Source organism: Nonomuraea sp. NPDC051941 (assembly GCF_044593615.1).
Genome location: NZ_JBIUCF010000013.1, coordinates 224,744 through 268,836 on the forward strand (window position 1 = coordinate 224,744; position 44,093 = coordinate 268,836).

Annotated in this window: 43 protein-coding genes (1 of these 43 cut by a window edge); 20 read left to right on the forward strand and 23 right to left on the reverse strand. The window is 70.7% G+C overall.

Going from position 1 to position 44,093, the window contains the following annotated elements; genetic code table 11:
- Together ACIHFD_RS23310 and ACIHFD_RS23315 are read left to right on the forward strand one after the other, a co-directional pair.
- A protein-coding gene (locus tag ACIHFD_RS23310) for a hypothetical protein (protein ID WP_397368677.1) crosses the window boundary here: on the forward strand, positions 1 to 1,592 show its 3' portion. 259 nt of this gene lie to the left of the window's left edge; 1,592 of the gene's 1,851 nt are visible here — the last part of the coding sequence; its start codon lies off the left edge, out of view; its stop codon occupies positions 1,590 to 1,592.
- Positions 1,593 to 1,667: 75 nt separating this feature from the next.
- Complete coding sequence (locus ACIHFD_RS23315) at positions 1,668 to 2,807, forward strand: alpha/beta hydrolase family protein (RefSeq protein ID WP_397368678.1); 1,140 nt, start codon at positions 1,668 to 1,670, stop codon at positions 2,805 to 2,807.
- 57 nt (positions 2,808 to 2,864) lie between these two features.
- Here ACIHFD_RS23315 and ACIHFD_RS23320 read toward each other — a convergent pair whose 3' ends face one another.
- Positions 2,865 to 3,071 carry a cold-shock protein gene (locus ACIHFD_RS23320; RefSeq protein WP_192788611.1) on the reverse strand — a complete coding sequence of 69 codons (207 nt, stop codon included), beginning with the start codon at positions 3,069 to 3,071 and terminating at the stop codon, positions 2,865 to 2,867.
- Between the two features lie 170 nt (positions 3,072 to 3,241).
- Positions 3,242 to 3,859 (reverse strand): TetR/AcrR family transcriptional regulator, encoded by a 618-nt coding sequence (locus ACIHFD_RS23325; protein ID WP_397368679.1) that lies wholly within the window; start codon positions 3,857 to 3,859, stop codon positions 3,242 to 3,244.
- Positions 3,860 to 3,918: 59 nt separating this feature from the next.
- Between ACIHFD_RS23325 and ACIHFD_RS23330 the strand changes: the two genes are divergently transcribed.
- The 7 genes from ACIHFD_RS23330 (at position 3,919) to ACIHFD_RS23360 (ending at position 12,531) form a co-directional block, all read left to right on the forward strand.
- A complete protein-coding gene (locus ACIHFD_RS23330) occupies positions 3,919 to 5,064 on the forward strand; it encodes an FAD-dependent monooxygenase (RefSeq protein ID WP_397368680.1) in 1,146 nt (381 codons plus the stop codon).
- 228 nt (positions 5,065 to 5,292) lie between these two features.
- Positions 5,293 to 6,528, forward strand: coding sequence for an extracellular solute-binding protein (locus ACIHFD_RS23335; protein ID WP_363978338.1), 1,236 nt, complete (start codon positions 5,293 to 5,295; stop codon positions 6,526 to 6,528).
- 1 nt (position 6,529) lies between these two features.
- Positions 6,530 to 7,462: a sugar ABC transporter permease gene (locus ACIHFD_RS23340; protein ID WP_355193977.1), complete on the forward strand. Its 933-nt coding sequence runs from the start codon at positions 6,530 to 6,532 to the stop codon at positions 7,460 to 7,462.
- Complete coding sequence (locus ACIHFD_RS23345; RefSeq protein ID WP_350723315.1) at positions 7,459 to 8,268, forward strand: carbohydrate ABC transporter permease; 810 nt, start codon at positions 7,459 to 7,461, stop codon at positions 8,266 to 8,268. The genes ACIHFD_RS23340 and ACIHFD_RS23345 overlap by 4 nt, the downstream gene beginning before the upstream one ends.
- Before the next feature lie 37 nt (positions 8,269 to 8,305).
- On the forward strand, positions 8,306 to 9,322 hold the full coding sequence (locus tag ACIHFD_RS23350; RefSeq protein WP_397368681.1) for a LacI family DNA-binding transcriptional regulator: 1,017 nt from the start codon (positions 8,306 to 8,308) through the stop codon (positions 9,320 to 9,322).
- A 104-nt stretch (positions 9,323 to 9,426) separates the two neighbouring features.
- Positions 9,427 to 11,004: a nucleoside hydrolase-like domain-containing protein gene (locus ACIHFD_RS23355; RefSeq protein ID WP_397368682.1), complete on the forward strand. Its 1,578-nt coding sequence runs from the start codon at positions 9,427 to 9,429 to the stop codon at positions 11,002 to 11,004.
- Between the two features lie 138 nt (positions 11,005 to 11,142).
- Positions 11,143 to 12,531, forward strand: a complete 1,389-nt coding sequence (locus tag ACIHFD_RS23360; protein WP_397368683.1) for a serine hydrolase domain-containing protein — start codon at positions 11,143 to 11,145, stop codon at positions 12,529 to 12,531.
- 90 nt (positions 12,532 to 12,621) lie between these two features.
- Here the strand turns inward: ACIHFD_RS23360 and ACIHFD_RS23365 are convergent, their stop codons facing one another.
- From ACIHFD_RS23365 to ACIHFD_RS23405, 9 genes are all read right to left on the reverse strand, one after another.
- Complete coding sequence (locus tag ACIHFD_RS23365; RefSeq protein ID WP_397368684.1) at positions 12,622 to 13,878, reverse strand: RNA polymerase sigma factor; 1,257 nt, start codon at positions 13,876 to 13,878, stop codon at positions 12,622 to 12,624.
- 57 nt (positions 13,879 to 13,935) lie between these two features.
- Positions 13,936 to 14,310 (reverse strand): YciI family protein, encoded by a 375-nt coding sequence (locus ACIHFD_RS23370; protein WP_350723308.1) that lies wholly within the window; start codon positions 14,308 to 14,310, stop codon positions 13,936 to 13,938.
- 37 nt (positions 14,311 to 14,347) lie between these two features.
- Entirely contained in the window at positions 14,348 to 15,007 is a 660-nt protein-coding gene (locus tag ACIHFD_RS23375) for a DUF998 domain-containing protein (RefSeq protein WP_397368685.1), read from the reverse strand.
- 103 nt (positions 15,008 to 15,110) lie between these two features.
- The gene (locus ACIHFD_RS23380; RefSeq protein WP_397368686.1) at positions 15,111 to 16,448 is read right to left on the reverse strand and encodes an FAD-binding protein; all 1,338 of its coding nucleotides are present in this window, start codon (positions 16,446 to 16,448) and stop codon (positions 15,111 to 15,113) included.
- Between the two features lie 22 nt (positions 16,449 to 16,470).
- Positions 16,471 to 17,139 carry a nucleoside/nucleotide kinase family protein gene (locus tag ACIHFD_RS23385; RefSeq protein ID WP_397368687.1) on the reverse strand — a complete coding sequence of 223 codons (669 nt, stop codon included), beginning with the start codon at positions 17,137 to 17,139 and terminating at the stop codon, positions 16,471 to 16,473.
- A complete protein-coding gene (locus ACIHFD_RS23390) occupies positions 17,136 to 18,005 on the reverse strand; it encodes a sugar phosphate isomerase/epimerase family protein (RefSeq protein WP_397368688.1) in 870 nt (289 codons plus the stop codon). Before ACIHFD_RS23390 ends, ACIHFD_RS23385 begins: the two co-directional genes overlap by 4 nt.
- A gap of 25 nt (positions 18,006 to 18,030) precedes the next feature.
- A complete protein-coding gene (locus ACIHFD_RS23395) occupies positions 18,031 to 18,786 on the reverse strand; it encodes an ATP-binding cassette domain-containing protein (RefSeq protein WP_350723294.1) in 756 nt (251 codons plus the stop codon).
- Positions 18,783 to 19,757 (reverse strand): ABC transporter permease, encoded by a 975-nt coding sequence (locus ACIHFD_RS23400; protein WP_350723292.1) that lies wholly within the window; start codon positions 19,755 to 19,757, stop codon positions 18,783 to 18,785. Before ACIHFD_RS23400 ends, ACIHFD_RS23395 begins: the two co-directional genes overlap by 4 nt.
- Positions 19,758 to 19,811: 54 nt before the next feature.
- Positions 19,812 to 20,864, reverse strand: a complete 1,053-nt coding sequence (locus ACIHFD_RS23405; protein ID WP_397368689.1) for a substrate-binding domain-containing protein — start codon at positions 20,862 to 20,864, stop codon at positions 19,812 to 19,814.
- Positions 20,865 to 20,996: 132 nt separating this feature from the next.
- Between ACIHFD_RS23405 and ACIHFD_RS23410 the strand changes: the two genes are divergently transcribed.
- Entirely contained in the window at positions 20,997 to 22,205 is a 1,209-nt protein-coding gene (locus ACIHFD_RS23410) for an ROK family protein (RefSeq protein ID WP_397368690.1), read from the forward strand.
- Positions 22,206 to 22,323: 118 nt separating this feature from the next.
- A complete protein-coding gene (locus tag ACIHFD_RS23415; RefSeq protein ID WP_397368691.1) occupies positions 22,324 to 23,646 on the forward strand; it encodes a cellulose binding domain-containing protein in 1,323 nt (440 codons plus the stop codon).
- On the opposite strand, the gene ACIHFD_RS23420 is transcribed toward ACIHFD_RS23415, so the two are convergent.
- The gene (locus tag ACIHFD_RS23420; protein ID WP_397368692.1) at positions 23,641 to 24,630 is read right to left on the reverse strand and encodes a LacI family DNA-binding transcriptional regulator; all 990 of its coding nucleotides are present in this window, start codon (positions 24,628 to 24,630) and stop codon (positions 23,641 to 23,643) included. The two genes, ACIHFD_RS23415 and ACIHFD_RS23420, sit on opposite strands and share 6 nt — an antisense overlap.
- Positions 24,631 to 24,871: 241 nt before the next feature.
- On the opposite strand from ACIHFD_RS23420, the gene ACIHFD_RS23425 reads away from it, so the two are divergent.
- The 4 genes from ACIHFD_RS23425 to ACIHFD_RS23440 are packed head-to-tail and all read left to right on the forward strand — an operon-like array spanning position 24,872 to position 30,498.
- The gene (locus tag ACIHFD_RS23425) at positions 24,872 to 26,173 is read left to right on the forward strand and encodes an ABC transporter substrate-binding protein (RefSeq protein ID WP_397368693.1); all 1,302 of its coding nucleotides are present in this window, start codon (positions 24,872 to 24,874) and stop codon (positions 26,171 to 26,173) included.
- Complete coding sequence (locus ACIHFD_RS23430; protein WP_397368694.1) at positions 26,167 to 27,081, forward strand: carbohydrate ABC transporter permease; 915 nt, start codon at positions 26,167 to 26,169, stop codon at positions 27,079 to 27,081. The genes ACIHFD_RS23425 and ACIHFD_RS23430 overlap by 7 nt, the downstream gene beginning before the upstream one ends.
- Positions 27,078 to 27,905, forward strand: coding sequence for a carbohydrate ABC transporter permease (locus ACIHFD_RS23435; RefSeq protein WP_363978396.1), 828 nt, complete (start codon positions 27,078 to 27,080; stop codon positions 27,903 to 27,905). Before ACIHFD_RS23430 ends, ACIHFD_RS23435 begins: the two co-directional genes overlap by 4 nt.
- 1 nt (position 27,906) lies before the next feature.
- Positions 27,907 to 30,498 carry a family 78 glycoside hydrolase catalytic domain gene (locus tag ACIHFD_RS23440; RefSeq protein WP_397368695.1) on the forward strand — a complete coding sequence of 864 codons (2,592 nt, stop codon included), beginning with the start codon at positions 27,907 to 27,909 and terminating at the stop codon, positions 30,496 to 30,498.
- On the opposite strand, the gene ACIHFD_RS23445 is transcribed toward ACIHFD_RS23440, so the two are convergent.
- On the reverse strand, positions 30,455 to 30,793 hold the full coding sequence (locus tag ACIHFD_RS23445) for a DUF6223 family protein (protein WP_397368696.1): 339 nt from the start codon (positions 30,791 to 30,793) through the stop codon (positions 30,455 to 30,457). The genes ACIHFD_RS23440 and ACIHFD_RS23445 overlap by 44 nt on opposite strands.
- A 211-nt stretch (positions 30,794 to 31,004) precedes the next feature.
- On the opposite strand from ACIHFD_RS23445, the gene ACIHFD_RS23450 reads away from it, so the two are divergent.
- Both ACIHFD_RS23450 and ACIHFD_RS23455 read left to right on the forward strand, forming a co-directional pair.
- Positions 31,005 to 32,132 carry a sensor histidine kinase gene (locus ACIHFD_RS23450; protein ID WP_397368697.1) on the forward strand — a complete coding sequence of 376 codons (1,128 nt, stop codon included), beginning with the start codon at positions 31,005 to 31,007 and terminating at the stop codon, positions 32,130 to 32,132.
- Positions 32,129 to 32,791, forward strand: a complete 663-nt coding sequence (locus tag ACIHFD_RS23455) for a response regulator (protein ID WP_397368698.1) — start codon at positions 32,129 to 32,131, stop codon at positions 32,789 to 32,791. Before ACIHFD_RS23450 ends, ACIHFD_RS23455 begins: the two co-directional genes overlap by 4 nt.
- Here the strand turns inward: ACIHFD_RS23455 and ACIHFD_RS23460 are convergent.
- The 7 genes from ACIHFD_RS23460 to rplK all read right to left on the reverse strand — a co-directional run bounded on the left by ACIHFD_RS23460 (position 32,755) and on the right by rplK (position 37,322).
- The gene (locus ACIHFD_RS23460; protein WP_397368699.1) at positions 32,755 to 33,210 is read right to left on the reverse strand and encodes a lasso peptide biosynthesis B2 protein; all 456 of its coding nucleotides are present in this window, start codon (positions 33,208 to 33,210) and stop codon (positions 32,755 to 32,757) included. The two genes, ACIHFD_RS23455 and ACIHFD_RS23460, sit on opposite strands and share 37 nt — an antisense overlap.
- Entirely contained in the window at positions 33,207 to 33,464 is a 258-nt protein-coding gene (locus ACIHFD_RS23465; protein WP_350723274.1) for a lasso peptide biosynthesis PqqD family chaperone, read from the reverse strand. The genes ACIHFD_RS23460 and ACIHFD_RS23465 overlap by 4 nt, the downstream gene beginning before the upstream one ends.
- Entirely contained in the window at positions 33,461 to 35,311 is a 1,851-nt protein-coding gene (locus ACIHFD_RS23470) for a lasso peptide isopeptide bond-forming cyclase (RefSeq protein WP_397368700.1), read from the reverse strand. The genes ACIHFD_RS23465 and ACIHFD_RS23470 overlap by 4 nt, the downstream gene beginning before the upstream one ends.
- Before the next feature lie 13 nt (positions 35,312 to 35,324).
- Positions 35,325 to 35,432, reverse strand: a complete 108-nt coding sequence (locus tag ACIHFD_RS23475) for a keywimysin-related RiPP (protein ID WP_350723271.1) — start codon at positions 35,430 to 35,432, stop codon at positions 35,325 to 35,327.
- A gap of 254 nt (positions 35,433 to 35,686) precedes the next feature.
- Positions 35,687 to 36,223: a hypothetical protein gene (locus ACIHFD_RS23480; RefSeq protein ID WP_397368701.1), complete on the reverse strand. Its 537-nt coding sequence runs from the start codon at positions 36,221 to 36,223 to the stop codon at positions 35,687 to 35,689.
- Between the two features lie 222 nt (positions 36,224 to 36,445).
- Positions 36,446 to 36,862 carry an HIT family protein gene (locus ACIHFD_RS23485; protein ID WP_397368702.1) on the reverse strand — a complete coding sequence of 139 codons (417 nt, stop codon included), beginning with the start codon at positions 36,860 to 36,862 and terminating at the stop codon, positions 36,446 to 36,448.
- Between the two features lie 34 nt (positions 36,863 to 36,896).
- On the reverse strand, positions 36,897 to 37,322 hold the full coding sequence (gene rplK / locus ACIHFD_RS23490) for a 50S ribosomal protein L11 (protein WP_355194027.1): 426 nt from the start codon (positions 37,320 to 37,322) through the stop codon (positions 36,897 to 36,899).
- A gap of 45 nt (positions 37,323 to 37,367) precedes the next feature.
- On the opposite strand from rplK, the gene ACIHFD_RS23495 reads away from it, so the two are divergent.
- From ACIHFD_RS23495 to ACIHFD_RS23505, 3 genes are all read left to right on the forward strand, one after another.
- Positions 37,368 to 38,261 carry a MerR family transcriptional regulator gene (locus tag ACIHFD_RS23495; protein WP_397368703.1) on the forward strand — a complete coding sequence of 298 codons (894 nt, stop codon included), beginning with the start codon at positions 37,368 to 37,370 and terminating at the stop codon, positions 38,259 to 38,261.
- A 241-nt stretch (positions 38,262 to 38,502) separates the two neighbouring features.
- Positions 38,503 to 38,997, forward strand: a complete 495-nt coding sequence (locus tag ACIHFD_RS23500; protein WP_350723261.1) for a hypothetical protein — start codon at positions 38,503 to 38,505, stop codon at positions 38,995 to 38,997.
- A 137-nt stretch (positions 38,998 to 39,134) separates the two neighbouring features.
- Positions 39,135 to 39,815 (forward strand): hypothetical protein, encoded by a 681-nt coding sequence (locus ACIHFD_RS23505; protein ID WP_397368704.1) that lies wholly within the window; start codon positions 39,135 to 39,137, stop codon positions 39,813 to 39,815.
- On the opposite strand, the gene ACIHFD_RS23510 is transcribed toward ACIHFD_RS23505, so the two are convergent.
- From ACIHFD_RS23510 to ACIHFD_RS23520, 3 genes are all read right to left on the reverse strand, one after another.
- On the reverse strand, positions 39,727 to 41,679 hold the full coding sequence (locus ACIHFD_RS23510; protein WP_397368705.1) for an NACHT domain-containing protein: 1,953 nt from the start codon (positions 41,677 to 41,679) through the stop codon (positions 39,727 to 39,729). The genes ACIHFD_RS23505 and ACIHFD_RS23510 overlap by 89 nt on opposite strands.
- Positions 41,680 to 42,624 (reverse strand): class 1 isoprenoid biosynthesis enzyme, encoded by a 945-nt coding sequence (locus ACIHFD_RS23515; RefSeq protein ID WP_397368706.1) that lies wholly within the window; start codon positions 42,622 to 42,624, stop codon positions 41,680 to 41,682. It abuts the gene before it with no gap.
- 206 nt (positions 42,625 to 42,830) lie between these two features.
- A partial coding sequence (locus ACIHFD_RS23520; RefSeq protein WP_397368707.1) for an N-acetylmuramoyl-L-alanine amidase occupies positions 42,831 to 44,093 on the reverse strand: 1,263 nt, incomplete at its 5' end.

Here is a 44,093-nt window from a genome sequence, read left to right on the forward strand (position 1 = left end):
GCGTGTCGGTCACGTTCGTCCTCGACGCCCCGCTGAACGGGTTGCCCACCCGGACCGAGGTGGTCGTCCCCGTCGAGCACAAGGACGACGCGCTGCGCGAGCTGGGCCTGGAGATCGAGCTGGAGCAGAACGTCCCGGCGCCGAGCCCGGTGATCTTCGAGGGCGTGGAGCGCACGATCAACGGCTGCCTGCGGGGCGCCGGGTTCGCGGTCAAGGACGTCGGGCGGCAGAGCGCCATCCCCGCCGGGATCGCCGGAGCCTGGGACGACTCGCTGCTCTACACCATGCTGAGCGATCTCATGCTCATCACGGGCGACGCGTCGCTGCGCGCCAGGGCGTGGGAGCTGCATCTGCTCCTGCTGTCCCGGGCGGCCATCCCCGGGCTGGCCGGCGTGATGTTCGACGCCGAAGGGCTGCTCCAGCGGCAGGGCGCGGCGGTCTTCACCGCCGGCTTCCAGGGGGCGACCAGGGATCAGAAGATCATCAGGACCATCGTGCACGAGCTCGGGCACGCGCTCAACCTCGCGCACCGCTTCGAGCGCGTGGTCGGCCGGGCCGACTCGACCTCCTTCATGAACTACGACTGGCGATACCTGGGCGGCGGCCACGAGCAGGACTACTGGCGGGAGTTCGCGTTCACCTTCGACGCCGACGAGCTGACATTTCTTCGGCACGGGCCGTTGACGGCGCTGATCCCCGGGGGTGAGCCCTTCCACTCCGTTCGCTACTGGGCCGACGGGGCCGGCGGGCACTCGCCGTACGCGCCCGAGATCCCGTTCGACGGCTACCGGCTGACGCTCGCCGCGCCCGAGTCCGGGCCGGTCTTCGCCTTCGGCCAGCCGGTGTTCCTCAAGGTCACCCTGGAGAACCGCACGGCGGCGGACCTGGAGGTGGAGCGCTGGGTGCTCGACCCGAAGGCCGGGCCGCTGGAGATCCTGGTACGCCGCCGCAGCGATCCGCCGGCGGACGTGACCGCGTTCACCCCGATCGCCCAGCGGTGCATGGCCGCCATGGACTCCACCGCCAAGCTCACCATCCCGCCCAGCGGGGCGATCAGCAACAACGTCAACCTCACCTTCGGCTCGTCCGGATTCACCTTCGCCGAACCCGGCGAATACGACATCACGCCGGTCCTCGGCATCCCCGCCCGCGACCCGGCGGGGGAGCCCGTGCAGTGGGTGGTCACCGGCGAGCCGCTGCGCGTCCGCATCACACCCCCGCAGGGCGTGGCGGAGGAGCGCGACGCCGAGGTGCTGCACGCGGCGGAGACGGGCGCGTGGTTCGCCCTCGGCGGCAGCGACGCCCTCGCCTCGGCGGGCGAGGCGCTGGCCGGGGTACGCGAGCGCCGCCAGGCCGAGACAGGGAGCCATGACCCGGTCGTGGCGGCGATCGTCCGGACCGCCGCGCTCGACGCCGCCCGGCCGTCGATCCGGTTCCAGGACAACGAGTACGTCCGCCGCGACGGCGACCCCGAGCAGGCCGCCCAGCTGCTGGCCGGCCTGGACGCCCGGGCGCTGCGCACCTTCGACCCGTACACCGCGCAGCAGACCGTCGCCCTCGCCGCCCAGTACCGGAGCTCCGCCGGCGACTAGGTTGACGAAAGTAAGGGAGCGAACGGGCCTTTCGGGAGTGTCGGCGGCAGAGGCGTCATTTTTACGCTCCTGCCCATGATGAGATCCCGTCTTGCGCTCGCACTCGTCGCCCTGCTGGGCGCCGTGTTTCCGGCTTCCGCGGCCGCCGCCTCCGCGGAAGCCCTCTCCATTCCCCGCCCGACCGGGCAGTACGCGGTCGGTCGCGACACCCTGCACCTCGTCGACAGGAAGCGTCCCGACCCGTGGGTGCCCACCGAGGACGGGCGGGAGCTGATGGTGTCGATGTACTACCCCGCCTCCACCGGCGGCGGCCCCGCCCCGTACATGACCGTCGACGAGGCCCGGCTCCTGCTCAAGGGGCTGAAGCTCGATACCAGGTTCAAGGCTGAGCAGCTCGCCGGCGTGCGCGTGAACGCCCGCGCCGGCGCCCGCCCGATCGGCGGCAGGCACCCCTTGGTGCTGCTCTCGCCGGGCTTCACGCTCAACCGCGCCACCCTGACGACGCTCGCCGAGGAGCTGGCGTCCAAGGGGTACGTCGTCGCACTCGTGGACCACGCCTACGAGTCGTACGGGACCGCCTTCCCCGGCGGCCGTACCCTGACCTGCGTCGCCTGCCAGGCGATCGAGCGGGCCCCCTCCGACGAGGCGGAGAAGAAGCTGATGGCCAAGGCCGCCGAGGGCCGAGGCGCCGACCTCTCCTTCGTGGTCGGCGAGCTGACGCACTGGAAGCGCTGGAAGATGATCGACCCGGGGCGGATCGGCGCCGCCGGGCACTCCCTGGGCGGCAACGCCGCCGCTGCCGCCATGGCCGCCGACCGCCGCATCCGCGCGGGGGTGGACATGGACGGCTCGTTCTTCGCGCCGGTCCCGCAGTCCGGCCTCGGTAAGCGGCCCTTCCTCATGCTCGGCACCAAGGCCCAGCACTCGCCCGACAGCGTCGACACGAGCTGGCCGCTGGCCTGGCAGCGGCTGGACGGCTGGAAGCGCTGGCTGACGGTCGCCGACTCCGGGCACTTCACCTTCATCGACCTGCCGATCATCGGCGGGCAGGCGGGAGTGGTCGACCCCTCCGCCCCGCTCTCGGGCGAACGATCGGGCGAGATCACCACGGCCTATGTGGGTGCCTTCTTCGACCAGCACCTACGCGGCAGGCACCAGCCGCTGCTGGACGGCCCGTCCGCGGCCGATCCCGAGGTGGCCTTCCAGAATCCCTGACGAAAACGGGCCCGCACCCATGAGGGTGCGGGCCCGTTCTCGACGTGCGCTGTTGCGTCAGGCCGAGACGATGTTCTCCGCCTGCGGGCCCTTCTGGCCCTGGACGATGTCGAAGGACACCTTCTGGCCCTCGGTCAGCTCGCGGTAGCCGCCGTTGGACACGATGTTCGAGTAGTGCGCGAAGACGTCGGCGCCGCCGCCGTCCTGCGCGATGAAGCCGAAGCCCTTTTCAGAGTTGAACCACTTCACGGTTCCGGTAGCCATGTAGATCTCCTTTAGATAAGTGCAGAAAACATGAGCCCATCCGGAATTGCCCGGCAAACAAAACGCGCCCGAAGGTTGTATTCCGTCGGGCGCGCACTAAGTCGATGGGTACCGCAACTGCAACTCCCCCACCCTATCACACGCTTCCGGTGCAGCTGGATGGGACTTTCCTATTCACCGTCGCGTCCGAAAAGTTTTGCCATGGATTGACCTTTTCCTACCTGGACGTCCTCGATGCAGCCGTACACCATGACCTGCACCACATTCTGGACGACGTCCCGGCTGACGCTCCCCGGCGGCGCGCTGACCAGCGTGAACAGCGTACCGCCATAGAGCGCGATCAGGGCCGGGATCTTCTCGCGCGGGATGGTGAGGCCGAGCTGGTCGTGGTGTCCGGCGGTGACCAGCACCGCCGTGTCCTGCAGGCTCGCGAGCGCCGAGGCGAGCGCCGGCCGGCGCGCGGCCTCCAGCTGCAGCTCGAAGATCGCCAGATAGCGGTCGCGCAGCGTGGTCGCCGCTGTGAGCAGCGATTCCGTCAGCAGGTCGACCAGAGTTGCCGGTTGCTCGACGGCCCGGTCGGTGTCGGCGTGGTGCAGCTCGACGATGCGCTCCGCGGCGGCCACCAGCAGGGCTTCGCGGCTGCGGAAGTAGTTGGAGGCCGTCCCCGGCGGGAGGCCTGCCGCCTTCTCCACCGCGCGGTGGGTCAGCCCGTGCGCGCCCGACGACGCCAGCAGCTCGATGGCCGCATCGGTCAGGGCTTGGCGACGGGCTGGATTCGTGGGCGGCATGCGGCCATGATACCAATGCCCGTACTAGTACGATCGTAGTGAATGGACGAGGAGGCCTCATGAGGGTCGTGGTGGTCGGCGCCGGGCTCGGAGGAGTGGCGGCCGCGGTGGGGCTGCACCGCCTGGGTCATGAGGTGACCCTCTTCGAACGGGGCGCCGAGCTCCGGGAGGCCGGCACCGGGATCGTGGTCATGCCCAACGGGCTTCGCGCGCTGGACGCGGTGGGGCTGGCCGACGACGTTCGCGGGCACGTCATGCACGCGACCCTCGGAGGATTGCGGGACTGGCGCGGACGGCCGCTGCTGATCACCGACCTGGCCCGGGCGCAGCAGGAGGTCGGGACGGCCGCCATCATCGACCGGGCGGAACTGCATCGGGCGCTGCGCGCCCCGCTGCCTCCCGGCCTGGTGCGCACCGCGACCCCCGTCGAGCGCCTGGAGCCCGATCCCGCCGGGGTGAGCGTGATGAGCGACGGGAACCCCGTCGCGAGAGCGGACGCCGTGATCGCGGCCGACGGCATCGGCAGCAAGCTGCGCGCACAACTCTTCCCCGGTCACCCCGGGTTGCGGCGCACCGGCCGGATCGACCTGCGCGGCATGCTGCCCCGCCCTGCCGGCCTGACCACGGACCTGCTCGCCAGCCAGCTGGTCGACCGCCGCAGCGGGGCGATGTTCGGCCTGTTCCCCGTCGGCGAGGACCGCCTCTACTGGTTCACCGACTCCGTCCTGCACGGCACGCCGCCGGACGCGTACGAGGCACGCCGGCAGATGCTCTCCCTCATGGCCGACTGGCACCCCCTCGTCACCGCGCTGATCGAGGCCACCCCGCCCGACGACATCTACGTCGACCCGATCGCCCGCCTGGCCGAACCCCTGCCCTCGTACGCGGCCGGCCGGATCGCCTTCCTCGGCGACGCCGCGCACGCCATGCCACCGGACCTCGGCCAGGGCGCCAGCCAGGCCTTCGAGGACGCGGCCGCGCTGACCCGCCACCTGACCGGCGCCGAGCCGGCCGACGTCGCCGAGCGGCTCCTGCGCTACGACGCCGAGCGCAGGCCCAGCGCCAACCGCATCATGCGGGCGGCGTCCCGGCAGTCGCGGCTGACCTCCCAGACCGGTCTCGCCGCGTGGCTGCGCGACACGCTGCTCCGGGCCGTCCCGTCCCGCCTGGCCACCCGGCAGCTCGCCGCGCTCTGGCACGCCTAGAAGGCTTGCGGGTCGTAACGTTACATGTCCGCATCGAGCCTGGCCAGACCCTCACTTGGACGGGCCTGGCCTGTTGCGCGATCGGTAACCCACTCTTGACAGGCTGCGATTTGTGTCGATACATGTTTTATCGATACAACCCCTCGGCGGGCGCAGCTGTCCAGGCGCCCGCCGACGACGATCCGACGTGCCCGACCCCCCACGGTATGAGTGCCAAAGAGGTGCGCGATGTCCCTGCTCAGAAGCTCAACTGCGATCCTGGCGGCTGCCGTTCTGGCCCTGACCGGATGCGGCTCGGGAGGAGGAGGCGGAGGCGGCGGGAAGACCAAGCTGACGTTCTTCTCCTGGGACAACGAGCAGTCGATGAAACCGATCATCGAGGCCTTCGAGAAGCAGAATCCCACCATCGACGTCGAGTTCTCCACGGCCCCGCCGGTGGCCGAGTACATCTCCACGCTGCAGACCCGGCTCGTCTCGGGCACCGGCGCCGACGTGTTCGCGATCGCGGCCGAGAACAAGACCAACCTCATCCAGGGCGGCTTCGTCAAAGACCTGACCGGCAAGCCGTACATGGCGAACATGTCCAAGTTCAACACCGCCACCTACTCCCGGGACGGCAAGGCGTACGGCATGTCGATCTCGTCCTGGTCCGCCGGCATCCTCTACAACAAGGACCTCCTCGCCAAGGCGGGCGTCACCGAGTTCCCGACCAAGTGGGCCGACTTCGTCGCGCTGTGCCAGAAGCTCAAGGCGGCGGGCACGACGCCGTACTACGACTCGGTGACGGGCATGCCGCTCACCCTCGCGGCCCTGGTCGGCCATGAGAACGCGCGCCAGGGCGGCGACGTGGACGCGCAGATCTTCGCGGGCCAGAAGAAGTTCGGGGACCTGTGGCTCGGGCCGCTGACGAACTTCAACCAGCTGTTCACCAGCGGGGTCATGAGCAAGGACGTCGTGGGCCTGAGCGGCGAGCAGATCGTGGACGAGTTCGCCAACGGCCGCGTCGCGATGATCTCCGCGGGCCCGTGGAACGTGTCCACGCTGCGGGAGAAGGCGCCGAAGATGAACATGGCCTTCGTCGGCGTGCCGACGCCCGACGGCAAGCCGTTCTGGTCCGGCGCGGCCTCGCCCGGTTACGCCATCAACGCCAAGACCGAGCACGAGAAGGAGGCCGAGGCGTTCCTGACGTACCTCGGCAGCAAGGAAGGCGTGACGCTGTTCAACAAGCAGACGGCGGCCATGACGACCACGTCGGACGTCACGCCCGAGATCGACAAGGTGCTGGAGCCCAACCTCCAGGCGCTCAAGGACGGCACCTTCTACCTGCCGCAGATCGCCTGGCCACGGGCGCAGGACGCGCTCAACACCGAGGCGGTCGCGCAGCTCCAGCTGATGGTGCAGGGCCAGGAGCAGCCGGCCGACGTGGCCGCCGCGCTCGACAACCGGCTCAAGGGCCAGAGCTGACATGACGGCGTTCGGCACGAGGGCGCCCGCCGCGACGGGCGCCCTGTCCTGGCTGGTCTCGCCGAAACGGCTGGAGGGGCTGCGGCTGCAGGCGTTCCTGGTGCCGATCGGGATCGTGTTCGCGGTGCTGTTCGCGATCCCGCTGGCGCAGTCGCTCTACTTCAGCGTGACCGACTTCAACGGCTACTCGACGGAGGTCAACTTCGTCGGGCTGGAGAACTACCGGAAGATCTTCGCCGACCCGGCCATGCTGGCCGGGCTGGGGTTCACGCTGCTGTACGCGATCGGCACCACGCTGATCATCACCCTGCTGGCGATCCCGCTGGCCGTGCTGCTCAACCGGCGCTTCTTCGGCCGGAGCGTGGTGCGGGCCGTCTTCTTCTTCCCCGCCATCCCCAGCATCGCGATCCTCGGCCTGGTGTGGGGGTTCATCCTGTCGCCGCTCGGGTCGGGCGCCATCAACAGCCTGCTCGGAGAGCTGGGCCCGGTGCCCTGGCTGTCCGACAGCACGCTCGCCCAGCTGTCGGTCATCATGGTCGCCGTCTGGTCGTCCACCGGCTGGCACGCCATCCTCTACCTGGCATACCTGCAGTCGATCCCCGACGACTACTACGAGGCCGCGCGGGTGGACGGCGCCTCGCCGCGCCAGTCGTTCCTGTCCATCACGCTGCCGCTGCTCGCCCCGGCCGTCACCATCAGCTCGCTGCTGCTGATGACCGGCGGCCTGAAGGTCTACGACCTGCCCTACACCCTCACCAAGGGCGGCCCCGGGTACGCCACCTTCACCATCACCCAGTCGATCATCCAGAGCGGCATCGCGCAGGCCAAGTTCGGCCAGGCATCGGCGCTGGCGGTGGTCTTCATGCTGGTCGTCGGCGCGATCGTGGCCGTCCAGCTGGTCCTGTCGAGCCGGCTCGAAGGGCGCCTGTCATGAGAAGGCCGCTGCTCAGCTTCGCGATGATCCTGGCCGCCGCCGTGGTCGGCGTGCCGTTCTACTACATCGTCGTCAACACCTTCAAGACACAGGCGGAGACGTCGGCCTCACCACTGGGCCTGCCGTCGGGCCTGTACCTCGACAACTACGCGCGGGTCTTCGAGAGCACGCCGATCCTGCAGTCCTTCCTCAACACGCTGTACGTCACCGCCGTCTCCATCGTGATCATGCTGATCATCGGGTCGATGGCGGCGTACGCGATGCTGCTGCGCAAGACGCTGCTCAACCGGGTGGCCGGCGCGCTGCTCGTGATCGCGTTCCTGGTGCCGGGGCAGGCCACGCTGATCCCGGTCTACCGGATCCTCGTGCAGCTGCGGCTGGTCGACAGCCTCGAAGGGCTCATCTTCCTGTACGCCGCCGGCTCGGTCTTCTGCTACTTCCTCATCCAGGGCTACCTGCGGTCGCTGCCGATCTCGATCTTCGAGGCGGCGCGCATCGACGGCGCGGGGCCGTGGCAGATCTACTGGCGGATCGTGTTGCCGCTCATCCGGCCCATCCTCATCACGGTCGGCGTGTTCCAGACCATGTGGATCTGGAACGACTTCATCACGCCGAACGTGTTCATCAGCTCGCCCGACAAGCAGACCCTGGTGCTGCAGGTCTACAAGGCGGTCGGGCAGTACTCGGTGGACTGGCCGGCGTTCATGACGCTCAGCGTGATCGTGCTGACCCCCGTCGTGATCTTCTTCATCGCGATGCAGCGGCACATCGTCAACGGGCTGCTGCGGGGGAGCGTCAAGGGTTGACGCGTGAGAGGATGCGGGCCGTGCGGGTGATCCAGAAATGGTGACGATCCAGGACGTGGCCAGGGCCGCGGGGGTGTCCGCCATGACGGTGTCCCACGTGCTCAACGACCACCCCCATGTCAAGGCCGAGACGCGCGAGCGCGTGCTGCAGGCCATCAACCAGCTCGACTACCGGGTCAACGTGGCGGCGCGCAACCTTCGTACCGGGCGGACCGGCACGATCGGGCTCGCCGTACCCGAGGTGGACCGGCCGTACTTCGGGCAGCTCGCGGCCGAGATCATCACGGCGGCGGCCCGGCACAACCTCAAGGTGGCCATCGAGCAGACCGGCGCCTCGCGCGAGGGCGAGCTGGACGCGCTCGCCCTGTCCCGCAACCGCCTCTACGACGGGCTCATCCTCAGCACCGTCGGGCTCGGGCCGACCGACACCGACCTGCTCAAGGTCGACTATCCCATCGTCATCCTGGGGGAGCGCATCTTCGACGGGCCCGTGGACCACGTCGCCATGCCCAACGTCGAAGGCGCCCGCGCCGCCACCGCCCACCTGATCGAGCGGGGCTGCCGCCGCATCGCGCTCGTCGACGGCGGCGCCCAGGGGGAGGAGATCAACGTCTCCAGCCTGCGCTTCACCGGCTACCGCGAGGCGCTCGACGAGGCCGGCGTCGCCTTCGACGCGCGGCTCGTGGCCCCGACCTCGCGGTTCACGATGGAGGGCGGGGCCGCCGCGGCCCGGCGCCTGGTGGACGACGGGGTGGAGTTCGACGGCGTGTTCTGCGTGACCGACACGGTGGCGATCGGCGTGCTGCGCGGGCTGGCCGACCGGGGCGTACGCGTGCCCGACGAGGTGAAGGTCATCGGCTTCGACAACATCGCCGAAGGCGGCTACACCGTGCCCTCCCTGTCGTCGATCGACCCCGATCACTCGCTGATGGCCGGCACGGCCGTCCGGTTCCTCGCCAAGCGGATCACGGAGAAGGGCAAGAAGCGGGAGGTCGCGCGCGAGTTCGTCAGCCGCTTCACGGTCGTGGCCCGCGAGTCCACCGGCGGGGCGTGAGGCCGGCCGCCATTGACATGAATGCGCACTCTCCGTAGCGTGATAAATGTCCAGTCGTTAGTGAATAGATATTCATAACAGGACATTGCGCGGCAGGAGAGAGCATGGCACGTCAGTGGGTAGGCAGATCTCTCGGGACTTTCTTACTGCTCTCGCTCACGGCGGGCATGACGGCGCCGCCGGCCGAAGCCGTCACCCAGAGCCCCCGGCCGCGGACCATCGTCACCGCCGACCCCGAACTCGACGACGCCAACTCGCTGATCCGATACCTGCTCTACAGCAATGAGGTGACGACCGAGGGGCTCGTCTACGCCAGCAGCCGGTTCCACTGGAAAGGCGACGGCAAGGGGACGGAGTTCTTCCTGCCGGGCAGGGAGTACACCACCCCGCAGACGTCGTGGCGGTGGGCGCGGGACGAGCAGTTCATCCACACGGCGGTGAAGGCGTACGCCGAGGTCTATCCCAACCTCGTACGCCATGACCGCGGCTACCCCGACCCCCGCAGCCTGTTCTCCAAGATCCGCGTGGGCAACGTCGAGTTCGAGGGGGACATCTCCAAGGAGACCCCGGGATCGAACCTCATCAAGGACGTTCTCCTCGACGGCAAGGGCGGACCCGTCTACCTGCAGGCGTGGGGAGGCACGAGCACGATCGCCCGCGCGCTGAAATCGATCCAGGAACAGTACGAGGGAACGCCCCGGTGGGACCGCGTCCGCCGCGAGGTGTCCCGAAAGGCGATCATCACCAAGTTCGGCTCACAAGACGCCAGCTACCAGGACTACATCGCCCCCAACTGGCCGGACATCGAGGCACGCGACGTGGCGACCACGATCTGGGGCTACTTCGCCCGCCGCACGGTCCTTCCCGAGCACGCGAAATACCTGTCGGCCCAATGGACGGCGGAGAACGTGTCCGGCAAGGGGCCTTTCGGCGAGCTGTACCGGATCTGGGGTGACGGAAAGCAGATGGTGGAGGGCGACGTCTGGGATCACTTCGGCCTGTCCTACCTCGGCGAGGACGAGCTACGCGCGCGCGGCTACAAGATATGGATGCCCATCCAGGAAAAGGGCTCCTGGATCTCCGAAGGAGACACCTCCAACTTCATGAACCTCGTTGACAACGGTCTGCGCGGTCATGAGAAAGGCGGCTACGGCGGATGGGGCGGCCGCCAGGAGCAGAACCCCGACGACCCGTCCGAATGGCTCGCCTCGAAAGCCGTGGACCACGACCCGCAGGGCAATGCGCCGGCCGACTATGCGGCGGCCCGCTGGTTCGAGGCCGCCCAGCTCGATTTCGCCGCGCGCCTGCGATGGAGCGTGACGCCCGACTTCCGCGCGGCGAACCACCGGCCCGAGGTCACCCTGCCGGCGGGGCGCCGCGACATCACCGCGCGGCCCGGGCAGAAGGTGCGCCTCTCCGCCAGGGCGACCGATCCCGACGGGGACGCACTCAGCTCTCGCTGGTGGCAGTACCAGGAGGCGGGCAGCTACCGGGGCGCAGTCGAGATCACCACCGATGACGGCGCGGCGACCGCCCTACCGGGGAGCCATTCCTCGAAGGCGAGCTTCACCGTGCCGGCGGACGCGCAGCCGGGGAGCACCATCCACGTCATCGTCGAGGTGAAGGACGACGGCAGCCCGGCGCTGACCGCCTACCAGCGCATCATCGTGACCGTGAGATGACCCGGCGCATGTGAAGCCCGTCCCTGGCCGGTCGCAGCGCTGAGAGCGCGTGGCAGCGCGCTGTCAGACCCGTATCAGCGGCGGCGGCCATCGTCGTACGTGCACGTCAGAGCGTACGAGAAGCCGAGAGGGAATCACATGTCGCAGGAGAAGCTGGCCGAGTTCGTCGAGGCGGCGGCCAAGGAGTTCGGGATCCCCGGCGTCGCCGTCGGGGTGCTGGCCGGGGGCCGGGAGTTCGTCGCCGCACATGGCGTGACCAGCCTCGACAACCCGTTGCCGGTCGACGACCGGACCCTGTTCCACCTGGGCTCGGTGACCAAGACCTTCACCGCGACCGCGCTGATGCGCCTGGTCGCGGAGGGCAAGGTGGAGCTGGACGCGCCGGTGCGCCGCTACGTCCCCGAGCTCACGCTCGCCGACGAGGCCGCCGCCGCGCGGATCACCGTGCTGAACCTGCTCAACCACACCGCCGGCCTGGACTGGAACCTGATCGACGTGGAGGAGGAGGACGGCTCCCTGGCCGCGTTCGTGGCGCAGCTGGCCGGCCTGGCGCTGATCGCGCCACCCGGCGTCCGCGCCTCCTACAGCCAGGCGGGCTACAACCTGGCCGGCCGGATCATCGAGAACGTCACCGGCCTGAGCTACGAGAAGGCCGTGTCCGCGCTGGTCCTGGAGCCGGCCGGGCTGTCGAACACCTTCTTCGAGCTGGACGACGTCATGGTCCGCCGCTTCGCCGTCGGCTACAACCGCGGCGAGGACGGCACGATGCGGTTCGCGCGGCCATGGAAGGCGTGGCGGGCCGGCATGCGTGGCAACAACCCCGGCGGCGGCCTCGCCTCCTCCGTCAGCGACCTGCTGGCCTGGGCCCGCTTCCACCTGGGCGGCGCAGTGGGGGTGCTGCCCGCCGAGACACTGCGGAGCATGCGGGAGCCGACGGTCGAGCTGCGGGCCAGCACGCTCGGCGACGCCTTCGGCATCTGCTGGTTCCTGCGCGAGGTGGACGGGGTGCGCACCATCGGGCACGGCGGATCCGGCAACGGCCAGTTCGCCGAGCTGCTCATCGTGCCCGAACACGACTTCGCCGTCGTCTCGCTGGCCAACGCCGGTCCGGACGGCTACCGGTTCAACGAGAGCGTCGCGCGCTGGGCGCTGGAGCACTACCTCGGCGTGGTCGAGCGGGACCCCGAGCCGATCCCGTACGACCGGGCGCGGGCGGAGGAGGTCGCCGGCCGTTACGAGATCGACGCCATGAACCTCGACCTCGCCACCGACGGCACCCGGCTCACCCTCGAGGTCGGGATCAAGCCGGAGATCCGCCAGGCGTCGGAGACCGAGATGCCCCCGGACTACCCGCCGGCCGCCGTGGGCTTCCTGCCCGGCGACGGCAACGGTGACAGCGACGAGTACATCATCACCGAGGGCGGCCTGAAGGGGCAGCGCGGCTTCTTCACCCGCGACGACAGCGGCACGGTCGTGGGCGTCGACCTCGCCGGCCGGCTGTTCGGCCGGGCCACGGCCACCTCCTGATCAATCAGCGGCCGTCACCTCCTGGAGCGGGAAGTGGCAGGCGGTCCCGTGCAGCGGCTCGTCATCGGCCGGCACGGACAGGCAGCGGATCTATGACAGCGCGGCGGCGCGCTCCAGGAACAGGTCGCGCTCGCGGACGTTCCGGGTCAGCTCGGCCGCGCGCCGGAACTCGGCGGCCGCCTCCTCGGCCCGGCCGAGCTTGGCCAGCAGGTCACCGCGGACAGCGGGCAGATGCGCGTACTCCCGCAGGGCGCGCTCGTCCCGGAGGCCGTCGGCGATCTCCAGCCCGCGCTCGGGCCCGTACGCCATGCCGACCGCGACCGCCCGGTTCAGCTCGACGATCGGCGAGGGCGTGAGGTGGGCCAGCAGCCGGTAGAGGGCGGCCATGCGTTCCCAGTCGGTGGCCTCCGGGGTGAGCGCGCGGGCGTGGCACGCGGCGATGGCCGCCTGCAGCCCGTACGGCCCGAGCGTGCCCAGCTCCTCGGCGCGACGAAGCGCGTCCAGGCCGCGGCGGACCAGGAGCCGGTCCCAGCGGCTGCGGTCCTGGTCGAGCAGCAGGATGGGCGAGCCGTCGCGGGCGGTCCTGGCCGGGATGCGCGAGGCCTGGATCTCCATGAGCGCGAGCAGGCCGTGCACCTCGGGCTCCGCGGGCATGAGCCCGACCAGCACGCGGCCGAGGCGCATGGCCTCCTGGCACAGCGACGGGCGGATCCAGTCGTCGCCGGCGGTCGCCGCGTACCCCTCGTTGAAGATCAGGTAGATGACCTCCAGGAGGGAGGCCAGCCGCGCGGGCAGCTCGGCGGGCGGCGGCAGCTCGATCGGGATCTTCTTGTCGGCGAGGGTGCGCTTGGCCCGCGAGATGCGCTGCCCGACGGTGGGCTCCGGAACGAGGAAGGCGCGGGCGATCTCGGCCGTGGACAGGCCGCCGAGCAGTCGAAGGGTGAGCGCGAGGCGGCCCTCGGCGGGCAGCTCGGGATGGCAGGCGGTGAAGATCAGGCGGAGCAGGTCGTCGCCGATGTGGTCGTCGAGGGCCTCGTCGAGCTCGGCCTCCGCCGACTCCTGGCGCAGCTCCATGTCCCGGCCGATCTGCTGCAGCTTGCGCTGGTAGGTGTCGCGGCGGCGGAACTGGTCGAGGGCCTGATGCTTGGCGGCGAGCGTCAGCCAGGCACCAGGATTGTCGGGTACGCCCTTACGCGGCCACTCTTCGAGCGCGGCCACCAGCGCGTCCTGTGCCAGCTCCTCGGCCAGCCCGATGTCGTTGACCATGCGGGCCAGGGCGGCGATGACCCGGGCGGACTCGATCCGCCACACCGCCTCCACCGCCCGGTGCGAATCGGCTACCGTCATGCGTCCTGCATACAGCATCCGGCCGCGGACGTGGTCCGCGGCCGGATGGGCACTGGGTCAGGCCGGCGGGGCGAAGTCCTCGGGCCCGAACAGCCGCAGCACGTCCGATTCGCCCTCCCATCCCGGCCACAGGTCACGGTGGAGCTTGACGAAGCGGGTGGTCCACTCCACGGCTTCCTCCTTGCTCCTGACCTCGTACAGTGCGTAGCTGATCAGCTCCTTGGCCTCGGCGAACGGGCCGTCGCTGACGGTCAGCCGGCCCCCGCTCACCTCGACCCGCGCCCCCTCGGAGCTGGGGGCCAGGCCGCTGTTGTCGAGCAGGGCCCCGGCCTCGGTGGCCTCCTGGCCGAGCTTGAAGATGGCCTCCATGAGGTCGGCCGGCGGCGGCCCTTCGGGCTGGGCGTTGACTTTGAGGGTGACCAGGTAGCGCATGGTGAAATTTCCTTTCTCTATGGGTGGGGATGGAAGGTCAGGCGCGGGAGAGGTTCAGGGACAGTAGCGACAGCCAGCTCCAGATCGCCACGATGCCGGCGACGAACAGCAGGTTGGTCCAGGCGACGCCGCCGCCGCTCGCGATGCCGACGAAGGAGCCGAGGAACAGCGTGCCGGTGACGCGGGAGTACAGGGCCCAGCCCGTGCGGCCCTCACGCGACTGCCGGGAGGCGATGACGTAGCAGGCCGCGACCATGCACAGGAACCCGACGCCGCCGGCGGCCAGGTGCAGGGTACCCGACAGGGTGATGACGCCCGGGCCTTCCGGGGTCCCGGCGGGGAAACCCATCGCGGGGTCGGCGGGGAAGATCGCGGCGCCGATCATGCTGGCGCCGAACACGCCGACCAGGATCGGCGCCCACCGGGCTCCCCGGCCGGGCGCCAGGGCTCGGCGCAGGCCGGCGGCGGCGGCGATGGTGGCCAGGGCGGTGAGGACGAAGTTGGCGGTCTGGATCCAGCCGAGCTCGCCGTTGGCGAGGAAGCTCCACGGGTGGCGGGCCAGGTCGAAGCCCTGCCGGGTGAACGCCTGGGCGAGGGCGACGATCACGTAGAACGGACCGGCGGCGACGCCGAAGCCGAGGAGCAGGCGCTGGGTGGAGAGGGGTCGGGCGGGGGAGTGGGCAAGCTGCCGGGTCATGGTCGTCAACCTCGCGTCGGCGGGGCCGGCCCATCCGGCCCTCTGGACACGCTGCGAACGAGGGGAGGCGTTTTCGACACGCGCCCCGAAGTTTTTTCAAGATTTATTCGGCGAACATCCCCTGCCCGGGAGTCAGCAGGTGGCGGGGGTCGAATCGGGCTTTCGCGTGCTCCACGGCGGGCCACAGCGGGCCGTAGTGGTCCTTCCAGCCGGCCCGCGTGAGCGCGACGGCGCTGACGGGATAGAGGTGGCCGCCGATGGCGCGGATGCGGTCGTACAGCGCGCGGTTGGTCTTGACCAGCCTGTCCACCAGCAGGGAATCGTCGGCGGGGAAGCACACGAGGCTGCAGAGGAACGCGACCTCCCCCTCCGGCAGGCGCACCAGCGGCGAGCTCACGCGGCCGGGGCGGATGGGGTAGAGCAGGATGCGCCCGAACTCGCCCAGGTCCTCCTGGGTCACGTCGGCGAGGAGCTCCGCGGCCAACCCGTCGGCGCCCACGTCCGGGACGAAGGAGTGCAGCCACGGGTGGGGATGGTGCCAGGTGCCCGCCGCCCGCAGGTGGCTCTCGAGCTTGCTCAGCCGCAGGAACAGCTCCAGGTACGGCAGATCGACGCGCTCGGCCCGGTCGCGGAGGTCGGACAGGCCGGCCAGCGTCTCCTCGTCATCGGGCGGCGAGTCGGCCGAGTGACCGACCCCTACTTCGACCACGCACTGCCGGCCCGGCCGGATCGTGCCTTGCAGGAAGTCGACCCGGTCCGTGGACAGCAGGCGGCGCTGGTCGGCCGTCATCGCCCGGTGGTCCGGGTAGGACAGGGTGTGCAGGCGGACCCGTTCGGGAGCGCGGACGAGCCGCAGGACGGCCCGCGTGATGATCCCGTACTGGCTGAGCCCGCCGCGTACGGCGTCGAAGAGCTCGGGACGCGCGCTCGCCGAGCACGTGACGATCTCGCCCTCGCCCGTCACCACCTCCAGTTCGATGACGTTGCAGCTCTGGAAACCGTGCCGGAACGTCATGCCGCCCAGACCGCCCGCGGAAACGGTCCCGCCGACCGAAAGGTCGAGATAGTCGGTGAGCACCGGCGGGGTGAGGCCGTGCGGCAGGGTGACGTCGAGCACCGACCGCCAGGTCGCGCCGCCGCCCACGGTCACGCGATCGGCCTCGACCGCGTGCACGGCGTTCAGGTCGCTCATGTCGATCACGAGACCGTCCTCGGCCTGCGCCCGGCCGTAGACGGAATGGCCCTGCCCGCGGGCGGCCACGGGCATCCCTTGCTCGGCCGCCCGGCGCACCGCGGCGGCCACGTCCGGGGCCGATCCCGGCCGGCACACGGCCGCGGGCCGCCGCCTGATCAGGTGCCCGAAATCGTCACTCGCGGCATCCAGGCATTCCGGCGCGTACAGCCACGCTTCCTTGCTCATCCCGGCCCCCGAACTCGCCATGGTCACCCAGGGTAACCATAAGTCACATGCCGCCGGGATGCTCGATCGACCGGATGACGGCGTCGGGGACGATCAGGTCCGCCTTCGGCTTGGTGGTGGCGATCAGATCGGCGTTGCGCTGGTCGACCTCCGCCACCCAGCTCACCGCGTGCTCCGGCGGCTTGCCGAAGCGGATGTGCCGGGTGACCAGCCGGTCCACGCGCTCGGCGTGGTCCAGATCGCAGTACCAGACCTCGTCCAGCCAGGGGCGTACGCGGCCCCAGTCACCCTCGTCGAGCAGGAGGTAGTTGCCCTCGGTGATGATCAGCCGGGCGGCGCGGGGGACCGGGATGCTGCCGGCGATGGGCTGCTCCAGGTCGCGCTCGAAGGCCGGGGCGTAGACCACGTTCTCCTCGTCCTCGCGCAGGCGGCGGAGGAGGGCGGCGTAGCCGGCGGCGTCGAAGGTGTCGGGAGCGCCCTTGCGGTCGCGGCGGCCGAGCCGGTCGAGCTCGACGTCGGCCAGGTGGAAGCCGTCCATCGGGACGTGGGCCACCCAGTCGGCGGTGAGGCCGGGGGGTGGATCCTGCCGGAGCAGGCGGGTGAGGGTCACCGCGAGCGTGGTCTTGCCCGCGCCGGGGCCGCCGGTGATGCCCAGGACGGCCCGCCGGCCGCCCCAGGCGCGGGCCCGGGCGAGGAGGTCGTCCAGGCTCATCGGGCCGGGCTGGTGTGGAGGTGGCCGGCGATGAAGGCGCGGGCGTGCCGGGCGAGGTCTTCGCCGTCGTCCCACAGGTTGCGCCAGATCGCCAGGTCGTTGGAGAGCCCCTCCATCACGACCGCCGAGGAGAACGACTCGAAGGTGATCGGCCCCTGGTATCCGATGTCGCCCAGGGCGTGGAAGAACGCGGTGAAGTCCAGGTGACCGGAGCCGAGGTAGCCACGGTGGTTCTCGCCGATGTGGACGTAGCCCAGCCGGTCGCCGACCTCGCGCACGGGGCGGACGAGGTCGTCCTCCTCGATGTTCATGTGGTACGTGTCGAGGTGGATCAGCACGTTGTCCTCGCCGATGTCGTCGGCGAGCCGCAGCGCGTCCCGGGCGGTGTTGATGACGTTGGTCTCGTACCGGTTGCAGATCTCCAGGCCGAGCGTCATGCCGTGGCCGCTCGCCTCCTGGGCCAGCCGGCGGAGCACCGCGACCACGTTGCGCCGCCCCGCCTCGGTGAGCGGGCGGCCGTACTTGCCGAGCGCGCTGTAGAGCGCGCCGGTGAAGTGGGTGCCGCCGAGCTCGCGGGTCGTGGCCAGGGAGTCGTGCAGCAGCTTCTCGCCGCGCTCGACCACGGCCGGGTCGTCGCTGGAGACGTCGGCGTCGAAGGCGAGGCCGCGGGAGCAGGCCACGCCCAGCCCGGCCGTACGCAGGGCCTCGCGCGCGGCGGCGACGTCGAGGTTCGCCGAGTCGTGCAGCGAGATCTCCAGCAGGTCGAAGCCGGTCGCCTTGGTCTTGTCGATCGCGTACGCCAGCGAGGCCGGGCCGGTGTCGCCGACCCAGACGAGAGCGTGGACGCCGATGGGGTTGGTGGTCATCTGAGTGGATTGCCTTTCTGGGGCGTCAGTTGCTGAGCGCGCCGGTGATCAGGGCGACGATCTCCTCGCCGGTGGTCTCGGCCGTACGCCGCCCGCCCACGCACCGCCCGGCTCGCATCACCCACACCTGCTGGCTGAGCCGCATGACCTGGGCGAAGTTGTGGCTGATGAGCAGGACCGCGTGACCCTCGTCGCGGAGCCTGAGGATCAGCTCCTCGACCCGGGCGGTCTCCTGCACGCCGAGCGCGGCCGTGGGCTCGTCCATGATCACGAGCTTGGAGCTGAACCCGGCGGCGCGGCAGATGGCCACGGCCTGGCGCTGGCCGCCAGAGAGCCGGCGTACCCGGGACTTCACCGCCGGCACGTTGACGGCGAGCGTGGAGACCATCTCGCGGGCGCGGGCCTGCATGGCGCGCCGGTCGAGCAGGGCGACCGGGCCGAACCTGCGGACGATCTCGCGGTTGAGGAACAGGTTCTGCCACACCGTGAGGTCTTCCACCAGTGCGAGGTTCTGGTGCACGGTCTCGATCCCGGCCTCGCGGGCGTCCTCCGGGGAGCGGAAGTCGGTCTCGGCGCCGTCGAAGACGATGCGTCCGCTCTGCGGCCGGTGGATGCCGGAGATGCAGCGGACGAGGGTGGACTTGCCCGCGCCGTTGTCGCCGACCAGCGCGGTGATCTCGCCGCGGCGCAGGGTGAGGGAGACGTCGGCCAGCGCGCGTACGCTGCCGAAGGCCAGGGAGACCTCGTGGGCCTCGAGCAGGGGAGTGCCGTTCTCGGTCATCGCTGGAACCTTGTGAGCAGGGCGGCCAGCACCACGACGACGCCGACGGCCAGCGGTTGGTAGAACTGGGAGACCCCGAGCAGGGTCAGCCCGTTGACCAGCGCGACCAGCAGCAGCGCGCCGATGACCGGGCCGATGATGGTGCCCCGCCCGCCGAACAGGCTCACCCCGCCGAGCACGACCGCGGCCACGGAGTTGAGCAGGAAGGAGGTGTTGGAGGCGGGTTCGGCCGCGCCGACGCGGGCGACCAGGAGCAGCGCCCCCAGCCCGGCCAGCGCGCCGCTGATGGCGTAGACGGCGATCTTGATCCGCCGGGTGCTGATGCCCATCGCGTTGGCCGACTCCGGCGAGCCGCCGGTGGCCAGCACGTGGGTGCCGAACCTGGTGTGGAACAGCACGACGTGCGCCACGATCGCGACCACGATCGCGATCAGGAACGAGTAGCCGAAGATCCCCACTCTCCCGGTGGACAGGGCCAGCAGCGCGGGGTCGATGATCGTGACCGGCTTGCCGTCGGAGAGGATCAGCGCCAGACCGGAGGCCGCCGAGAGCATGCCCAGCGTCACGATGAAGTCCGCGATCTTGCCCCAGGCGGTGATCATGCCGTTGACCAGGCCCGCCACCGCCGCGGCGAGCACGCCCGCCACGCAGGAGAGCGCCAGCCCCCACTGCGCCGTGTACGCCTGGCCGAAGACCACCGCGCCCAGCGTCATCGCCGAGGCGATCGACAGGTCGATGCCGGCGGTGGCGATCACGAACGTCTGGCCCACGGCCAGCACGATCAGGATCGCGGCGGCCAGCAGCATGGAGGTGATGTTGCCGGGGCTGAGGAAGGTCGGATTGAGCGCCTGGAACACGATCACCAGGACGACCAGTCCGACGAGGGCCGCCCACTCCGCCCAGAACCCGACGTCTTTCAGCTTCGCGGCCCAGTGCTCTCCGTCGCGGGCCGCGAGCGTTGCGTTTGCCATGTCTGTCACTCCTCGTCCCACCGGGCCGGACGGCCGGGCAGGACGGCGTAGGCGCTACTTGATGAGGGACGCGAACGGGTCGTCGTAGCTGCCGAACGGCTTGGGTGTGGCCGCCAGCGCCTTGTCCGCGTTCTCCTTGGTGACCAGCTCGACCGGGGCCTTGACGTTGGCGGGCAGCGTCTTGCCGGTCGCCGCCGCCTGGCACGCCTCCACGCCCATCAGCCCGATCGCGTACGGGTACTGGGCGACGGTGCCGTCCAGGGTGCCGGCCTTGACCGCGTCGAGCGCGTCCTTGATGCCGTCGACGCTGATGACCTTGACCTTGCCGGCCTTGCCCGCGTTGGCGACGGCGCGCGCCACGCCCAGCCCCATGTCGTCGTTGGCGACGAAGAATCCGGCCAGGTCGGGGTGCGCCTGCAGCACGTCGGTGGCGGCGGTGAGCGCGGTCTGCCGCTCCCAGTTGGCCGCGACGGTCTGCACCATCTTGACCGTGGGCCCGAGGCCCTGCTTGAAGCCCTCGACCCGGGCGCCGCTGGTCACGTCGCCCGCGATGCCGCCGATGGCGGCGACGTCGCCGCCATCGGCCAGCAGCTCGGTCATGCGCTGCCCGGCCGTCTTGCCGGCCTCGACGTTGTCGGTCCCGATGTACGTCGCGAGCTTGACGTTCGCGCTCTTGGCCGCCGCCGCGTCGATCGGGCTGTCGATGTTGACCACGGTCTTGTTCTGGGCGGAGAGCTGGGCCAGGCCCTGGACCAGGTTGGTGCCGGAGATCGGGTTGACCACGTAACAGGAGAAGTCCTGCCCGGCCAGGCCGTTGAGCTTGTCCGCCTGGCCGGTCGTGTCCGTGATGGCGTTGGCCGCCTGGACCGTGACCGGCACCTTGGCCGTGGCGGCCTGGTCGTCCATGCCCTGCTTCATCGTCTGGAAGAACGGGTTGTCCAGGCCCTTGATCACGGCGGCGATCTTGGGTGTCGCGGTGCCCGCCTCCCCGGCCACGGGGGTGGTCCCGGTGGTCTCGCTGGAGCCGCAGGCAGCCAGCGCGAGCGCGCCCGCAGCGAGAACCGCGCTGAGGGCCGCGGTGCGGCGACCTCGGGTGTTGGCCATCATCGGATGCCCCTTTCAGCGTCGATGGCATGACCGTAACCAGTGTTTCCGTTAGATTGCAACACTCCTTTCGACTTTTTATGTCGAAACATGGCTAACTTCCGTCTAGTGGGAGACATAGCTAGAGTGACCCGTATGGATGCACCGAGCCTGCCTGGCGTGTGGCGGGGAGCCAGCTCAGGCGAGATCCTCAGCCTGTTCCGCGACGCCCCCGACGGCCTGACGAAGGCCGACGTGATGCGCCACACCGGCCTGTCGCGCACCACCGTCAACCAGCGGCTCGACGGCCTGCTCGCGGCCGGTCTGCTGATGCCCGCCGAGGAGGAGGCGCGCACCCGTGGCCGCCCGGCGGGCCAGTTCGTGGTCAACCGTGACCGCGGGGTGCTGCTGGTGGCCGACATCGGCGCGACCGGCCTGCGGGCCGCCGTGTGCGACCTGGCCGGCGAGGTGCGGGCCGAGCGCGAGGTTCGCGCCGAGGTGACGGCGGGCCCGCAGGCCATCCTCACCATCGTGGACGAGCTGTTCACCGAGGTCCTGGCCGCGGCCAGGCGCAAGCCCGGCGAGGTGCTCGGCATCGGGCTCGACGTGCCGGGCCCGGTGGACTTCGAGACCGGACGGGTCGTCAGCCCGCCGATCATGACCGGCTGGGACCGCTACGACATCCCCGGCTGGTTCCGCTCCCGCTTCGACTGCCCCGTCCTGGTGGACAAGGACGTCAACGCCATGGCGTACGGCGAGCAGCGGCTGCGCTACCCGGACGTGCCCCACCTGCTCATGCTCAAGATCGGCACCGGCGTCGGCACCGGCCTCATCGCCAGCGGCAAGGTGCACCGCGGCGCCGACGGCGCGGCCGGCGACGTCGGCCACATCCAGGTCACGGTGGACGACGTGGCCGAGCCGCCCATCTGCCGGTGCGGCAACGCGGGCTGCGTCGAGGCGTACGCCGGGGGCTGGGCCATCGTGCGCGACCTGCGCGAGGCGGGCCGCGACGTGGCCACCGTGGACGACGCCGTACGCCTGATCCGCAGCGGCGACCTCGTCGCGGTGCGGCTCGCCCGGCGCGCGGCCCGCATCCTCGGCGGCGCGATCGCCGATACGGTCAACCTGTTCAACCCGCGCGTCATCGTCATCGGCGGGCAGCTCGCCCACACCGACGAGCAGCTCTTCGCCGGCATCCGCGAGATCGTCTACCGGCGCTCGCTCCCGCTGGCCACCCGCAACCTGCAGATCGTGCGCAGCGACCTCGACCCGCACGCGGGCGTGCTCGGCCTGGCGCAGCTGCTGGTCGACGGCATCTACACCCCCGCGCGGGTCCAGCAGCTCGTGGACGGCGCCGTGGCATAGCGAGCCGATGAAAGTTACAGGCTTTCCGGCGTGTCCGCCCAGGTCGCGATCGCCTGTGCTTGACCGGCCGTAGCTCCGCGGAAAGAGTCGATCCGAACCTTTCTGGGTTGGGAGTCCGATGAGTTACGTTCGTCGCCGGTTGCTTGCCATCCTGCTTCCCGGCTTCCTGGTCGTGCTCTGCGCCTTCGTGTCCTTGACGGAACAGTCCGCCGGTGCGGTCGCCGACCCGCCCGGCCCGGTGACCGGCAACGCCACCTACTTCGACGGACTCGGCTCGCCGTACGGCGGCTGCGGGATGCCCCAGGCGAGCCTCGACTCGCAGGACTTCGTCGCGCTCAACGTCTACAACACCCCCGGCGACTACGCCTTCTACGCCCGGCCGCTGACGGGAGCCAACCTCAGCAAGGCCGGGTTATGGAACAACGGCCTCAACTGCGGCCGCTACGTGCAGGTCGAGATCAGCGACTACTGCACGGGCACCAACGACGGCGCGCCGAACCAGGCGTTCTGCCGCAACGGCTCCTGGGTCTCCGACGCCTACAACGGCGCGAAGCTGACCATGCTCGTCGCCGACAGCTGCGGTGACTCCAACGGCTGGTGCCGCGACGATCCCTACCATCTGGACCTGTCCAAGGACTCGCTCAACCGGTTCGTGAAGAACGGCGGCGCGATCGGGGACATGTACCCCAACCACTGGAACAACAGGCACGTCACGTGGTCGTTCGTCCCCGCGCCCAACTACAGCGGCGACATCAACATCGGCTTCCTGCAGGGCGCCCAGGTCTGGTGGCCGGCCATCTCCGTCTCGCACCTGGCCAACGGCATCCACGGCGTCGAGTACTACGCCAACGGCACCTGGCAGACGGCCCAGATGAACAGCGACATGGGCCAGTCCTACGTCATCGGCGGGACCACGTCGGGCGGCGGCCAGTTCCAGATCCGGGTGCGGGACGCCACGGACACGCTGATCAACGGCGGGCGCGTGTACAGCTTCTCGCTGCCGTCGGCCTGCAACCCGCAGTGCGGCACGCCGTACACCAAGGTCACCTACACCACCTCGCAGGGCCCGACCTCCACGCCTACACCAACCCCGACGGTGACTCCCACGGTGACCCCCACCGTGACGCCCACGGGCGGCACCGGCGTCTCCTGCAGCGTGAACCACCAGGTCGCCAGCGCCTGGCAGGGCGGCTTCACGGCCAACGTGACGGTGAAGAACACGGGCACTTCGACCTGGAACAACTGGACGATCACGTGGACCGCGCCGTCCGGCGTGTCCCTGGTCAACGGCTGGGGCTCCACCGTCACGTCGTCGGGCACCACGTGGACGATCAAGGCGCCGAGCTGGGCCACGAGCCTCGCGGCGGGCGCGACGGCCACCTTCGGCTACCAGGCCAACGGCCCGTCCACGGCCGCCCCGACCGGCATCACCTGCTCATAGCCCGGGAGGCGCGGTGGAGCGGCGCACGACCAGGCTCGGCGTGACGGAGAAATGCACGGCGGTGGTGCGGCCTTCGATGCGTTCGAGCAGCAGCCGCCCCGCCGTACGGCCCATGACGGCGCCGTCCTGGTTGACGGTGGTCAGCGCGATGTTGGGATGGGCGGCCAGGCGGGTGTTGTCGTAGCCGGCGACGGAGACGCCGTCCGGGACGGTGAGACCGGCTTCGTGGAGCGCGGTCAGGACACCGAGCGCCGACTCGTCGGAGCCCGCGAAGATCGCGGTCGGACGCGGGGACCGGCTCAGCAGCTCGTGGGCGCCGCGATAGCCGCCGTCCTCGGAGTACGAGGTCGCGACGACGGCGATCTCGTCGGCGAACCCGTGGTCACGCATCACGCGCTCGTAGGTCTCGGCCCTGATGTGCGGCTTGTGGTCGGCGGGTTGTCCCTGCTCCTCGTGGAAGGTGATGTGCCCGATGCGACGGTGACCGAGCGCGATCAGGTGCTCCATGACGAGCTCGGAGCCCGTACGGTCGTCGTCGACGATCGAGTCGTACGCCGGTGAGCGATCGTGCCGGCCGAGCACCAGGGTGGGGATCTCGCGTGCCACCCGCTCCAGCTGCGTGCGGCCGGCGAGTGGGGCGATCATGAGAATGCCGTCCACCTGCCGGTCCATCAGGGCGTCGATGGCTCGTTCCTCGGTCTTGTTGCGGGTGCCGCCCTGGATCATGATCGCTTGGTAGTCGGACTCCGCGAGCTGCTCCACCAGGCCGCTCATGATCTCGGCGTAGAACGGGATCCCGATGTGCTGCATGAGGACGCCGATGGTGAACGACCGTCCGCGCAGCGCGCGGGCGGCGGCCTGGGGACGGTAGCCCAGCTCGTCGATGGCCCGCTTGACGCGGTCCCGCATGGCCTCGCTGACCCCGTAGTCGTTCCGGATGACCTTCGAGACCGCCGCCTTGGAGACCCCGGCGAGTTTCGCCACGTCGGATATGGTCACTCTTCGTCGTCGCTCAGGCGCGACCATGGGCATCCCTTCTCGAAGCCGAGTCCTGCCGATTGTACGCCCGCGTAGACCGGTTTACATAGGCCGTGAGATGCGATGTCTCTTCTAGGGCATATGGCGTAGACCGGTCTACGTTTTTCCTTGACCGCTGGTGGCGTAACGGCTACGTTAACTCGCATCGGGGGCCCGTTAAAACGATTCAACGACCTGTAGGGGCACTGTGAAGACCTCTCACCGCATGCTCGCAGCGGGCCTGGCCGTTCTGACGACGGCGGCACTGACCTCCTGCGGATCCGACTCCGGGACGGCTGCCGACGGCACCGTCACCCTGTCCTTCCTCATCGACAACGGCGCGTCGACCACGGCGAGAGCCAAGGGGCTCGCGGGCGCCTTCATGCAGGCCAACCCCAAGATCAAGATTGAGACCGAGACGCGGCCGGGCGGCACCGAAGGCGACAACCTCATCAAGACCCGGCTCTCGACCGGCGAGATGTCGGACGTGTTCTGGTACAACTCGGGCTCGCTGCTCCAGGCGCTCAACCCGGCGCAGACCATGGTCGACCTGACCGGCGATCCGGTGCTGGCCGACGTGCAGAAGGAGTACCTGCCCGCCGTGACCCAGGGCGGCAAGGTGTACGGCGTGCCGTCCGGCAGCATGAGCGGCGGCGGCATCCTGTACAACCGAAAGGTCTACGAGCAGCTCGGCCTCCGGGTGCCCAGGACCTGGGCCGAGTTCATGGCCAACAACGACAAGGTCAAGGCGGCCGGGATCACACCGGTGATCTCCACGTTCAAGGACACCTGGACCTCGCAGCTGCTGCTTCTCAGCGACTACTACAACGTCCAGGCCGCGGTCCCGGCCTTCGCGCAGGACTACACGGCCAACAAGGCCAAGTTCGCCACCACCCCCGCGGCCAGGGCCGGGTTCGATCACCTGGCCGAGGTGCACGCCAAGGGCTACCAGAACGACGGCTTCGGCTCGGCCACCGCCGAGCAGGGCATGAAGATGCTGGTCGAAGGCAAGGGCGCGCACTACGCGATGACCAGCTCCCAGATCCCGCCGCTGGTGGCCACGATGCCGCAGGCCGCCACCGACATCGGCTTCTTCGGCGTCCCCGGCGCCGACGCGGCCAAGAACGGCGCCACCGTCTGGGAGCCGCCCGGGGTCTACATCGCCAAGACCACCGAGCACCTGGACGCGGCCAAGAAGTTCCTCGCCTTCATCGCCTCCCCGGCCGGCACCGACGCGATCAGCAAGGCCGTCCAGCCCGCGGGACCGTTCCGGATCAACGGGGCCAAGCTGCCGGACAACGCCATCCAGGCGGCCAAGGACCTGCAGGCCTACCTGGACAAGGGCGCCACCGCCTCCGCGCTGGAGTTCGTCTCGCCGGTCAAGGGCCCGTCGCTGGAGCAGATCACCGTCGCGGTCGGCTCCGGGCTGACGCCGCCCGCCGAGGGCGCCGCGCAGTACGACAAGGACGTGGACAAGCAGGCCAAGCAGCTGGGGCTGCCCGGATGGTGACCCAGCAGGACGCCGGGCCCCGCACGGGGCCCGGCCCGGCCTTGCCCCGTCCCCACGCAACGGCCTACCCGTACGCGCTCTACCTGCCGGCCGCGGTCGTCTACCTGGTGATCTTCCTGGTGCCGACGGCGATGGCCTTCTACTTCGCGCTGACCCGCTGGACCCTGTTCGACAGCACCTTCGTGGGGCTGGACAACTTCCGCGACTTCTTCGCCGAGCAGAACCTGCGCGCCGGCTTCGCCAACACCCTGGTCTACGCCGTGCTCACCTCGGGGCTGAAGGTGGTGCTCGGGCTGCTGCTCGGCGTGCTGCTCACCTCACGGCTGCGGCTGCGCGGCTTCCTGCGCTCGGTGGTGTTCTTCCCCGTCCTGGTGTCGACGGTCGCGGTCGGCATCACCTTCAGCGCCCTGCTCAGGCCGGACACCGGCCTGGTCAACAAGGCCCTGGCCGTGGTCGGCGTCGACGGCCCCGACTGGCTCGGCGACGCCGGCACCGCCCTGCTGTCGGTGGCCCTGGTGGACGTGTGGAAGGGCGTGGGCCTGGCCACGGTGATCTACATCGCCGGCATCATGTCCATCCCCCGCGACTACTACCAGGCGGTCGCCGTGGACGGCGGGGGCGCCTGGCACCGCTTCCGCCACGTCACCCTCCCGCTGTCCTGGCCGGCCACGTACTCGGTGATCGTCCTCTCCCTCATCGGGGGCCTGCGCTCCTTCGACCTGATCTGGACGATGACCCGCGGCGGACCGGGCTTCACCAGCGACACCATCGCCTCGATCATCTACAAGCAGTACCAGGCCGGCTTCTTCGGCCTGTCCACCGCGGGCAACGTGATCCTGTTCGTGGTCGTGACCGCCATCGTCGTCCCCCTGAACCGCTTCCTGGCCGAGAGGCAGGTGACTTCGTGAGAGCACTCAAGAGATTCGGCGCGGAGGGGATCGCGCTGCTCGGGGCCGCCGTGGTCTTCCTGGTCCCGTTCTCGTTCATGCTGCTGACCGCGGTCAAGGACCCCCTCCAGTCCGCGGACCTGGACTTCTCCTGGCCGAGCGAGTGGCGGGTCGTCCAGAACTTCCTGGAGGTGATCGAGGCACATGACTACGTGCTGCTGCGCGCCTACCTCAACAGCACGATCCTCACCGTCGTGTCGGTCACGCTCGTCGTGCTCTTCGCCGCCATGGCCGCGTTCGTGCTGCAGCGCCGCGCGGGCCGGATCGGGTCGCTGGCGAACTTCCTGGTCCTGGCCGGGCTGATCATCCCGCCCGCGATCGTCCCGACGATCTGGCTGCTGCAGGCCATCGGTCTGTTCAAGACGCTGCCCGGGCTGATCCTGATCGAGGTCGCCTTCCATCTGTCGTTCGCGGTGCTGCTCTTCCGCGCGTTCGTCGCGGCCATCCCGCGCGAGCTGGACGAGGCCGCCATGATCGACGGCTGCACCGGGCCCGCCCTCTTCTTCCGGGTGATCTTCCCCCTGCTCAAGCCGGTCACCGTCACCGTGATCGTGACCAGCTCGGTGGCGGTCTTCAACGACTTCGTCAACCCGCTGTACTTCCTGCCCGGCGACGACAACGCGACCGTGCAGGTGACCCTCTACAACTTCCAGAGCCAGTACAGCACGCAGTGGAACCTGCTGTTCATGGACATCGTGCTGATCACGATCCCGCCGCTGCTGCTCTTCGTCTTCTTCAACCGCAAGATCGTGGCCGGGATGACCGCCGGCGCCATCAAGGGATGACATGACCTCTCCGCACGTCCACGCCCCCACCTTCGAACACCACCGCGAGCCGCTCGGCATCGGCGAGAACGCGCCCCGCCTGTCGTGGACCGTCGCCACCGACCTCCCCGGCTGGCGGCAGGCCGCCTACGAGATCGAGCTCGGCGACGGCACGGCGAGCGGACGCGTCGAGTCGGCGGAGTCGGTGCTCGTGCCCTGGCCCGGCGAGCCGCTGGGCTCGCGCGAACGGCGCGGCGCCCGCGTACGGCTCCACGGCCACGACGGCTCGGCGAGCGACTGGAGCGAATGGTCGTGGGCCGAGACCGGCCTGCTGGAGCCCGCCGACTGGCAGGCCGGCGCCGCCGCACCGCCGCCGGCACTGCTCGGCCCGCCCGACGGCCCCGCCCTCCTGCTGCGCCGCGACTTCACCCTGCGCGGCCCGATCGCCCGCGCCCGCCTGTACGTCACCGCCCACGGCCTGTACGAGGCCGAGATCAACGGCCACGCCGTCGGCGACGACGTGCTCGCCCCCGGCTGGACCAGCTACGGCCACCGCCTGCGCTACCGCACCCACGACGTCACCGCCCTCCTGCGCCGGGGCGCCAACGCCATCGGCGCCACCCTGGCCGACGGCTGGTACCGGGGCCGCATCGGTTTCCTGGGCGGCACGACCGGCGTCTACGGCGACCGTACGGCGCTCATCGCCCAGCTCGAGATCGCGTACGAGGACGGCACGACGGAGACGGTCGTCACCGACGGCTCCTGGCGCTGCGCCACCGGGCCGATCACCGCCACGAGCCTCTACGACGGGGAGAAGCACGACGCCCGGCTGGTGCCCGCCGGCTGGTCCGAGCCCGGCTTCGACGATTCCGCCTGGCTGCCCGCCGACGTGCTCGCCCACGACGCGGCCCGGCTGGTCGCCCCCAGCGGTCCCCCCGTGCGCCGGACGGAGACGCTGAGCCCGGTCGCGGTGCTGACCGGCCCGGGCGGGGAGACGATCCTCGACTTCGGCCAGAACATCGCCGGCCGCCTGCGCATCCGCGTCCAGGGCCCGGCCGGGCACACCGTCACGCTCCGGCACGCCGAGGTCCTGGAGAACGGCGCGCTCGCACTGCGGCCACTACGCCAGGCTGCCGCGCTCGACGCGTACACGCTGCGCGGCGACGACGGGCCCGAGGAGTGGGAGCCCCGGTTCACCACGCACGGCTTCCGCTACGCCCAGGTCGACGGGTGGCCCGGGGAAGTCGGCCCGGCCGATGTCCAGGCCGTGGTCTGCCACACCGACCTGCGGCCCATCGGCGCGTTCGACTGCTCGGATCCGCTGCTGAGCCGCCTGCACGACAACGTCCGGTGGAGCATGCGCGGCAACTACGTCGACCTGCCCACCGACTGCCCCCAACGTGACGAGCGCCTGGGCTGGACCGGCGACCTCCAGGTCTTCGCCCCGACCGCGGCGTTCCTGTACGACTGCACGGGAGCGCTGGCGTCCTGGCTCGCCGACCTGGCCGCCGAGCAGGCCGATCTCGGCACGGTGCCGTCGTACGTGCCGTGGGTGCCGCTGAAGTTCCCGCCACGCTCCGCGGCGGTGTGGGGTGACGCCGCGGTGCTCGTCCCGTGGGTGCTCTACCGGAGCTCCGGCGACCTCGCCCTGCTGCGCAGGCAGTACGCCAGCATGAAGGCGTGGGTGGAGCACGTCACGTCCCTGGCTGGCGACGACCACCTGTGGAACGAGGGCTTCCAGTACGGCGACTGGCTCGACCCCGCCGCGCCCCCCGACAAGCCGGGCAAGACGCGTACGGACCCCGCGCTGGTCGCCACCGCCTACCACGCCCGCACGGCGCGCGTCCTTGCCGACACGGCGGCGCTGCTCGGCCACCGGACCGACGCGGCCCGGTACGGCGAGCTGGCCGAGGCCGTGCGAGCCGCCTTCCGCCGCGAGTTCGTCACCCCGTCGGGCCGGCTGGCCTGCGACAGCCAGACCTCCTACGCGCTGGCCCTGGCCTTCGACCTGCTGGAGGGACCCGCGCAGCGGGAGCGGGCCGGGCGGCGCCTGGTCGAGCTGGTCGTCCAGGACGGCCACCGCATCAGCACGGGCTTCGCCGGCACGCCGCTCATCTGCGACGCGCTCTGCTCGGTCGGGGCGTACGACACCGCCTACGAGCTGCTCATGCAGCGCGAATGCCCGTCCTGGCTCTATCCGGTGACGATGGGCGCCACCACCATCTGGGAGCGCTGGGACAGCCTGCTGCCCGACGGCACGATCAATCCGGGTGAGATGACCTCGTTCAACCACTATGCCCTGGGTGCGGTCGCCGACTTCCTGCACCGCACCGTCGCCGGACTCGCCCCGGCCGCCCCCGGCTACCGCCGCCTGCGCATCGCGCCCCGGCCGGGCGGCGATCTCACGCACGCCTCGGCCCGCCTCGACACCCCGTACGGCCTCGCGGCCGTCTCGTGGGAGCGGGACGGCGAGACGCTCACGGTCACGGCGACCGTGCCCCCGGGGACGGCCGCCGAGGTGGACCTGCCGGGGAGCGTCCTGCACGAGGTGGGCGCCGGGACCCACACCTTCACCGTGACCGGGAAGAGCTGCGGGCCAGGCCCAGCCCGCTGAGGGCCACGCCGACCAGCCCCACCAGCAGGGCGACGACGCCCCCGACTATTCCGTAGCCGGTGCCCGGACCGCCCTCGGCGGCGGCCACGACCAGCCCGCCGACGACCGCGCCGGCCAGCCCCGCCGCCAGGGCCACGACGGCCCTGGCACGACCGGTGGAGCGGGCCAGGGCCAGCCCGCCGAGGACCACGCCGACCAGCCCCAGCGCTATGGCCACCAAGGACCAGAGACGCCCGGGGGTCAGGTCATAGGCGTTGACGTCCGGGGCTGTGGCGAGCAGATGACGGATGATCATGAGGTGCTCCTTCTCCTACGACCGGATGTCGAGCATGTCCGCCGGAGCCCTCGCCGGTCGTCCGCCTGACGTGGGCAGTTCGCGGTGCCGCCGATGCCGCAGCCGGCTACCGCGAATGCCGCACAAGCCGCGCAGGTACCGCGGGTGCGGTAGCCGGCCGCTCATCCGTGCGGTGGAGTCGCCCGCGGCGGTATCCGGCTAAGGTGCGCGCATGAGCACAGGACGGTTCGGCGTCCCGGCGGCTGTCACAGACTGGGCGATCGCCGGGGGCGTGGCCGCGGCGCTGCTGGTCACCGGGCTGTCCGGGCAGCACTCCGCCACCTACCTCGACCTGCTCGGCTACGCGCTGCTGGCGGCCGGCGGGCTGGCGCTGGCCGCGCGCCGCCGGGCCCCGGTTCCCGTCCTGGCCGTCACCGGGCTGTGCGCGGCGGGTTACCAGGCGGCCGGGTTCGACGTGCCCGCCGTCGCGTACCTGTTCGCGGTGTACGCGGCCGTGCGGGCCGGTCATCGTGCCGTCACGGTGGCGGTGAGCGTGGCCATGCTGGCCGTCCTGCCCCTCGCGGCCCTGGCCTCGGGGCTGCACGACACGGGCGAGGCGTTCGCGCAGGCCAGAGGCGCCCTGGAGCTGGCCTGGCTGGTCGCGGCCGGTGCCGCGGGTGAGGCGCTGCGGCAGGCCGAGCGGCGGGCGGACGAAGCCGAGCGCACCCGGGAGGAGACCGCGCGGCGGCGCGCCGACGAGGAGCGGCTGCACATCGCGCGGGAGCTGCACGACTCGCTCACCCACCAGATCTCGATCATCAAGGTGCAGGCCGAGGTCGCCGTCCACGTGGCCCGCAAAAGGGGCGAACCGGTGCCCGAGGCCCTGCTGGCGATCCAGGAAGCCGGACGCGAGGCGACCCGGGAGCTGCGCGCGACCCTGGAGGCCCTGCGCGACGACGACACGAGCCCGCCGCGTGGGCTCGACGACGTCGCGGAGCTGGTCGAACGGGCCCGGACGACCGGCCTGGACGCGACGCTGACGATCGGGGGACAGCGCCACGACGTGCCGGCCGCAGTGGACCGGACCGTCTACCGGATCGTCCAGGAGTCCCTCACCAACGTCGCCCGTCACGCCGCCGCCGCGACCGCGTCCGTCCGGATCGACTACCGTCCCGACACCCTCGCGGTCCGCATCGACGACGACGGCAGGGCCACCCCGGACGCCGCCCCGCCGCCCGGCGTCGGGCTGCTCGGGATGCGCGAACGCGTCACCGCTCTCGGCGGTCGCCTGCGCGCGGCACCGCGCGAGGAGGGCGGCTTCACCGTCCAGGCCGAACTTCCCGTGGACCGTACGTCATGATCCGTGTCCTGCTGGTCGACGACCAGCCGCTCCTCCGCAGCGGATTCCGCGCGCTGCTCGACCTGGAGGACGACATCGAGGTGGTGGCCGAGGCCGCCGACGGCCAGGAGGGCCTGGACCTGGTCAGGCGGCACCTGCCGGACGTCGCGCTCATCGACGTCCGGATGCCGGTCGTCGACGGCATCGAGGCGACCCGCCGCATCGCCGCCGACCCGGCCCTGGCCGGGGTGCACGTCGTCATCCTGACCAACTACGGCCTGGACGAGTACGTCTTCAACGCGCTGCGCGCCGGCGCGGCCGGATTCCTCGTCAAGGACATCGTGCCGGAGGACTTCCTGCACGCCGTACGCGTGGCCGCGCGCGGCGACGCCCTGCTCGCACCGTCGATCACCCGCAAGCTGATCAACCGGTACGTCACCCAGCCGCTCCACGCCGCCACCGGCACGGGGCTGAAAGAGCTGACCGGCCGCGAACGCGAGGCCGTCGCCCTGGTCGCGCAGGGCCTGTCCAACGACCAGGTCGCCGACCGCATGGCGATCAGCTCGCTGACCGCGAAAACCCACATCAACCGGGCCATGGCCAAGCTCAATGCCCGCGACCGCGCCCAGCTCGTGGTCTTCGCCTACGAATCCGGACTGGTGGTCCCCCGCAACTCCTGACCTCTCGGGGCGACAGCGATCAAGGGGGCGAGATACCCCTCCGGTGTGGGCTCGTCCACCGCCCTGCCCTCCGCCTCGACCCAGGCGTGCGCCCCGAACGGGGGCCGTACCCGGACACCCGTACACCACGTCGGCCACGAGCCCCGCATCCGGCACAGCAGGGCGGTGGCCAGTGACCGGGGAAGGCAGCCGTGCACGCCCAGGCAGGTGAGGCTCACCGCGAGCACCGCGTCCTTGGCGACCTTGGCCTCGGCGTACGTGGCGGGCCTGGCCCGCCGGCTGAGCAGGGTGAGCACGGTACGCAGGCGCCGCGGCGGCAGCACGGCCAGCGAGAACGCTGCCCCCACCGCCATCCGCGCCGCCAGCCTGGCCCGCCACGGAATCCCCTGCGGCCGCTCCAGCGCGCTCGGAACGGTCACGGCGCCACCAACCCGGCCGCCCGCAGCTGCTCCAGCAGCGCCAGCACATCCTCCAGGGCCTCCCCGTGCCCGACCTCGAACTCCGCCGCCAGGGCCGCGGCCGCCTGCTCCGTGGTGTCGCCGTCCAGCAGTCGGCGCACGGCCAGCGCGCCGCTCGGATTGAGCTGCCAGAAGTCGCCGTTGCGCTGGTTGAGAAGCACGATGCCGTAGTCGGTGTCGGCGGTGGACACATCGGCGCTCAGCCGCAGGCTCATCGGCCGTCCTCCTTGTCGAACGGCTCCAGGGTCCGCAGCCAGACCTCGCAGCCGATGGTCGAGTACAGGATCGCCTCCCGCAGTCCCGGCGTGTCGGGGTGCGCGGTGAGGTCCTTGAGCAGGGCGGTGTCCACCAGCCCGAGCCGGGCTAGCCGGGAGTCCGTCCAGAGCGCCTGCATGTCGGGGCCGTGGCGGCGCAGTCCTTCGGCGGCGTCGAGCGAGGCCTCCGCCTTGCTGGTCCGCCGCAGGCACTCCTCGGGCACGACGCCGCGCATCGCGGTCGTCAGGAGGGGTTTGTAGCGCCACGGCGTCACCCGGTCCTGCGGGCGTACCGACAGGCACGCCTCGATCACCCGGTCGTCGAGGAAGGGGGAGGCCATCGGCAGCCCCGCGCGGACGCTCATCTGGTCCCACTGGCGGATGATCCGGCAGGTGTCGTGGATGGCGTGCAGGTCGGCGTGCTGCCCCCGGTCGGCTCCCAGCGGCTCGGCGTACGGGGCGGTCTCGGCGAGCACCTCGGCGGCCATGCGGCCCGCGTCCTGAGTGATCCATGGGAAGAGCCGGGGCGGCACCCCCCAGCCCAGCGCGCCGGACACGGGTGGCGGCAGCGGGGCGCGCAGGTCGGCGAGTGAGCCGGTCAACCAGCGGCGGTAGGAGCGGCGGTCGGCCAGCGTCCGGAGCATCGGTCCGTACGGCCAGTGGAACAGCGCGCGGAAACCGCGCAGCCGCCCGATCGCCAGCATCGGCCGCCTGAGCAGCAGCCGGTGGTAGCTCGCCTCCGAGCACCAGGCCACGTGATCGCCGCCGATGCCGGTCACGTGTAGCCTGCTGCCCCTGGCGGCCAGCCGGGGCAGGTGCGCCAGCACCCTGGCGCGGTCCATGACGCCGATGGTCGGCTCGTCCAGCGTGTCGTCGACTCTCAGCAGGTCCTCGTAGACCAGCGGCGACTCCTCCGCCGGCCAGACCACATGCTCCGCGCCGCGCAGGTGGGCCGCCGCGCGCCGGGCCCACGCCAGGTCGTCGTCGGCCGGGTCGCGGCCCGGCCAGGTGGAGGCGATGAGGTGCGCCTCCTGCCGGGCGGCGCCCAGGAAGCACAGCGACGTGGAGTCCAACCCTCCGGACAGGTCGAAACTCACCGTGCCGCCCGCCTTGGTGCGCGCGCCGACCGCGTCGTCGAGCGCCCGCCGGACGTCCTCGGCGGCGTCGGACAGCGTGCGGACGGGCTGGGGATGCGTCCACCAGCGGCGATGCCCTGCGGTCACCCCGTCCGTTGCGACGGTCAGGTGGTGGCCGGGTTCGACGGCGGTGACCGACGGCCAGAGGGGGAGGTGCGGCAGGGGATGTGGCACCGGCCAGAGCAGCCGTACGGCCAGGCGCCGCACGTCGAGCTCGGCCCCCGTGGCGGCGGCCAGGACGTCGGCGCGGTCGGAGGCGACGGTGAGCCCGTTCACGCGCGCGTGAAAGACCAGCCGGAGCCCGGACGCGGTGCCCTGGACGCGTAACCGGCCGTCCAGCGCGGCGACGAGGTGGAAGCTGCCGGGCAGGGTCCGGGCCAGCCGGTCGAGGTGCGCCGGGTCACGCAGCCGGCTCGCCTCCGCGGCCAGCCGTTCGGCGTCGAAGGCGCAGCGGCCGATCACCGCCAGCCTGGTGGCGCCCGCCTCGGCCACCGTCATCTCCTCGTCGGACCAGTGCCCGACCAGCCAGGGCCGTCCGGAGGCGTAGGTGACGGTGCGAGCAGTCGCCGTACGCAGGACCGCCGCCACGGCGGGCGCGGCCTCGTGGTCGGGGAGGACCACGAAGTACGCCTCGCCGTGGTGCGGCCGGCTCAGCATGCCGCAGTCGGGCATGGACTGTCCGATTTCAGTTCTTGCTGAAGATCAGGCGGTCGTTGCCGTGCAGGGCCAGGAGGCCGGTGGCCTTGCGGAAGGATCCGGCTGCCATCAGACGGGGCTTCTCGTAACGCTTCATGCGTTTTCCTTTCGGCTCGCTCCATGCATTACGGGGATGACTTTGCATGGCCTGCGGCCGTTTAGTCCAGGATGACGTCATAGCGCGCTTTCTCCTCATAAATCGCCCAAAATGGCGCGGGCGATGAGGTGGCAAATCCGCTCAATTGGACAACCATGTGTGCCGTACAGCCACAAAAATGTAGCAAAAAGCGATGAATGCCGTGCCCGGAGAGCTTCCCGGGCACGGCATTCATCATCGGTGGATCAGGCGACTCACTTACGCGTGAGATCGATGAAGTCGGTGCAGTTGTCAGGCCACTCCGGCGTCCCCTTCGTGCCCGGGGTCGGGAAGACGGTGCACCTGCTCTGGGCCACCTTGCCGCGCTCGTTCAGCACGGTGATGTGCACGGTGTCGCCTTCGTCGGGCGCGGCCAGGGTGATGTCGACCAGGCGGCCGAAGTCGCGCGGCAGCAGCTCGGTCAGGTCATGCCACTGTGGCATCGTCCGCGGGTCCCTGATCGCGACCCTGTCGTCGCGGATGACCCCGACGAACTTGGTCGGCGGCCTCTGCGGGTCCTCCGGGTCGCCCTGGAAGGCGGAGTCGATCGCCCGGGTCGGCTGCTCTTCCTTCTCCGACCTCGGATCGGTGGCGAGGTTGATCGCGGTTGCCGCCGTGTTCACCGTGCTGTGAACGCTGGTGCCGGCCGTGGCGCCCGCCGACGCCGTAAAGGTCAGAGTCGCGAATCCACTGGCCGCCGCCGCTGCCACGGCAAAGGCCAGCGCGTTTCTGATGCTTCGGTGCTTAATCATCTGTTTCTTCCCCTGTAGGTCGGATTCGGAAGAATCGGACTTAATGCCACATCCCCCTGATGGTGCGAGCTGGAGGTACCCGCTCGAACGCGAGATAACGCGCGTCGGGGATCGACTTGGAGAAAAAGATGGAAATGATCAAAACGGGTGATTATCAGACCGTCTTTTCTTGGGCAGCTGGGTGCAGCGGAACAGGCGAGTGCAGGAACGCTTTCGCCGGAGTCACGTAAGGGCTTCCCGGATCAGCGCCGCATCCTGGTCGAGCAACTCCCGCGACCGCTTCTTCCCGCCGGCGGTGACCACCACGCCGTCTCCCGGGAAGCGCGGCACCACGTGCAGGTGGAGATGGAAGACGTCCTGACCGGCGGCCTCCCCGTCGGCCAGGGACAACCGCACCCCGTCGCAGCGCAGCCCCGATGCCCGCAACGCGCCCGACACCCGCCGCGCGGTGCGCCAGATCGCCGTACCGACCGCGTCATCGGCGTCCGCCAGCCCGACCACGTGTACGCGCGGGATCACCAGCACATGGCCGACCGTGGCCGGCTTGTGGTCCATGATGGCCACCACGCTGTCGTCCTCATGAACGACGCCGGCCTCGACGCGCCCGGCGATGATCTCGCAGAAAACGCAGATTCCCATGCCCATCATGATCTGGCCGAGCGGGATCCCGGTTCTAGTCGCGGACGGTGAGGCCCATGGAACGGGCCGTTCCCGCGACGATCTTCTCGGCCTGATCCAGGTCGGCGGTGTTGAGGTCGGGGAGCTTGGCCTGGGCGACCTCGCGGAGCTGGGCACGGGTGATCCAGCCGCCGCTCTGGTGGCCCGGGCGCGGGCTGCCGCCGTCGAGCCCGGCGACGCGCCGGATCAGCGAGGCGGTGGTCGGCTGCTTGGTGACGACCTCGAACGACCTGTCCTCGTACACCGTGATCACCGCGGGGATCACGAACCCGCGCCGGTCCTGCGTCTGCGCGTTGTACTGCCGGCAGAACTCCATGAGGTTGATGCCGAGCGGGCCGAGGTCCTTGCCGACGTTCGCCGGACCCGCCTCGCCGGCCTGAATGTGCAGGGTGACGACCCTGGCTATCTTCTGCTTCGCCATGTCGGCTACGCTAAAGTCTCCAGTTACTGGAGGCTCAAGGGAATTATGAGCTACACGATCGGCCGCCTGGCGAAGCTGACCGGCCTCCCCGTGAAGACGATCCGCTTCTACTCGGACGCGGGCGTGCTGCCCGAGCGCGAGCGCACTGCCGCCGGCTACCGGCTCTACGGCGATGAGGACCGTGCGCGGCTGGAGCTGATCCGCACGCTGAGGGAGATCGGGGTCGACCTGGCCACGATCCGCTCGCTCGGCGACCGCCGGCTGAGGGACGTACTCGATCTTCACCTCAAGGCGGTCGAGACGCAGCTCAGATCGCTCCAGCGGACCAGGGCGGTGCTCAGGGCGACGCTCGCCCGGGACGGCGATCCCGCCGAGGAGGATCTGAGCAGACTCCACGCGCTCGGCCGGCTCGGCGCGGCCGAGATGGAGATCCTGCTGGACGAGTTCGTCGACGAGGTCGGCGGCGGCATCGAGGGCCGGCACGAGTGGCTGACCCAGATGCGCGACGCCATGCTCCCCGAACTGCCCGAGGAGCCGACCGTCGCGCAGCTCGACGCCTGGCTGGAGCTGGCCGACCTGCTCGCCGACGAGGACTACCGCGACAGCCTGCGCCGGCAGAACACGGAGTTCTGGGAGGAGGACCGGGATTTCGACGCCTGGCACGAGATGAACGCCCAGATCATGCGGGAGGCGCTGACCGCTTCGCGGGCGGGCATCGAGCCCGGCTCACCCGAATCCGAGCCGATCCTCGATCGGATCCTGGCGGTGATGGGGCAGAGCCGCGAGGAGCTGCTGCGCACGTTCGACGAGCACGACCCGCGGGCGGCCAGGCTGTGGGAGCTGGTGTCGATCATCGAGGACAGGCCCTGGCCGCCGGAGCAGACGATCGCGTACGGCTGGATCGAGGCCACGCTGCGCCACTTCTTGGAGGGTCCCTAGACGCAGATCCAGCTGCGCACGCTTTCGGCAGGGTGCCTGGTACGGGGGGCTTCGGTGCGGGGGCGAAAGCGCGATGACGACCGGCACGGCCGGCGCGGTTATTTTTGCGCGGTCTTCCGAAACCGCGAGGGCTAGTTTTCCGGGGTGCACGCGAGCCGGTGACCGCCGCCTCGGCCGGCGACAGCGTGCGGCCGCTCGCGCGTCCGCGCGAGGGGGACGGCTCACATCAGGAGAAACTCACATGACCATGCCCACAACCGCCCCATCACGCCGCCGCCGCGGCCTGCGCCTGTCCGCGCTGGCCGCCGTCGTGGCCGCGGGCGCGCTGCTGGCGGGGAACGTCAACGCGGCCGAGGCGGTGCCACCGGAGGTGATCAGCCGGTGGGACAACGAGATCGTCCACTCCAACGCCCTCAGCCCCGGCTTCAGCGGGTTCCTGGGGACGGGCTCGTACACGATCACCGCGAAGCTGTACGCCGAGAACACCGGTAACTCCGCGATCGACTACCTCTGCACGATCGGTACAGGTCCCAACTCGGACGGCGACATCACCGAGGTGACGCTGGCGCCGCACAGCAGGCACAGCATCTTCCTCAACGTCGTACACACCTACCCCGGCACGGGGCCGCTCAGCTTCGCCTGCTCCAAGCCGGCGGGCGCGTCCCAGGTGCTGATGAAGCAGGTGAAGATCACCGCCGTGAAGGTGAACACGCTGGACAACCAGCCGTTCGGCTGATCGGCGCGATGACCGGAAGAAGGGCCGCGACATCCGGAGGTCGCGGCCCTTCAGGCTGGGCCGGTGCCGCGTCCGACAGAACGAGATGAGCCGGCAGGCCAGTAACACCGGGCGGCGTCTCGGGTGATACTGGCAAGATGCCGGTCACCTACGGGCCCGAATACTCCCGCCCCGACCTGCCGGTCCCGCTCGTGCCGCTGCCCGGGCTGCCGGTGACGGTGCGCCGAGTTCTGGCCGGGCCGTCGCCGGAGCGCGCCCCCGCGGCGACGTTCGGCTGGGCGGTGCTCACCGCCGCGCTCGCGCTGGCGGCGACCTTCGCGCCGCATCCGCTCTTCTCCGCCGCCACCTGGCTGACCGCGGCGTACGTGGTGGCCCGGGTCATGGCGCTGCGCCTGCTGGCGCGCGCCCAGCGCCGGTTCGAGCCGGACTGGCTGGCCGCGCAGACGCGGGTGCTGCGCGGGCACGGCTTCGACATCCTGCGCTGTACGGTCGGCGGCCGGGTCTGCGACCTGACCAGGCCGGGCGACGTGGAGGCGCTGACACGGGCCGAGCCTGACGAAGAGGTGGTGCTGGAGTTCGGCTACCGGCCCGCGACGGGCGGGCGCGTCGCGGTCGAACGGGTCCGCCGCAGGCGCGCGGAGCTGGAGATCCGGTACGCGCGCTTCGCACCGGACAGCGGCCGGGCGCGCTTCCCCGAGGCGAGCTATGCCATCGGCGCGAACGACCGGGTCACGGCTTGGTCGCTGGCGGGGCAGGTGGTGCTGACTCCGGCGGTGTCGGCCCAGCTGCGGCCTGGTCCTGCAGGAGTTCGTGCCTGAACTGGTAGTAGGGCCCCGTACGGCGGAGCACTCCGCGCTCGTAGGCGTCGTGCAGGAAGGTCATCAGCCGCAGCGGCAGCACCCGCCGCGCCGCGAACCACAGCCGGACGTCGACGAACCGCCCCCACGCGCTCGGCGCCATCATCGTGACGCCGAACCCGGCCGCACCGAGCACCGCGCCGTTGGCGGCGCTGATGAGCGTCTGCTGCCAGTGGCCGAGGGCGAGCAGCCATACGTGGTCCCTGACCCGCAGCCCGGCCTCCATCCACCAGCCGAGGTAGGCGCCCATGGCGAGCCCGATCAGGCCGCCCGCGGCGAAGGCCAGCAGCACGGCGGCCCGGTCATTGCGCAGGAAGCCGTCGGGCGTGCCCGCCTTTTCCACATTGGCGGGGGCCAGGGCAAGGGAGGCGGCCAGGAAACCGACCAGGAACACCGCGCCGTCAGTGAGCGCGTAGGTCACCCCGTCGTACAGCACCAGGACGATCACCATGCCGGGCACCACGCACACCAGGCCCTGGCCGAGGCGGCGCAGCAGGTAGCGCCGGGTCAGCGTCTTGCGCAGCTTCGGCCGCGCCTCACGCGGGTAGTGCTGCCTGGCCAGCGACACCGCGAACCCGCTGGCCAGCCCGATGGCCAGGCCGAACCACCAGCCGACCGACCCCAGCCCGAACAGCGCGGTCACGGCGGCGCAGAGCGGCCCGAAGAGGGCCATTCCGAGCACGGCCTGGAGGGCGGGGATCACCGCGCGGGGCAGCGCGTGGTGCAACTCCCACCAGGCCAGGTCGTGGGTCCCCCTGCGGCGTAGGAAGTCGGCCAGGAACCGAAGGTAGCGGGCCGCCTCCTCGGGGCTCCACCGCTGATCGGCCTCCGGTCCCGGCCGGTAGACGGCCGGCACGAACCCGGCGACCAGGCCCTGCCTGATGTGCGGGGCGGTGCCGTCGATGCGCGGGGTGTGGCCGCTCTCGCAGGTGCGCGCCGCCAGGAAGATCATCAACGGGGTGTCGAGCGCCTCGGCCAGCGGACCGCCCGGCTCCGCGCGCAGCCGGGCGACCAGCGCGGCGGCCTCGGGTACGTCGCCCCAGCGCGACTCCAGGTATCCGGCGGCGCCCGCGGCGTCCACCGGCAGCAGCCGCGCCACCGGCGTCCCGGCGAGCCTGCGGGCGACGGTGCCGGTGAACGCCTCGACGCGGCTGGTCAGCATGTACGAGCGGGACCAGCCCTCGTCGATGGCCCTGACCACTTCGGTACGGCGTGCCGGCGGCACCTCGTCCAGACCGTCGAACACGGCCAGCAGGCTGCCGTTCGCGATCAGCCGTTCCAGCGCGCGGGGAGCGGCCCGCAGGAACGGGTACTCGGCGGCCAGCCGCACCGCCACCCACTCGCGCAGGGCCAGCCGCGGCTCCCATGACGACAGCGGCAGCGTGACCGGGATCGGCCGGTGCTGCGCCGAGGACATCCGCAGCGAGAGGAGCAGGCCGAGCGTGGTCTTGCCCGAGCCCCGCCCGCCTGTCACCACCACGGGCCCCTTCATGGTGAGGAGGTGGTCGGCCAGTTCCTCGATCGTTCCGGGAAGGGAGCCGCCGGACTCGGAGCGGATCGGGATGCCGCGGCTGTCCGGGACGTCGCGGTTGCCCGCTTCCCGCCTGGCCGTCTGCATGACCTGGTCGGCCAGTCTGTCGGCCAGGTCGGAGGCCTCGTCCGGAGGGCGCTCGGCGCGCAGGGTGCCGATGTAGGCCACGACGAGGGCGGCCGCGGCGATGACCGCCTCGACGTTGGACCAGCCGCCCACCGCCAGCCGTACGACCGCCAGAAGGACGAACGCCAGCGGGAGGAGGACGAAGAACGCCGTCTTCAGCTTGCGCATCTACGAGGCTCTCTTCGGGGGGATGGCGTGTTTGCCGCCGGCCAGTAGCAGCCCCAGCGGGGTGTCTCTCGTTCTCTTGGCGCGTCCGTGCTGGTGGCGTTTGAGCACGTTGACCGCCAGGAGGAGAAAGAGCGTCGCGGCGAAGGGCCGGGCGGCGGCGCCTCCGTAACAGGCGGCCAGCCGGGGCCGCAGGGCCAGCAGGCGGGCGCCCACCTCGGCCAGGCTCACCTCGCCCCGATTGACCAAAGTGCCGATGCCGGCACGCAGGTCGGCGTCCTGGTCGAGGTAGTCGTCCAGGAGCTGCAGCGCCTCGCCCGCCTCCATCACCGCGTCGCGCTGCACCACGCTCATGTCCGGATGCACCAGGCCGAACAGTACGAGGCCCGCCAGCCCGCCCTTCCCCCGAGTGATCTTGCCGAGCTGTGCCGCCGGGGTGGCGGGATCGCGCTGCTTGCGGGAGAGCACCTGGTAGTCGTGCAGTTCGAGCAGCGCGGTGTGCCAGAGCTCGCCGGGAGCACGGCGGCGGATCTCCGCGTAGAGCGCGGCCAGCAGGCGCTGGTGATGATCACGTGAGGCGGCATGCCCGTCGGCTTTGAAGAGGGACGCCACCCATGAGTCGATCGCCGGGTCGCCGCCGTTGTCGATCATGTCGTCGTAGAGCCGGGCGACCGATCCGGCGAGCATGACCAGCTCCCCGTCACAGGACCGGCCCGCCATCCTGGCGTAGGCATGGATGCCGACGTTGAAGCTCAGCGCGGTGCCGCGCAGGGAGTCGATCATCGCCTCGCGCTCGGGCTCGGAGAACACGTCGCGGACGATCGGTTCGACGGCCCGCTCGAAGTCGCGTACGGCGTCGGGAGCGCAGGCGACGGCGTCTTTGAGCGCGACGGGAAGGGCGATCGCCAGCCGGGCACAGCGCAGAACGGTCAGTAGGTCGCGAATCACTACGCTCCCATCGACAGACGGTGAGCGCATGATGACACGGCACCGGGCTACGGTAAATACGGCTTTCCCGGGTTGGCGGCCCTCGCCCGATACGGAGGTCAGACGCCTTTATCGTCCGCGTGTCGTCAGCCGCAATTGCCCCACGGCAAAGCTGTGGCCGGATCGCGAGCCCGCGCGATCCGGCCACAGGTCATAGGGTCAGCGGATCAGCCGCCGCAGTGTTCGAAGGGGCTCTCGTACGTGCTCGTCCCGGCCTTGCCGCCCCACTTGACGCACTTGTCGGCGGCGGTGGCCCGGATGGGTCCGGCGTAGTAGTCGAAGTTGCCGGTGTCGGTGGCCCGGGTCTTGCCCTTGACCTCCAGGAAGGCGGTGGTGGCGGTGGCCTTGCCGAGCGAGGCCTTCTTGATCGTGGCCACGCAGTTGTTGCCGTTGGCGGAGTTGAAGGTCAGGTAGACCGTGCCGCTGGAGCCGAGGGCGGCGGAGTCGATCACCTTGTAGCCGGTGCCGCAGACGGACTCGGCGGTGTGCGGGTTGGTGCCCCCGCCGCCGCCACTGCTGCCGGTGACGTACTGCATGTACTTGGACCAGTTCCAGTACCGGCCGGGGTCGGTGTGGTCGGCGCCAGGGACCTCGTTGTGGCCCACGATGTGGCTGCGGTCCTTGGGGATGTTGTACCGGTCGGCGATGTTGCGGGTCAGCGCCGCCGACGCGCGGTACATCGTGTCGGTGAACCACGTCGCGTTGTCGACGAAGCCCTCGTGCTCGATGCCGACCGAGCGCCGGTTGTAGGTGCCGGCGTGGAAGGCCCGGTTCTTCTCCCTGACCGTCTGGGTGATGGCGCCGTCGGAGGAGCGCACGACGTAGTGGGCCGAGGTGGGGTTCGGCCGGGGCCCGGTCTGGAACCAGGAGATCGTGCCGGCGTAGCTGCCCTGGGTCACGTGGATGACGATGCGGTCGATCGCGTCGCTGGTGGGCCGGTTGGAGACGGCGTAGTTGCTGCTGTGCGCCGGAACCCACCTGGCCGACGGATAGTCGGTGCTCGCCGCGAGGGTGCTGGGCTTGTCGAGGTCGTCCGCGTCGGCGTACGGGCCGCGGTCGGGCGTCACGGTGCTCGCCGGTACGGTGACGCTCTCGCCGCCGGGGGTCGTGGCGCGGATCCCCTTGGCGAGCTCCTCGTAGACGGTGTCGGCGTACAGCCGGGCGACCGCGGGGGAGGAGGCGCCGCCGTACTTGGCGACCGCCTGGTACCACTTGCCCGCGTCCTTGCGGGCGGTGGCGTCCAGCTTGAGCTCGTCGGCGAGAGCACGCAGCACGGCCGCGCCGCCCGTGATGTTGGCCGCGTCGTCCGACTTGAGGGCGGACACCGGCTGTTTGGTCAGCGTGGCGGCCTTGTCGAGGGTCTTGGCGGTGACCAGGTGCATCACGCCATAGCCGCCGTCGGCGCTCGGCTGGCCCTGGTGCCCGTCCAG

What these genes read in the sequence shown, in the direction of transcription:
- ACIHFD_RS23315 (WP_397368678.1), top strand. Translation starts at nt 1,668, where the DNA reads ATGATGAGATCCCGTCTTGCGCTCGCACTCGTCGCCCTGCTGGGCGCC.
- ACIHFD_RS23320 (WP_192788611.1), bottom strand. Translation starts at nt 3,071, where the DNA reads ATGGCTACCGGAACCGTGAAGTGGTTCAACTCTGAAAAGGGCTTCGGC.
- ACIHFD_RS23325 (WP_397368679.1), bottom strand. Translation starts at nt 3,859, where the DNA reads ATGCCGCCCACGAATCCAGCCCGTCGCCAAGCCCTGACCGATGCGGCC.
- ACIHFD_RS23330 (WP_397368680.1), top strand. Translation starts at nt 3,919, where the DNA reads ATGAGGGTCGTGGTGGTCGGCGCCGGGCTCGGAGGAGTGGCGGCCGCG.
- ACIHFD_RS23335 (WP_363978338.1), top strand. Translation starts at nt 5,293, where the DNA reads ATGTCCCTGCTCAGAAGCTCAACTGCGATCCTGGCGGCTGCCGTTCTG.
- ACIHFD_RS23340 (WP_355193977.1), top strand. Translation starts at nt 6,530, where the DNA reads ATGACGGCGTTCGGCACGAGGGCGCCCGCCGCGACGGGCGCCCTGTCC.
- ACIHFD_RS23345 (WP_350723315.1), top strand. Translation starts at nt 7,459, where the DNA reads ATGAGAAGGCCGCTGCTCAGCTTCGCGATGATCCTGGCCGCCGCCGTG.
- ACIHFD_RS23350 (WP_397368681.1), top strand. Translation starts at nt 8,306, where the DNA reads ATGGTGACGATCCAGGACGTGGCCAGGGCCGCGGGGGTGTCCGCCATG.
- ACIHFD_RS23355 (WP_397368682.1), top strand. Translation starts at nt 9,427, where the DNA reads ATGGCACGTCAGTGGGTAGGCAGATCTCTCGGGACTTTCTTACTGCTC.
- ACIHFD_RS23360 (WP_397368683.1), top strand. Translation starts at nt 11,143, where the DNA reads ATGTCGCAGGAGAAGCTGGCCGAGTTCGTCGAGGCGGCGGCCAAGGAG.
- ACIHFD_RS23365 (WP_397368684.1), bottom strand. Translation starts at nt 13,878, where the DNA reads ATGACGGTAGCCGATTCGCACCGGGCGGTGGAGGCGGTGTGGCGGATC.
- ACIHFD_RS23370 (WP_350723308.1), bottom strand. Translation starts at nt 14,310, where the DNA reads ATGCGCTACCTGGTCACCCTCAAAGTCAACGCCCAGCCCGAAGGGCCG.
- ACIHFD_RS23375 (WP_397368685.1), bottom strand. Translation starts at nt 15,007, where the DNA reads ATGACCCGGCAGCTTGCCCACTCCCCCGCCCGACCCCTCTCCACCCAG.
- ACIHFD_RS23380 (WP_397368686.1), bottom strand. Translation starts at nt 16,448, where the DNA reads ATGGCGAGTTCGGGGGCCGGGATGAGCAAGGAAGCGTGGCTGTACGCG.
- ACIHFD_RS23385 (WP_397368687.1), bottom strand. Translation starts at nt 17,139, where the DNA reads ATGAGCCTGGACGACCTCCTCGCCCGGGCCCGCGCCTGGGGCGGCCGG.
- ACIHFD_RS23390 (WP_397368688.1), bottom strand. Translation starts at nt 18,005, where the DNA reads ATGACCACCAACCCCATCGGCGTCCACGCTCTCGTCTGGGTCGGCGAC.
- ACIHFD_RS23395 (WP_350723294.1), bottom strand. Translation starts at nt 18,786, where the DNA reads ATGACCGAGAACGGCACTCCCCTGCTCGAGGCCCACGAGGTCTCCCTG.
- ACIHFD_RS23400 (WP_350723292.1), bottom strand. Translation starts at nt 19,757, where the DNA reads ATGGCAAACGCAACGCTCGCGGCCCGCGACGGAGAGCACTGGGCCGCG.
- ACIHFD_RS23405 (WP_397368689.1), bottom strand. Translation starts at nt 20,864, where the DNA reads ATGATGGCCAACACCCGAGGTCGCCGCACCGCGGCCCTCAGCGCGGTT.
- ACIHFD_RS23410 (WP_397368690.1), top strand. Translation starts at nt 20,997, where the DNA reads ATGGATGCACCGAGCCTGCCTGGCGTGTGGCGGGGAGCCAGCTCAGGC.
- ACIHFD_RS23415 (WP_397368691.1), top strand. Translation starts at nt 22,324, where the DNA reads ATGAGTTACGTTCGTCGCCGGTTGCTTGCCATCCTGCTTCCCGGCTTC.
- ACIHFD_RS23430 (WP_397368694.1), top strand. Translation starts at nt 26,167, where the DNA reads ATGGTGACCCAGCAGGACGCCGGGCCCCGCACGGGGCCCGGCCCGGCC.
- ACIHFD_RS23440 (WP_397368695.1), top strand. Translation starts at nt 27,907, where the DNA reads ATGACCTCTCCGCACGTCCACGCCCCCACCTTCGAACACCACCGCGAG.
- ACIHFD_RS23445 (WP_397368696.1), bottom strand. Translation starts at nt 30,793, where the DNA reads ATGATCATCCGTCATCTGCTCGCCACAGCCCCGGACGTCAACGCCTAT.
- ACIHFD_RS23450 (WP_397368697.1), top strand. Translation starts at nt 31,005, where the DNA reads ATGAGCACAGGACGGTTCGGCGTCCCGGCGGCTGTCACAGACTGGGCG.
- ACIHFD_RS23455 (WP_397368698.1), top strand. Translation starts at nt 32,129, where the DNA reads ATGATCCGTGTCCTGCTGGTCGACGACCAGCCGCTCCTCCGCAGCGGA.
- ACIHFD_RS23465 (WP_350723274.1), bottom strand. Translation starts at nt 33,464, where the DNA reads ATGAGCCTGCGGCTGAGCGCCGATGTGTCCACCGCCGACACCGACTAC.
- ACIHFD_RS23470 (WP_397368700.1), bottom strand. Translation starts at nt 35,311, where the DNA reads ATGCCCGACTGCGGCATGCTGAGCCGGCCGCACCACGGCGAGGCGTAC.
- ACIHFD_RS23475 (WP_350723271.1), bottom strand. Translation starts at nt 35,432, where the DNA reads ATGAAGCGTTACGAGAAGCCCCGTCTGATGGCAGCCGGATCCTTCCGC.
- ACIHFD_RS23480 (WP_397368701.1), bottom strand. Translation starts at nt 36,223, where the DNA reads ATGATTAAGCACCGAAGCATCAGAAACGCGCTGGCCTTTGCCGTGGCA.
- ACIHFD_RS23485 (WP_397368702.1), bottom strand. Translation starts at nt 36,862, where the DNA reads ATGGGAATCTGCGTTTTCTGCGAGATCATCGCCGGGCGCGTCGAGGCC.
- rplK (WP_355194027.1), bottom strand. Translation starts at nt 37,322, where the DNA reads ATGGCGAAGCAGAAGATAGCCAGGGTCGTCACCCTGCACATTCAGGCC.
- ACIHFD_RS23495 (WP_397368703.1), top strand. Translation starts at nt 37,368, where the DNA reads ATGAGCTACACGATCGGCCGCCTGGCGAAGCTGACCGGCCTCCCCGTG.
- ACIHFD_RS23500 (WP_350723261.1), top strand. Translation starts at nt 38,503, where the DNA reads ATGACCATGCCCACAACCGCCCCATCACGCCGCCGCCGCGGCCTGCGC.
- ACIHFD_RS23505 (WP_397368704.1), top strand. Translation starts at nt 39,135, where the DNA reads ATGCCGGTCACCTACGGGCCCGAATACTCCCGCCCCGACCTGCCGGTC.
- ACIHFD_RS23510 (WP_397368705.1), bottom strand. Translation starts at nt 41,679, where the DNA reads ATGCGCAAGCTGAAGACGGCGTTCTTCGTCCTCCTCCCGCTGGCGTTC.